This window comes from Streptomyces composti, assembly GCF_012034205.1.
GTDB classification, from domain to species: domain Bacteria; phylum Actinomycetota; class Actinomycetes; order Streptomycetales; family Streptomycetaceae; genus Streptomyces; species Streptomyces composti.
The window spans coordinates 114,116-171,786 of sequence record NZ_JAATEM010000011.1 but is presented as its reverse complement, the minus strand read 5'-3'; the positions used below and the strand labels follow the sequence as shown (position 1 = coordinate 171,786).

Genomic DNA, 57,671 nt, shown 5'->3' with positions numbered 1-57,671 from the left:
ATGCGGCTGACCCAGGCCGGTGAGGCGCTGGTGCGGCACGCCGCGGGCATTCTCGCCGGGCTCACGGCAGCCGAGGAGGAGGTGGCGGCCATCGCCGGGCTCCGGGCGGGCCGGGTCCGGCTGGTCTCCTTCCCCAGCGGCAGCTCCACGCTCGTACCGACGGCGCTCGCCGCACTGCGCGACGCGCACCCCGGCACGCGGGTCTCCCTGGAGGAGGCCGAGCCGCCCCGTTCCGTGGAGATGCTGCGCGAGGGCGACTGCGACGTGGCGCTCGCCTTCCGCTACGAGGGGTCGGCGGGGGCGGAGGAGTGGGACGACCTGGTGGTGCGCCCGCTGCTCGCCGACCGGCTCGTCGGTCTGCTGCCGGAACGGCACCGGCTGGCACGTGCGGCGTCCCTCGCCATAGGGGAGCTCGCCGAGGAGCCGTGGATCGCGGGCTGCCCGCGCTGCCGCGGCCAGCTGGTCGAGGTGTGCGAGGCGGCCGGCTTCACGCCGCGGATCGACTTCGCGACCGACGACTATCCGGCGGTCGCCGGGCTGGTCGGCGCGGGGCTCGGGGTCGCGGTGCTGCCGCAGCTCGCGGTGGAGTCGGTGCGGCCCAGGGGGGTCCGCACGGTTTCCCTGGAGCCCGCCGTGCGGCGGGAGATCGTCGCGCTGACCCTGCCGGACCTCGCCCAGGTGCCGGCGGTCAGGGCCACGCTGGATCAGCTGGCTCGGGCGGCCGCGCGGTAGCAAGGGGTTCGGCGCCGCTCGGCGGCCCGGGCAGTCCGGCGGGGCCCGGTCCGGCGGCCGCGCGGAGCGAGGGGCACGGGGGTCTCCGGGGCCCGTGGCGCTGCGCCTGGTGGTCACCTCCACCGAAAAAACAAGGGCACGTGGTGTGCCCGGACTGCAGAAACGTTCCTTCAGGACTTCGAGGCGGTGTGCCCGCCGGCCGTCGATGCCGAGGCCGACACCAGCCGGTTGCGCGCCCGGCCCATCAGCTCTTCGCGCTCGTCCTCGGTCAGGCCGCCCCAGACGCCGTACGGTTCGCGCACCGCCAGCGCGTGTGCGGCGCACTCGGCGCGCACCGGGCACCGCATGCAGACCTCTTTGGCCGAGTTCTCACGAGCGCTGCGTGCCGCACCCCGTTCGCCCTCCGGGTGGAAGAAGAGCGAGCTGTCCACCCCGCGGCACGCAGCCAGGAGCTGCCAGTCCCACAGGTCCGCGTTCGGTCCGGGAAGGCGGGAGAAATCTGCCATTGCGTGACCCCTTGTAGCCGTTCTGGGCGGATCCGGTGTCCACGACCGTACAACTACGATCCAAGGAGATGAAAATATGACTCATTGCGAATCTAGCTCCAGACACCTGGAAACGGGAAGAAAAGGGTCTGAATGGGGCATGGGTTGTGATGAAAGCTTGAGGGTCTCCCGCGCGTATCTCCATCGTGTCCGCCCCCTCACGTAGAGTGCCGAAGATGGCAGACGGCCCCGTAACTCTTTCGAGTGACCGTCGTTGAGAGTGCGAGGCGGTTGAAAGAACAAGCGCTCGGGCGGGCGTCCGAGACGGTCGACCGCACAGGTGACGATTTCGTACCAGCCTGGAGGCTCAAGGTGACGCGCATCAGCTGCGGAGGGCGGCCATGACTTCCGTCCTCGTCTGCGACGACTCCCCGCTTGCCCGAGAGGCGCTCCGCCGCGCGGTCGCGACCGTGCCCGGCGTCGAGCGCGTGACGACGGCGGCCAACGGCGAGGAAGTCCTCCGCCGCTGGGGCGCCGACCGCTCGGATCTGATTCTGATGGATGTACGCATGCCCGGCCTGGGCGGCGTCGAGACCGTCCGGCGACTGCTGTCCGCCGACCCCGGCGCGCGCATCATCATGCTCACCGTCGCCGAGGACCTCGACGGTGTCGCTCTCGCCGTGGCCGCCGGCGCCCGTGGCTATCTGCACAAGGACGCCTCCCGTGCCGAGCTGCGCGCCACGGTCACGCAGGCCCTCGCCGACCCGACCTGGCGGCTCGCCCCGCGCCGGCTGCGCTCCGCCGAGATGGGCGCCGCGCCGACGCTCACCGCGCGCGAGATCCAGGTCCTGGAGGGGATGAGCCACGGCCGCTCCAACGCGGAGATCGGCCGCGAGCTGTTCCTCTCCGAGGACACGGTCAAGACGCACGCCCGGCGGCTGTTCAAGAAGCTGGGCGCGTCCGACCGGGCGCACGCCGTGGCGCTCGGATTCCGGTGGGGCCTGGTGCGCTAGGACCTGTCCCCCGGATCGGACCGGCTGCGGCGCGGCCCGTGGAGCGGCTGCGAATGAGACGGCTACCGGCGAGCGGGGGCATGTGGATGCCCCCGCCCGGGTTCTTCGCATGCGCGGCGCCGGCGGCTGCCGCCGGGTCGGACGGGTGCGGTCGCTGTCTCGTGCGAGGGGAGCGACTGCCGCTCCGGCGAGGGGCGCGCGGGCTGTTCCCGGGGTCCATGCCGGCCGCCGGGTGCACGCGGTTCGCCGGCTTCCTGCCGGTCGCCGGGTGCGTGCCGTACGCGAGGTGCGCGCTCTTGGCGAGGGCGGTGCCGTACACGAGGTACGTGCTCTTGGCGAGGGGCATGCCGTACGCGAGGATCGTCCCGTACGGGCCGTGCGTGTACCGGCCTTGCGCGCGGCGCGATCGGTGCCTGCGGCGCGTGCCGCTGAGGGCGGCCCCGCCGTGTCCACGGTGCGGATCGTCCCGGTCGTTCGCGCCCGGCCCGCCGTGTCCGGCACGCGAGCCCGACCCGCCGTCCTCGCCGCACGAGGCGAGGGACCGGTACGCGCCGTGCATCTCGTGCACGCCAGGTGATGCGCACGCGTCGTGCACCCAGTGCGCCTCCCGCGCGGCTCACGCGAGGCGCCGGCGCTTTGCACACCGTGCCGAAGGCGCCGCATCTCGCGCCCACCAGGGCATCGGCGGCGATCGCCGGATGCCCGCTGCTCGTTTCACCGCGGATGACGCATCCTTGAGGTGTGGAGTTCCTCGGGGACGAGTCGGTCGAGCGGAAGGGGAGGGCGCAGGGGATGAGTTCCGGCGCACCTGCTCATAACGCTTCGGTGCACAACGAGGGACGTGGTGTCACGGACTCTGCGTCCGCAAGGCACCATGGACCGATGCGCGAGGACGAGGCGGGCACTGCCCAGGGGGCGATCGGTGCACTCGTCCATCGCGCCGTCGAGGGCGATGAGCAGGCCACGCACGATCTGCTCGCCCACGTCCACCCGCTGGCCCTGCGCTACTGCCGCACCCGGCTGTCCCGGCTGCCCGGGGACGCCCGTCACTTCGTCGAGGACCTCGCCCAGGAAGTCTGTGTCGCGGTGCTGCTCGCGCTGCCCCGCTACCGGGACACCGGGCGCCCCTTCGAGGCGTTCGTCTTCGCCATCGCCGCCCACAAGGTCGCCGACCTGCAGCGTGCCGCGATGCGCCACCCCGGCTCCACCGCCGTGCCCTCGGACGAGATGCCCGAACGCCCCGACGACTCCCTCGGCCCCGAGGAGCGTGCGCTGCTCAGCAGTGACGCCGAGTGGGCCAAGAAACTCCTCGCCAACCTGCCCGAGAACCAGCGCGAGCTGCTGCTGCTGCGCATCGCGGTCGGTCTCACGGCGGAGGAGACTGGACAGATGTTGGGAATGTCACCCGGCGCGGTCCGGGTGGCGCAGCACAGGGCGCTGAGCCGGCTGCGCGCGCTGGCGGAGCAGTAACCACCGCCGCCGGACCACGGCTTGGCGAGTGAAACGGCGGGCGGGCGTTTCCGTATGACGGTTCCGTAGGAACGTACGAAGGCCGGAGCCGTGCCGAACCGTGGAATGAGACACCTCCGCTTCCCGTTAGCATGGACATCCGCACCGATCAAGGCCATTTGGGGAAGGTGTCATGACTGCCAACGTCGACGGCGTGCCCGAAAAATTCGCGACTCTCGGGCTGACCTACGACGACGTGCTGCTGCTGCCGGGCGCATCCGAGGTGCTCCCCAACGCGGTCGACACCTCGTCCCGAATCTCCCGCAATGTCCGGGTGAACATCCCGCTTCTGTCCGCCGCCATGGACAAGGTCACCGAGGCGCGCATGGCGATCGCGATGGCCCGTCTGGGCGGCGTCGGCGTTCTGCACCGCAACCTGTCCATCGAGGACCAGGTCAACCAGGTCGACCTGGTGAAGCGGTCCGAGTCCGGCATGGTCACCGACCCCATCACGGTGCACCCGGAGGCCACGCTCGCCGAGGCCGACGCGCTGTGCGCCAAGTTCCGCATCAGCGGTGTCCCGGTCACCGACCCGGCGGGCAAGCTGCTCGGCATCGTGACCAACCGCGACATGGCCTTCGAGACCGACCGCAGCCGTCAGGTGCGCGAGGTCATGACCCCGATGCCGCTGGTGACCGGCAAGGTCGGCATCTCCGGTGTGGACGCCATGGAGCTGCTGCGCCGCCACAAGATCGAGAAGCTCCCGCTCGTCGACGACGAGGGCATCCTCAAGGGCCTGATCACGGTCAAGGACTTCGTCAAGGCCGAGAAGTATCCGAACGCCTCCAAGGACGCCGAGGGCCGGCTGCTGGTCGGCGCCGCCGTGGGCGCGAGCCCCGAGGCGCTGGAGCGCGCCCAGGCGCTCACCGAGGCCGGCGTGGACTTCCTGGTGGTGGACACCTCGCACGGCCACAACAGCAACGCGCTCAGCTGGATGTCGAAGATCAAGTCGGCGGTTCCGGTCGATGTGATCGGCGGCAACGTCGCCACCCGCGAGGGCGCGCAGGCGCTGATCGACGCCGGTGTGGACGGCATCAAGGTGGGTGTGGGCCCCGGCTCCATCTGCACCACGCGCGTGGTGGCGGGCATCGGTGTCCCGCAGGTCACGGCGATCTACGAGGCCTCCCTCGCCGCGGGCCCGGCGGGCATCCCGCTGATCGGCGACGGCGGTCTGCAGTACTCCGGCGACATCGGCAAGGCGCTCGCCGCCGGTGCCGACACGGTGATGCTGGGCAGCCTGCTCGCGGGCTGCGAGGAGTCCCCCGGCGAGCTGCTGTTCATCAACGGCAAGCAGTACAAGTCGTACCGCGGCATGGGCTCGCTCGGTGCCATGCAGTCGCGCGGTCAGGGCAGGTCGTACTCGAAGGACCGCTACTTCCAGGCAGAGGTCTCCTCCGACGACAAGCTGGTGCCCGAGGGCGTCGAGGGCCAGGTGCCCTACCGCGGCCCGCTGGCCAATGTGCTGCACCAGCTGGTCGGCGGCCTCCGCCAGACCATGGGCTACGTGGGCGCCGCCACCATCGGCGAGATGCAGACCAAGGGCCGCTTCGTCCGGATCACCTCGGCGGGACTCAAGGAGAGCCACCCGCACGACATCCAGATGACGGTCGAGGCGCCGAACTACAGCAGCAAGTGAGCCCCGCCCGCGCGGTCGGCCGGCCGGCGGCCGGCGTGCGCGGGTGAGGCACGGCCGACGGAAGCCGCGCGGCGCGGGACGGCCAGGAGCTGTGCGGCGTGGGACGGCGGGACGCTGTGCGGCGTGGGACGGCGGGAAACCGTGCGACGCCGCCGTGCGGCGCCGGCCGGTGACATCGTGAAGCGCGGCAGCCCGGCGCGGCCGGGCGGCGCTGAGCAGGGGCGGGCACCCGGGAGCACCGGGGCCGCCCCTGTCGTATGCGTCGGCGATACTGGAAGACGCTGCAACGCATCAGGGAAAGGCCACAGACGTGACTGAGATCGAGATCGGGCGCGGCAAGCGCGGCCGCAGGGCGTACGCCTTCGACGACATCGCCGTCGTCCCCAGCCGCCGTACGCGGGACCCGAAGGAGGTCTCGATCGCCTGGCAGATCGACGCCTACCGCTTCGAGCTGCCCTTCCTGGCCGCCCCCATGGACTCCGTGGTCTCGCCGGACACCGCCATCCGCATCGGCGAGCTCGGCGGCCTCGGCGTGCTGAACCTCGAGGGTCTGTGGACCCGCTACGAGGACCCGCAGCCGCTGCTCGACGAGATCGCCGAGCTGCCGGCCGACTCCGCCACCCGCCGCCTGCAGGAGATCTACGCCGCGCCGATCAAGGAGGAGCTGATCGGGCAGCGCATCAAGCAGGTGCGCGACTCGGGCGTGGTCACCGCCGCCGCGCTCTCCCCGCAGCGCACCGCCCAGTTCTCCAAGGCCGTGGTGGACGCGGGTGTGGACATCTTCGTCATCCGCGGCACCACGGTGTCCGCGGAGCACGTCTCCAGCTCGCACGAGCCGCTGAACCTGAAGCAGTTCATCTACGAGCTCGACGTCCCGGTGATCGTCGGCGGCTGCGCCACCTACACGGCGGCCCTGCACCTGATGCGCACCGGTGCCGCCGGTGTCCTGGTCGGCTTCGGCGGCGGTGCCGCGCACACCACGCGCAATGTGCTGGGCATCCAGGTCCCGATGGCCACCGCGGTCGCCGATGTGGCCGCGGCCCGCCGCGACTACATGGACGAGTCCGGCGGCCGCTATGTGCACGTGATCGCGGACGGCGGCGTCGGCTGGTCCGGCGACCTGCCCAAGGCGATCGCCTGCGGCGCCGACGCGGTGATGATGGGCTCCCCGCTCGCCCGTGCGACCGACTCGCCGGGCCGGGGTCACCACTGGGGCATGGAGGCGGTGAACGAGGAGCTGCCGCGCGGCAAGAAGGTCGGCCTTGGCACGGTCGGCACGCTGGAGGAGATCCTCACCGGCCCGTCCCGCACCCCCGACGGCTCCATGAACCTCTTCGGCGCCCTCCGCCGCGCCATGGCCACCACCGGCTACAGCGAGCTCAAGGAGTTCCAGCGCGTCGAGGTCACGGTCGCCGACTCCCAGCACCGGCGGTAACCGGCAGGTCTCTCCGCGGGCCGGTCACCCGAACGGGTGACCGGCCCGCGGCTTGTCCCCGCCTGCCGCCGGCCTCTCACAACCGGTGCGCCGCCCCCGTGGGGGTGGCCCCCCGTGTGTCGAGGAGGAGCTGGGCCTTCACCGACAGGCCCTGGAGGTCGTAGGTGCGGTGCTGCTGGAGGAGGATGGTGAGGTCGGCGCCGGCGGCGGCCTCGTAGAGGGAGTCGGCGCGGGGGACGGGGCGGTCGAGGACGTTCCAGGACGCCACGTGCGGGTCGTGGTAGCTGACCGAGGCGCCCAGCTCCATCAGCCGGATCGCGATCTCCCGCGCGGGTGTGCCCTGCAGGTCGGCGAGGTCGGGCTTGTAGGTGACGCCGAGGAGCAGGACGCGTGCGCCGCGGGCGGACTTGCCGTGTTCGTTGAGCAGCGCGGCGGCCCGCTGCACGACGTAGCGGGGCATGCGGCTGTTGACCTCCTGGGCCAGCTCCGCCATGCGCAGCGGGCGGCCGGCGTGCGCGGTGAGGTCCTGGGGGACGGCGTGGCCGCCGACGCCCGGTCCGGGGCGGAACGCCTGGAACCCGAACGGCTTGGTCTCCGCGCAGCGGATGACGTCCCACAGATCGACGCCCAGCTCGTGGCAGAGCACGGCCATCTCGTTGACCAGCGCGATGTTGACGTGCCGGAAGTTCGTCTCCAGGACCTGCACGGTCTCCGCCTCCCGCAGCCCGCGCGCCCGGACCACCTTGTCGGTGATCCGCCCGTAGAAGGCGGCGGCGGACTCGGTGCAGGCGGAGGTGAGCCCGCCGATGACCTTCGGCGTGTTGGCGGGCGTGACGTCGCGGTTGCCGGGGTCGAGGCGATGGGGGGAGTAGGCGAGGTGGAAGTCCCGGCCGGCCACCAGCCCGGACTCCGACTCCAGCAGCTCCCGCAGGAAGCCCTCGGTGGTGCCGGGCGGTACGGGGGATTCCAGGATCACGGTGGTGTGCGGGCGCAGCCGCGCGGCGAGGGTACGGGCGGCGGCCTCCACCTGGCTCAGGTCGAGCGTGCCGTCCGCGCCGCGCGGGGCCGGCGCGCAGATCACCGCGGTGCGCACCCGGCCCAGCTCGGCCGGGGCAGCGGTGACACGGAAGCCTTGCGCGAGCATCCGGCGCACCTCGGCCGGGCTGAGCGAGCCCGCCTCGGGGCCGGTCCGGTAGCCGACAGTCGGAATCCCGGCGGCGACGGCGGCCTGGGCCAGGGGCAGGCCGTACGGGCCGAGTCCGATGACGGCGAGATCTGCGGGCATGGCGTGGGCCGTCCTTCCCAGTAGCCGAAGTGGGGCAGGTGCGCAAGCCGTGTGGACAGAACGAGCGAGCGCAATGTCAGACTAGGAGTAAATATGACCGATTTGCGGGATTGGTCGGCCGAAATTCGGTGAGTCGTGCCGGGTGGTCCCGGGTGGTTGTCCACAGGCTGGGGGTACCTGGTGGCTGAAGTCGGGCAAGCCGGTCAGAATTTGGGCATGAGACAGGGGGACCGGGCTTCGCCCGACGGGTGCGGCCGACGCGACCGATGAGCGGGAGGCAGCGGTGAGGACAGCGATACTGGGGCCGGCGCAGCGCGCCGAGTCACTCGCATCCATGGCCGAGCGCGAGCTGGACGTGCTGGTGGTGGGCGGCGGCGTGGTCGGCGCGGGCACCGCGCTGGACGCCGCGACGCGCGGCCTGTCCACGGGACTGGTCGAGGCACGTGACTGGGCGTCAGGCACCTCCAGCCGGTCCAGCAAGCTGATCCACGGCGGCCTGCGCTACTTGGAGATGCTCGACTTCGGGCTGGTGCGCGAGGCGCTGAAGGAGCGCGGCCTGCTGCTGGAGCGGCTCGCCCCGCACCTGGTCAAGCCGGTGCCCTTCCTCTACCCGCTCCAGCACAAGGGCTGGGAGCGGCTCTACGCCGGATCGGGCGTCGCCCTCTACGACATCATGTCCATGGCCCGCGGACACGGCCGGGGGCTGCCTCTGCACCGGCACCTGAGCCGCCGTCACGCCCTCAGAGTTGCGCCCTGTCTGAAGAAGGACGCGCTGGTCGGCGCCCTGCAGTACTACGACGCCCAGATGGACGACGCCCGCTATGTCGCGACCCTGGTGCGCACCGCCGCCGCCTACGGCGCCAAGGTCGCCAACCGGGCCCGCGTCACCGGCTTCCTGCGCGAGGGCGAGCGGGTGGTCGGCGCCCGGGTGCAGGACGTGGAGGGCGGCGGCGAGTACGAGGTCCGCGCCAAGCAGATCGTCAACGCCACCGGCGTGTGGACCGACGACACCCAGGCGATGGTAGGCGAACGCGGCCAGTTCCACGTCCGGGCCTCCAAGGGCATCCACCTCGTCGTCCCCAAGGACCGCATCCACTCCACGACCGGGCTCATCCTGCGCACCGAGAAGTCCGTACTGTTCGTCATCCCCTGGGGCCGGCACTGGATAGTCGGCACCACCGACACCGACTGGGACCTCGACAAGGCCCATCCGGCCGCGTCCAGCGCCGACATCGACTACCTCCTCGAGCACGTCAACTCGGTGCTCGCCGTGCCGCTCACCAGGGACGACGTCGAGGGCGTGTACGCCGGTCTGCGGCCGCTGCTGGCCGGCGAGTCCGACGCCACCAGCAAGCTGTCGCGCGAGCACACCGTGGCCCACCCGGTGCCCGGCCTGGTCGTGGTCGCCGGTGGCAAGTACACGACCTACCGCGTCATGGCCAAGGACGCCGTGGACGCCGCCGTGCACGGCCTCGACGTGCGCGTCGCCGACTGCGTCACCGAGGACACCCCGCTGCTCGGCGCCGAGGGGTACCGGGCGCTGTGGAACGCACGAGCCCGCATCGCCGCCCGCACCGGCCTGCACACCGTGCGCGTGGAGCACCTGCTCAACCGCTACGGCTCTCTCACCGAGGAGATCCTGGACCTCATAGCCTCGGACCCCTCCCTGGGCGAACCCCTGCAGTCGGCCGACGACTATCTGCGCGCCGAGATCACCTACGCCGCCTCGCACGAGGGAGCGCGGCACCTGGACGACGTGCTGACCCGGCGCACCCGCATCTCCATCGAGACCTTCGACCGGGGCACCCGCTGCGCCCGGGAGGCAGCCGAGCTGATGGCGCCGGTGCTGGGCTGGGACAAGGACCAGATCGAGCGCGAGGTGCAGCACTACGAGAAGCGGGTGGAGGCGGAGCGCGAGTCGCAGCGCCAGCCGGACGACCTGACGGCGGACGCGGCCCGGCTGGGAGCGCCGGACATCGTGCCGCTGTGAGGGCTCTTCGGGACCGTTCCGCGGGGGCGTTTCGAGTGACGCGGCTCTGGCCGGGCGGTTTCGCGGGGGCGTTTCGAGTGGCGTGGCTGTGGCCGGGCGGTTCTGCGGGGCCGCTTCCAGTGACGTGGCTCTGACTGGGCGGTTTCGCGGGGCGGTTCTGCGGGACGCGGCGTCGGCTGGGCGAGGTCCGCGGGGGCGTTTCGAGTGGCGTGGCTGTGGCTGGGCGGTTTCGCGGGGGCGTTTCGAGTGGCGTGGCTGTGGCCGGGCGGTTCTGCGGGGCCGCTTCCAGTGACGTGGCTCTGACTGGGCGGTTTCGCGGACCGTCCCGCGGGACGCGGCTTCGGCCGGGCGGTTTCGCGGGGCCGTTCTGCGGGACGCGGCGTCGGCCGGGCGAGGTCCGCGGGGCGGTTTCACTCGAACGAGTGTCGTGAACCGGGACCTTCGTTCGGGACCCGCTCGTTCTACGGGGTGCGAGGGCAGAACTCGGCCGCGAGCACTGCGGGTTCGAGACCGGGGTCGTCCATCGTGTCCGTGTTGAGCCGGAAGGTGAGGACGCGCCGGCCGTCCGCGGTGGCTGCGGTGCGCACGTAGCTGCCCAGGATGCGCCCGTTGTGTCCCCAGACCGTCGTGCCGCACGGAAGCTTCTCGGGATACAGGCCCAGGCCGTACGAGCCGCGTGCGGCACGGGTGTCCAGCATCTCGCGCAGCATCCGCGGGGAGAGCAGCTCGCCGCCCAGCAGCGCCCCGTAGAAGCGGTTCAGATCGGCGAGCGTGGTCACCAGCTCGCCCGCCGCGCCGGCCACGCGCGGGTCGAGCTCCGTGACGTCGGCTCCGCCGGAGCTGTAGGCCCGGCCGTGCGGTGACGGCAGAGAACTCTCGGAGCCGGGGAAGGAGGTGCCCGTCAGACCCAGCGGAGCGAGGATGCGCCGCTCGGCCTCGGCGGCGTAGGAACGGCCGGTGACCCGTTCCACGACCAGGCCGAGCAGGACGTAATTGGTGTTCGAGTACGCGAAGCGGCCCTTGGCGGCCGGAGGGTGGGTGAGAGCGATGCGCAGCGCCTGAAAGGGTGTCACGGGGACCGTCCCCCGGGTCTGGACGGTGAAGTCGTACAGACCGCTGGTGTGCGCGAGCAGGGAACGCAGGGTCAGCGCGCGCCCGTCGTTCCCGGCTCCCCGCACCAGCCCCGGCAGATGCTGCTCCACGGTGTCCGACAGCGACAGACGGCCCTCCTCGGCCAGCTGCAGCACCACCGTCGCCACGAACGTCTTGGTGATGCTGCCCGCGCGGAAGTGGTCGGTGCGCGCCATGCCCTGGCCGGCCTGGGCATAGCGGGAGCCGTCCTCCGCCTGGGCCAGCAGGGCCGCTCCCGGCGCACCGCCCCGCGCGACCAGTTGCGGGACCAGCTCGTCCGCCGGCGAGGCGGAAGGGGCCGAGGAGGCCCCCGGGGCGAGGGCGAGCAGCACCAGGGACACAGGAACGGCAAGTAGCGTCCGCAGCGGCTGCATCCCGGTCCCTCCGTCGTCGGGGCCCCATCATGCAGGGTGGCGGAACCCCTTGTTCACCCGGGTCACCGGGGCGTGCGGGCCGGGACGGCGCGTGGGGCACCCTGAGCGCCGGCCACTTGTCGCGTGAGAGACAATGAAGGCTCTGTCAGGGCGGGTTGCATGAGGGGACGCATGTCGGAGGCGGAGCGGGCGGGAACATCCCGTACGGACGAGAGCGCACGTCTCCTCGCCGGGCGGTACCGGCTGGGAGAAGTGCTCGGCCGCGGCGGCATGGGGACGGTGTGGCGGGCCGAGGACGAGACCCTGGGGCGGACGGTCGCCGTCAAGGAGCTCCGGTTCCCGTCGAACATCGACGAGGACGAGAAGCGGCGGCTGATCACGCGAACCCTGCGTGAGGCCAAGGCGATCGCGCGGATCCGCAACAACAGCGCGGTGACCGTCTTCGACGTGGTCCAGGAGGACGACCGGCCCTGGATCGTGATGGAGCTGGTCGAGGGCAAGTCGCTCGCCGAGGTCATCCGTGAGGACGGCCTGCTCGAGCCCCGACGGGCGGCGGAGGTCGGGCTGGCCGTGCTGGACGTGCTGCGCTCCGCGCACCGGCAGGGCATCCTGCACCGCGATGTGAAGCCGTCGAACGTGCTCATCGCCGACGACGGCCGGGTCGTGCTCACCGACTTCGGCATCGCCCAGGTCGAGGGCGACCCGTCCATCACCTCGACCGGCATGCTCGTCGGCGCGCCCTCCTACATCTCCCCGGAGCGCGCCCGCGGCCACAAGCCGGGCCCGGCGGCCGACCTGTGGTCGCTCGGCGGACTGCTCTACGCGGCGGTCGAGGGGGTCCCGCCCTACGACAAGGGCTCCGCGATCGCCACGCTCACGGCGGTGATGACCGAGCCGCTCGAGGAGCCGAAGAACGCGGGACCGCTCAGAGACGTCATCCAGGGGCTGCTCACCAAGGACCCGGAGAAGCGGCTCGACGACGCCGGCGCGCGGGCCATGCTGAACGCCGTCATCCACGCGCCCGAGAAGCAGGAGACCGAATCCGAGCCCGCGGACGCCACCAAGGCGGTGCCGCTGCCGGAGCAGCCGGGCGAGCGGGCGGCACGGTCCGGCGGCAAGCGGGCCGAGGAGGCCGGGGAGCGGCTGCGGGGCGCGCTGCGCTCCGTGCGGAAGGCGGCCGCCGTGGCCACGGGTGCCGCCGCCGGCGCCAAGCCGGCGGCCACGCCCGTGGCTTCCGGCACGGGCGGCTCCGCCGGGGCCGCCGACTCGGCCGAGGCCGGCCCGGGGAGCGGGGCGCCCTCGGCGGGCGCCGCGTCCACCGGTACGGGATCCGCCGGGACGGCCGGCAAGGGTTCCGGTGCGAGCGGCGGCTCCGGGACCGGGGTGGCGGGCGAGCCGTCGGCGGCGCAGCCCGCGGCCAAGGGCGCGAGTCCGGGCTGGCCCAGGATGACCCCGCCGGACCTCCCGGCCCGTCCCAGGCCCCGGGCGTCCATCACCGACGTGGTGCCGCGGCAGACGCTGGTCGCCATCGCGGTGATCGTGCTGCTCGCCGTGATCGGAGTGGTGATCGGCATTGCTCTCGCCGACGGCGGCGAGGACGACGGCAAGGCCGCCGGGAAGGGAGCCGGGGCGACCGCGGAGGCGTCGGCCGGCCCCAGCACCAAGAACGACGACAAGGACGGCACAGGGACCGACGGCTCCGCGACCGAGTCGGCCGGGACGGGTGCGCCCGCGGGCGGCGGCGCCGGTGACGGGTCGTCGGACGGCGCGTCGGACGGCTCCCGGGACGACGCGGGTGACGGGGGCGACGACGGCACCTCGGCGCAAGAGACGTACAAGGGTGACCAGGGCTACTCGATCGGGCTGCCCGAGGGGTGGAAGTACCAGTCGACCGGGGCGGCGGGGGACCGCTTCACCGGCCCCGACGGGCAGAAGCTGCTGATCGCCTGGACGTCCGCGCCGAAGTCCGACCCGGTGGCCGACTGGCGGAACCAGGAACGCTTCATGCTGCGGTCGCAGTACAAGAAGATCCGCATAGAGAAGGTGGACTACCGCGGCTGGAAGGCCGCCGACTGGGAGTTCACCTATGTGGAGAACGGCACCACGTGGCGGACCATCGACCGGGGGTTCGTGGTCAACGACCGTCAGGGGTACGCCCTGATGTACACGGCGAAGGCGAAGACCTGGGGGCAGGAGGAGCGCAGGGAGACCTGGCGGACCCTGACGCGCTCCTTCGAGCCCAGGTCCTGAGCCCCTCCGGGGCATGGGCGCACCCCCGTTTGGAAAGTGAGTTGTGGCATCCCCTCTTTGCGGGTTGCCTCGGGCACGTATCGTGAGTGCTTGCGGACCGTACGCAGCCGGAACGGGTCGCGAGGCGAACGGATTTGACCGACCGTACTGCCGGGGGAGGCAACGTGGACGACTATGCGGGACGGGTTCTCGCCGGCCGCTACCGCCTGCCGCTGCCGCCGTCCGACGAGTACGAACTCACCGAGACCCGCGCCTTCGACACCTACAGCGGGCAGGAAGTCCTGGTCAGGCAGGTGCCGTTGCCGGAGGTCGTCGAGGCCGAGGTGCTCGACGCCGAGGGGCTGCCGGAGGGCTTCACCGCACGGGACGGCAGCGCACGGCGCGGCGGTTCCAGCAGGCCGCCCGCCCGGTCGGGCACCCGCCGCCCCACGGACCCGGTCGTGCGGCGGGCCGTGGAGGCCGCGCAGGCGGCGGCCGCCATCCCGGACCATCCCCGCCTCGACCAGGTCTTCGACGTCTTCGCCGAGGGAGGCTCGCTGTGGGTGGTCAGTGAGCTGGTGGCCGCGCGACCGCTGGCCGCACTGCTCGCCGAGAAGCCGCTGACGCCGTACCGGGCGGCGGAGGTCGCCTCCGACGTGCTGATGGCGCTGCGGGCGCTGCACGCGCAGGGCTGGGTGCACCGGAACATCACCGCGCGCACGGTGCTGGTCTGCGACGACGGCCGGGTGATGCTCACCGGTCTCGCGGTCGGCGCGGCCGAGGAGGCGTTGTGCGGCTACGACCCGGTGCCGCCGCCCGCGGGCTCCGAGGGTTCACAGGGCCCCGAAGGGGCGCAGGGCCCCGAAGGGGCGCGGGGTTTCGGGCCGCAGGGCTCCGGAGCCGGGGCTTCCGCCCCGGAAACGCCCCTCGGAGCGCCGGGCGCGCAACGCGACGGAGCCTGGCCGTCCGCACCCTCCGGCGGACCCTCCGGAACCGCCGCACCGGCCCCCCGCAGCGACCCCGAGGCCCTGCGCCGGGCCGCCATCGAGGCGCGGGCCGGGCACCTGCCCGCGAGCGGGGACGGCACACCGGGCCGCGGCGTTCCCGCCGTGACGGCTCCCCGGGCGCTCGGCAGTGCCGGGGACATCAGGGCGGCCAGGGCCGGCGCGATCGCCGCCTACCGGGCGGGGGCGCGTGCCGCCGCACGGGTGCAGGAGGCGCAGCAGAGCGGCCGGGCCGCCACCGCCCTGCCGGGTGCCCGCACGGCACCGGAGGGCGGCCGGACGGCCTCGCCGGGCCAGCTCCCTGCCGCGCCGGGCAGCACCGGGCCAGACCCCGGGCCCCGCAGCGACGGGGCCGGACAGTCCCCGTACTCACCGCAGGTGCCGTATCCCGCAGGGCCGGGACGGCAGGGCACCGCCCCCGGGGTGTCCGGCCTCACGGGCGGCGGCGGGGCGGGCGCGGCGGCCACGGGCAGTCAGCCGCCGGGGCGGATCGCCGACCCGTACGGCGTGGCGGGACGCACCGTCCGGCCCGCCGGCGCATCCCGCACCGGTTCCGGCACCGGCAGCACCGCGCCCGCGCTCGGCGCCGGCGCCCAGGCACGTACCGCGCTCCCGTCCGCCGGTGCCGACGAGGCCGCCCCGGCTCCCGGCGCCGACCGCAGCCCCGCGCCGACGGCGTCCGCGCGCTGGGACGAGCCGGCGGCGCAGAACCCGGTACCGCGCGGGCCCACCAGCGCGTTGGCAGCCGAGCGGGCGCGGCAGGCGCGGATGGCCGTCGTCGGCCCGGTGACCGAGCGGTGGGCGCCGGAGCAGGCCGGGCCGGTGCACGAGAACTGGCAGCTGGCCCCGCCGATCGGCCCCGCCACCGACCTGTGGGCGCTCGGTGCGCTGCTGTTCCGTGCCGTGCAGGGACACGCCCCGTACCCGGAGGAGTCCACGGCCGAGCTGGTGCAGATGGTGTGCGCCGAGCCGCCCGCCTTCGCCGAGGAGTGCGGGCCGCTGAGGCCGATCGTGGAGTCGCTGCTGCGGCAGGACCCCACCGAGCGGCCGGACGTCGAGGAACTGCGCGGCTGGCTGCGCTCGCTGGTGCGTTCGGCCCCGGAACCGGAGGCCGGGCTGAACGTGATCACCGCACCGCCCCTGGAGACCAGCCGGCTGCCGGTGGTGCGCCGCCGGGGCGAGCTGGTGCGCAAACGGCGCGCCGGGCTCCCCGCCCACCACGGCAGGCACAAGCGGGCCAAGCAGCGCACCCGTTCCCCGCACCGGCTCGGCCGCACTCTGCTCCTGCTGGTGCTGCTCCTGCTGGCCGGTGCCGTCGTCTACGCCATGCTGTTCATGCCGAAGGCGGGCGAGGACCCCTCGGGCGCCCAGCCCGCCGGGGGAGTCAGCCAGGCGCCGCCGTCGCGGGCGGCCGGAGGCGGGCCCGGCGGTGACGACGCGGCGGGGGCGGACACGCCGAAGAGCAGCACCGCGAGCAGCCCCGGGGAGTCGGCCGGCTCCACCGAGACCCAGACCACCGTCCCCGAGGTCGCCGAGGGGTTCACGCTGCGCAAGGACCCGGAGGGCTTCCGGATCGCCGTCGCCGAGAAGTGGCAGCGCGCCGGGAAGAACGGCAGCGGCCAGGTCGTCTACTCCCGCGGCGACTTCGAGCTGATCGTGGTGCCGGGCCGGGACAGCGCGGAGCGCTATGGGAGCGATCCCATGGCCTATCAGCGGGACGACGAGCGCGAGCTGCAGCCGTACCGCGACTCCAGCTGGGCCACCTCCACCGGCCTGAAGACCATCGAGGTGGGCGGACGGACCATGGCCGAGGGGCAGTTCACCTGGACCGGTGACGACGGGGACGACCTGTACGTCCGCAACCTCGCCGAGCTGATCGACGGCCGCTACCACGTGATCCAGGTCCGCGGCCCCGAGGGCGAGCGGGACGAGGTGACCCGGCTGTACGAACAGGCCGTGGCCACCTACCGATTCACCGGCTGACTCACGGTGCGGCGGACCGGCTGGCCGTGGCCGGAAAAGACCGGTGGGCCAGGCGGAACCGGACCCGTCGCGTCCTCGACGGCGACGGAGAACGCACGCATCCGCACCCCCTGTGGTTGTCCGGTGCCTCGAACAGCGAGAACCATCACAGTGCGGTCTCCTTGCCACCCCGCCGGTTCCCAGGACAGGGCGCGGTCCCTACCCTGACCCCTGTCAAGACCATTGCGGGGCAACGTGAATCAGATGCAGGGCTCGCTCGTCGCGGGCCGCTACCGGCTCGCCGCGTCCATCGGCAGCGGTGGCATGGGCCGGGTGTGGCGGGCGCACGACGAGGTGCTGCACCGTTCCGTCGCCATCAAGGAACTCACCGCCGCTCTCTACGTATCCGACAGCGAGCAGGCGATGCTGCTCGCCCGGACCCGGGCCGAGGCGCGTGCGGCGGCGCGGATCAACCACTCCGCCGTCGTCACCGTGCACGACGTGCTGGAGCACGACAACCGGCCGTGGATCGTCATGGAGCTGGTCGAGGGCCGCTCGCTGGCCGACAAGGTCAGGGAGGAGGGCCGCGTCGAGCCGCGCGAGGCGGCACGGATCGGCATGTGGGTGCTACGCGCGTTGCGCGCCGCCCACTCGGCGGGCGTCCTGCACCGTGACGTCAAGCCGGGCAACGTTCTCCTCGGTGACGACGGGCGGGTGCTGCTCACCGACTTCGGCATCGCGCAGATCGACGGCGACACCGCCATCACCCGGACCGGAGAGGTCGTCGGCTCGGTCGACTACCTGGCGCCCGAGCGCGTCCGCGGCCACGACCCCGGCCCGGCCTCCGACCTGTGGGCGCTCGGCGCCACCCTCTACACGGCGGTGGAGGGCAGCTCGCCGTTCCGCCGCACCTCGCCGCTGGGCACCATGCAGGCGGTCGTCGAGGAGGAGGCCGACGAGCCGCGGCACGCGGGACCGCTGGCCCCCGTCATCAACGCGCTGCTGCTGAAGGACCCGGCCGGCCGCCCCGACGCCGCCACGGCCGAGCGGATGCTGGCCGAGGTCGCGCAGGGACGTGAGCCCGACGCGGTGCCGCCGTACGCACCGGCCGGGGCGGCGCGCCGGCCCCTGCCGCCCGTGACCGGCACGCACGGGGCCGCAGGCCGCCACCCCCGGCCGACCGGTGCGACGGCCGTGCAGCCGCCGCACGCCACCGGGCGGACGGCGGCGCGGTCGCCGCACCCGGCCGAGGGCCGGACCACGGCACCACACCCGTACGCGACCGGACCGGCTGCCGCGCGGTCGCCCCATGCCACGACACCGGGGCGGCCGCCCTGCGCGACGGCGACCGCGTCCGGTGCCACCGTCCCCGCCGCTCCCGGCTCCCCGCACGCCGGCCGCCCCGGCGGGGGTGCGTCCGCGACGGGCGCCACCGGAACCGCGGGCGGAGCCGCTCCCGCCACCGCCCGGCGCAGCCGCCGGCGTCTGATCGCGCTGGTCGTCGCCGTCGCCGCGGTCATCGGCGGCGGCACCTCGGTGGTGCTGCAGGAGTGGGGCCGGGGCCGCAGCGGCGGCGGCACACCGGCCGCCTCCTCGTCGCCGCGGCCCAGCGCCTCAGCGAGCGAGGGAACCGAGTCCTCCGCCGGCCTGCCCGAGGGCTGGGTGCGGCGTACCGACCCGCTCGGCTTCAGCGTCGCCCTGCCCGGCGAGGACTGGCAGCGCAGCTACGACGAGGAGACCGGTCAGGTCGACTACTCGCCCGACGGCGGCAAGCACTTCCTGCGCATCGCCATCGACGAGGCCCCGGACTTCGACGACCCCTTCGAGCATCTGAAGTCCCTGGACTGGCAGTTGGGGCAGCGGCTCGTCGACTACCGGCGGAACACGCTCGAGCGCGACACCTACCGTGACCGGCCGAGCGCCCGCCTGGACCACAGCTGGACGGCGCTCGCCAAGGACACGCCGTTCCCCGGTCCGTACCGGGCGGTCGACCACATGTATCTCTCGCACGCGGGCGTCGAGTACGCGCTCTACATGGCCTCGCCGGCCGGGGACTGGGAGGCGACGGCCGAGCAGTTCAAGACGGTGCTCAAGGGCTGGCGCGAGCCCTGACACCGGCGTGTACCGGCCCTTGGTTGGCCGAATCGCCGTACCGGAGGGAAGACATCCGGTGGGGCATGATGGGCCCATGGGGACCGAGGGGCAGTCCGGCAACGGCAGGGGAACCGAAGGGCAGTCCGGCAGCGGGTCGGTGCCGGACAACGCCCGTGTCATCGCGGGGCGTTACCGTCTCGAGGCGCGGCTCGGCCGCGGCGGCATGGGCGTGGTGTGGCGGGCGACGGACCAGTTGCTCGGGCGGCGCGTCGCGGTCAAGGAACTCCCGGTCGACGAGACCCTCCCGGCGGAGGACGCCCGCCGCCGGCGGGAGCGCACCCTGCGCGAGGCGCGGGCGCTCGCCCAGCTGCAGCATCCGCACATCATCGTGGTCCACGACGTCGTCGAGGACGACGAACGCCCGTACATCGTGCTGGAGTTGATCGACGGCTGCTCGCTCGCGGACCGCATCGCCACCCGTGGCGCGGTGGACGCGCAGGAGGCCGCCCGCATCGGCATCCAGCTCCTCGGGGCGCTCCGGGCCGCCCACGCGGCCGGTGTGCTGCACCGGGACCTCAAGCCCGCCAATGTGCTGCTGGAGAACGGCACCGACCGCGTCGTCCTCACCGACTTCGGCATCGCCCAGGTGCCGGGCGCCAGCACGCTCACCGAGACCGGCTCCTTCGTCGGCTCGCCCGAGTACACCGCCCCCGAGCGGATGTCCGGCACCCGCGCCGGGCCCGAGTCCGACCTGTGGTCGCTGGGCGCGCTCCTGTGCGCCGCCCTCAGCGGCGAGTCGCCGTTCCGGCGGGACTCGATCAGCGGGGTGCTGCACGCCGTGGTGGTCGAGGAGATAAGGCCTCCCGCGCAGGCCGAACCGATTCTGCCCGTGGTGCTCGGGCTGCTGGAGCGCGACCCGGACCGGCGGCTGGACGCGGACAGCGCCGAGCGGATGCTGCGGGCGTTCCGCGAGACGGGCCGCACCCCGCAGGTGCCGCCGCTGGGCTGTCCGCCCGACGACCGCGGCCGGTCCCGGCTGCGCCGCCCGGCCCGGCGCGAACCCGGCACCGGGCGCCCGCCCGAGACGTACGGACCGTCCGAGACGTACGGACCGCGCGAGACGTACGGTCCGCCCGGCCCGGTGCAGCCCGACGCCCGTCCGCCCACCCGGAGCGTGCTGGTGGCCGCGCTTGCCGTCGCCGCGATGGCGACGGCGGGCGTGTCCGCCGCCGCACTGCTGATGGACCGGGACGACGACGGGGGCACCGCGCCCAGCAGCACCGCGCCGGAGACCCCCGCGAGCCCCTCGCACTCCCCGCCGTCCACGGCTTCCCGCTCGCCCGCCGTTCCCCGTACCACGGCCGGGGCCGGCGTCACCGCCGGCTCCGGGGCCTCCTCCGCTCCCGGCTCACCCTCCGCCTCCCGGACGTCCGAGACGCCCGAGGATCCGGGCACCGCCCGACCGTCCGGCACCCCCTCGCCGTCCGTCTCGACTCCCTAGTCCGCATAAATCGGAGATAAAGCCCACGCGGAGTCACGGGTCTGTGACCGGTTGGGGACCGAAGTGGCTCCATGGCGGTGCGGCGCGATATGGATGGACCCATGAGCAACAACGGGGGAGCCCGCCACGGAGCCGACGAGCCGACGAGTTTTGGCCTGCAACCGCCGAATCCCGACCCGCATGCGGCGGCCGTGCCCCACCCCGGCAACCCGTACGCCGCGCCCACCCAGATGGCCCCGCATGCCTCCGGCGGTGCGCAGCAGCCCCCTGTGAACCAGCCTCAGCCCGCACCGCCGCAGCCCCAGCCGCACACGGCGTCCGACCCCGGTGCCGGGCGGCTCATCGCCGGCCGCTACCGGCTGCTCGCCAAGCTCGGGCACGGCGGCATGGGCACGGTGTGGCGGGCCAAGGACGAGACGGTGGACCGCGAGGTCGCCGTCAAGGAGCCCCGCGTCCCCGAGCACCTTCCCGAGCGTGAACGCTCCAACGTCTTCGAGCGGATGCGCCGCGAGGCGCGGGCCGCGGCCCGGCTCGACCACCCCGCGGTGGTGGACGTGCACGACGTGGCCGTGGTGGACGGCCAGCCGTGGATCGTGATGGAGCTGGTCAACGGCCGCTCCCTCGGAGCCGTACTGCAGGAGGAGGGCACCCTCTCCGCGCGCGAGGCGGCCCGGGTCGGCCTGGAGGTCCTCGGCGCGCTGGAGGCGGCGCACGCGGCGGGCATCCTGCACCGGGACGTCAAGCCGGACAACGTCCTGCTCGGCCGGTACGACCGGGTGGTCCTCACCGACTTCGGCATCGCCCAGATCGAGGGCGAGACCGCCCTGACCGACACCGGCGGTTTCGTCGGCTCGCCCGAGTACATCGCCCCGGAGCGGGTGCTGGGCCAGCGCCCCGGTCCCGCCTCCGACCTGTGGTCGCTCGGTGTGGTGCTGTACGCGGCGACGGAGGGCGTCTCGCCGTTCCGCCGCAGCAACACCCCCGCCACGCTGCAGTCCGTCCTCAACGCCACGCCCGCGCCGCCCGCCTCGGCGCAGGGGCCGCTGGCCGAGGCCATCAACGGCCTGCTGCAGAAGGACCCGGCCCGCCGCCCGAACGCCGCTCAGGTACGGACCCTGCTGGAAGCGGCCGCGAACCCGCCCGAGCCGCAGCCCACTCAGATCGTGCAGGTGCCGGTGCCCGGCTCCGGTGGCAAGGGCATCCGGATCGGCCGCAAGACGCTCGCCGGCCTGGGTGCCGCCGTCGTCGCGGCGGCTCTCGTCGCTTACCTGGTCATCGCCGACCCGTTCGCCGGGCCGCTGCCGGACGACTGGAAGAAGCACGAGGAGAAGCACCTCGGCGCCACCGTCGCGGCACCCAAGGGCTACCAGCGGTCCGGGCCGCAGGACAACGACCAGCGCCTCTGGGCCGCGTACACCGACCCGAGCGGTGTCGTCTCCATACGGCTGACCCTCACCAAGCACGACGACCCGTCGGCCGACATCGAGGGCTCCGCCGATGCCCAGATGTACAAGGACGACGCCGACTTCAAGGACGGCTACTACGACCTGCGCATCCCGGACGACCCGAGCACCAGGACGTATCCGAAGCCGGATCTGACCTACAAGGGCAAGAAGTCCGCCGAGAACACCGTCGTCTACACCGTGGACGACAACAGCAACCCGGTGCCGCGCGAGGTGAGGTTCTTCTACTACATGACCTCGAAGGGCGATCTGTACGAGATGCGCATCGGCTACCCGGGCAAGGGCGACTTCACCGAGCGGGGCCGCGAGGTGGCCGACAAGGCGATCCAGAACCTGGACATCAAGAACCTCTGAGTCACGGCAACGCCCTGATCAGGGGCTTTGTTGCCAGCGTTCACTGGCGTCGTGTGAGCGATCGGTGAATGTGTTACCGACGGGTACACAAAGCGGTCGCCCGGGCATACCCTGCCGCTCATGACGGACGCGCAGACCACGGCCACGGCCGGCACCAACCCCATAGCCCCCGCCCCGGCGGGCGCCCGCACCGCAGCCGATGTGGTCACGCCCGAACTGGTCGCCCAGCTCACCAAGGGCATCGCCGGATCGGGCAGAACGGCCAACCACACCCCGTTCACCGGGGAGAAGCTCGCCGATCTGCCCGAATCGACCCCGGAGGACGTGGAGAAGGCGTTCGGGGCCGCCCGCGCCGCCCAGTCCGTCTGGGAGCAGACCCCGATACGTCAGCGTGCCGCCGTACTGCTGCGCTTCCACGACATCCTGCTGGAGCGCCAGGCCGAGGTCCTGGACCTGATCCAGCTGGAGACCGGCAAGGCCCGGCTGCACGCCCACGAGGAGGTGCAGGCCGTCGCCGTGGCGGCCCGCCACTACGGCCGCCGCGCCGCCGCCTACCTCAGGCCGAAGCGCCACACCGGCGCCATGCCGACCCTGACGAAGGTCACCGAACTGCGCCATCCGCGGGGCGTCGTCGGCCAGATAGCGCCCTGGAACTACCCGCTCGAGCTCTCCGTCGGTGACGCCCTCCCCGCGTTCGTCGCGGGCAACGCGGTGGTGATGAAGCCCGACACCGAGACCTGCCTCACCGCGCTGTGGGCCCGCGACCTGCTGATCGAGGCCGGACTGCCCGCCGACGTCTTCCAGGTGGTGCTCGGCGAGGGGCCCGTGGTGGGCCCCGAGGTCGTCAAGCACGCCGACTACGTCTCCTTCACCGGCTCCACCGCCACCGGCCGCCAGGTCGCCCAGAGCGCCGCGGCCCGCCTGGTCGGCGTCTCCCTCGAACTCGGCGGCAAGAACGCCATGCTGGTGCTCGACGACGCCGACCTCGACAAGGCCGCCGCGGGCGCCGTCCGCGCCTGCTTCTCCTCCGCCGGCCAGCTGTGCATCTCCATCGAGCGGCTGTTCGTGCACGAGTCGGTCGCCGACGCCTTCCTGGAGCGCTTCGTCGCCCGCACCAGGGCGATGCGTCTCGGCAACGCCCTCGCCTACGGCGCCGACATGGGCTCCCTGGTCGGCGAACGCCAGCTGACCGCCGTCACCCGGCACGTGGAGGACGCCGTCGCCAAGGGAGCCACCGTGCTCACCGGCGGACAGGCCCGCCCCGACATCGGCCCGTACTTCTACGAGCCGACCGTCCTCGACGGTGTCCAGGACTCCATGACCGTCTGCGCCGAGGAGACCTTCGGCCCGGTGGTGTCCGTATACCGCTTCGGCAGCGACGACGAGGCGGTGGAGCGCGCCAACTCCACCCCGTACGGGCTGAACGCCTCGGTGTGGACCAGGAGCGCCCGGCGGGGCCGCGCGATCGCCGCCCGGCTGCGCACCGGCACCGTCAACATCAACGAGGGCTACGCACCCGCCTACGGCAGCGTGCAGTCCCCGATGGGCGGGATGAAGGACTCCGGCCTCGGCCGCCGCCACGGCTCCGAGGGCATCCTCAAGTACACCGAGGCCCAGACGGTCGCCCATCAGCGCCTGCTGCCGATGGCCCCGTCCCTCGGCCTGGACGACGAGAAGTACGCGGCCTTCATGAGCCGCAGCCTGAGGGTGATGAAGGCACTCCGCTTCAGGTGAGGTGCCTTCGAGGGAGCGGGGCGCGCGAGGTGTGCGGCTCCGCCGCGCCGGCGCGCGCCCCGAGGGACGATCCGCACAAAAGACTCGATGAGGAGTACAGGGTGGCCCAGGACACGTACGACTACGACGTCATCGTGGTCGGATCCGGCTTCGGCGGATCGGTCAGCGCGCTGCGCCTGACCGAGAAGGGCTACAGCGTCGGCGTGCTGGAGGCCGGCCGTCGCTGGACCCGGGAGTCCCTCCCCAAGAACTCCTGGGACATCAAGAACTACCTCTGGGCCCCCAAGCTCGGCATGTACGGCATTCAGCGCATCCATCTGCTGGGCAACGTCATGGTGCTGGCCGGCGCGGGTGTCGGCGGCGGCTCCCTCAACTACGCCAACACCCTGTACGTGCCGCCCAAGCCGTTCTTCGAGGACCCCCAGTGGGGGCACATCACCGACTGGCAGGAGGAGCTGAAGCCGTACTACGACCAGGCGAAGCGCATGCTGGGCGTGCGGCTCAACCCGACGATGACCCCCTCGGACGTGCACCTGAAGGCGGCCGCGGAGCGGATGGGCTGCGGCGACACCTTCCACATGGCGCCGGTCGGGGTCTTCTTCGGCGACGGCGAGGACGCCGACGGCACGGTGAAGGCGAAGCCGGGACAGGAGGTGCCGGACCCGTACTTCGGCGGTGCCGGACCCTCCCGGAAGGCCTGCGTGGAGTGCGGCGAGTGCATGACCGGCTGCCGCCGCGGCGCCAAGAACACCCTGAACGAGAACTACCTCCACCTCGCCGAGAAGGCGGGCGCCGTGGTGCACCCCATGACGACGGTGGTGTCGGTGACGGAGGACTCCCAGGGCGGTTTCGCCGTCGCCACGCTGCCCACCGACAACCGCCGCAAGGGCGAGGGCCGGACCTTCCGGGCCCGGCGGGTGGTGCTGGCCGCCGGCACCTACGGCACCCAGACCCTGCTGCACCGCATGAAGGCCGGCGGGCAGCTGCCGCACCTGTCGGACAAGCTGGGCGAGCTGACCCGCACCAACTCCGAGGCACTGGTGGGCGCCCAGACCGACAACCGCCGCTACCGCAAGGCCACCGGCGTGCCCAAGGCCGACTTCACCCGCGGTGTGGCCATCACGTCCTCCATCCACCCGGACGCCGACACCCATATCGAGCCGGTCCGCTACGGCCGCGGCTCCAACGCGATGGGCGGCCTGTCCGTCCTGCAGGTGCCGTACGCGCCCAGCGGCAAGGGCTCGTCCCGGGTGCTGGGCTGGCTGGCCAACGTGGCCCGGCACCCCTGGCTGATGCTGCGGTCGCTGTCCAACCGGCGCTGGTCGGAGCGGACCATCATCGGCCTGGTGATGCAGTCCGTGGACAACTCCCTGACGACCTATCTGAAGCCGTCCGGCGTCGGCCGCGGGCTGCTCACCGCCCGGCAGGGCCACGGCAACCCCAACCCCAAGCAGATCAAGACGGCCACCGAGGCCGCCTCCGCCCTCGCCGAGGAGATCAACGGCTTCCCCGGCTCCAACGTCGGCGAGCTGACCGGCATGCCGCTCACCGCCCACTTCCTCGGCGGCTGCCCCATCGGCGCGAGCAGCGACACCGGGGTGATCGACCCGTACCACCGGCTCTACGGCCACCCCGGCATCTCCGTGGTGGACGGCTCCGCCGTCTCGGCGAACCTCGGGGTGAACCCGTCGCTGACCATCACCGCGCAGGCCGAGCGGGCGATGTCGTTCTGGCCCAACAAGGGCGAGGAGGACCCGCGCCCGGCGCAGGGCGAGCCCTACCGCAGGATCCAGCCGGTCGAGCCCAAGTCCCCGGTGGTCCCGGCGGAGGCGTTCGGCGCGCTGAAGCTGCCGTTCCTTCAGGTGCCGGCGGTGCCGCCGAAAAAGGCACCGGAGCCGGTGAAGGGGCGGGAGCCGAAGAAGGCGCAGGGGGAGAAGCAGCCGGAGAAGCAGTAGCCGGCGCGCCCCGGGGCGGCAGTCGACCCCCCACCCCCGGGGCGGAAACAGAAGGTGAGGACCTGCGCTCCCCTCCGGGCGCAGGTCCTCACCATTGTTCCGGGCCGCTCCGGACCGCTGTCCGGGGTCCGGGCGTTCGGACCGCTCGGGTGGCCCGGAGCGGTCCCCGCGTGCTTACGCCTCGGCGCCCGCCTTGCGGCGGCGCACCACGAACACGGCGCCGGCACCGGCGACGACGGCGAGGCCGCCGGCCAGACCGATCACCGGAAGCGCCGAGCTGGAGCCGGTCTCGGCGAGGCTGCCGGTGACCTGCGGGGCGTTCTCCTTGCTCGGCTTCTCGTCGGTGACGGGGGCCTTGCCGCCTTCCTGCGGCTTGGTGCCCTCGGTGTCCGTGCCCGGGGCCACGATCTGGAAGCGGTACGACGCGGCACCGAAACCGGTGCACTCGGCGTCGGCGTCACCGTAGATCGTCACGCCGAAGGAGAACGCGGCGCCGGCCGGCGCGGACGGCTTCACGTTCAGGCGCAGCGGGATGTCGACCTCGTAGCCCGGCTCGAGCTCGTCGGTCCAGCCGATGTAGCCCACCGCGTAACCGTCGGAGTCGAGGTCGAACCAGACCTTCTCGGCCGGGTCGTAGGCCTGGACCTGGACCTGCTTGCTCTTGAACAGCTGCTCCCACTCCTCGTCGGCGGAGGCGCCGGCGAAGTAGCCCAGGTCCTGCAGGGTGGAGTCGGAGTTGTTGGCGACGCTCAGCGTGAACGTGTGCCAGCCGCTGCCCGCAGCGATCTTGCCGGGCAGGCCGGAGATGCTGATGTCGACCTTGGTGTCCTCGCACTCGGCCGGGACCGGCTCCTCTTCCCCGTCCTCCGGTGCGGAGGTGCCGGGGGCGGGGCTGGACGGCGTGGTGCCCGGGGTCTCGTCCTCCGGAGCCGGGTCGCCGGTGGACTCCTCGTCCGACGGCTCCGTGGTGTCCTGCGGCCCGTCGTCGCCCGGCTTGTCGGCGGCGTCCTGCTCGTCCTCGGGCGCGGTCGACTCGGTCGACTCCTCCGAGGACGGTTCGGTCGACGTGTCGCCGTCGTTCGTCCCACCTTCGACGGGCGACTCGCTGGCGGAGACGGCGGGGGCCGGCTCGGTCGCGTGGGCGGCCGGGGCCGCGAGCAGAGCGACCGGGGCGATCACGGCCGTGGCGGCCGCTGCTGCCATGGCGCGGCGAAGCTTCATGTAGACCTCGAAAGTCCGGCGCGCCACTGCCGCGGCGCGCATTGGGGGAGGCCTGCCCGCGTGTGGGGCGCGGATGGGGCCTTGGTTTTGATGGTTTGATCACCGAGCGGGGTGAAAGGTTGTTCGGAACCTCACGGAACTTTCGTGTGAGGTGGATCACTGGTTCGGCGGGATCTCCGACGGCGTACGCTCCCTGACCAAAACCCCGACAGAAAGCCGTTGTTGTGGCCGCCGATCAGTCGTCCGAGGAACCCGCACCGGAGTCGTCCGCGATACCCGACGACGTGTGGGAGAAGTTCGCCCGGGACAGCGAGCGCGACATCCGCGCCTCCGCACCCAGGGAACCGTCCGCCAGGGCGCGGATGGTGACCGAGCGGCTGCGCGCGATGGACGAGCAGCGCGCGCGGGAGGGTGCGAACCGCCGGCGGCGCTGGGGCCGGCGCAGGACCGCCCGCCCCGCCGAGCCGGAGGGCTGGCGTACCGGACCACCGATCCTGCACGCCGTGGAAGGCCGCCGCAGCCGCCGCCGCACGGTCTGGAGCATCGTCGGTGTCCTGCTCGCCGCCGCGCTGGCGCTGGTCGCGGTGAAGCCGGGCCTGCTGTCGCGGCTGCCCGGGCTCGGCGGTCTTCTCGGGGAGTCGTCCGAGGAGTCCGCGGCCGCCTCCCCGCTCGCCCCGGAGTCCGCCAGGCCCACCGGCCCGCCGGCCGAGGGCCCCGGTGGGACCCCTACGCGCGAGCGGCCGTTCGCAGGATCGCCCGCCGCCCGCTGGGAGTCGGGAGCGGACGCCATCCGGCTGCCCGAGGCCAAGCCCGTGGGCGGGGTCTCCGCCGAGCGGATCGAGGACGCCCTGCGCAGAACCAAGGAGTTCCTGGTCGCCGCGAATCTCGATCCGCAGGTGCTGCGGGGAGGCGAGCCGAAGAAGGCGCTCGCCCTGGTGGACCCGGTGGAGAAGGACTACCTGCGTCAGCTGCGCGCCGGGCTGCGCAAACCCACCGCGCAGAACGACCCGGTGGTGACCTTCTCCCGCTTCGACCCCGGGCAGGTGGAGATCCTCGACGACGTGCGGGTGCGCGGCCGCATGACTGTGGAGCCCGCACGGGGGGCCTCGGGCAAGGCAGTGATCAAGGCGGACTACACCTTCGTCTACGCGGCACTGCACGCCGGCGGCGGTGACGAGGTGGCCCGCACCATCGTGCGCCGCGGCCTCGAGGTGTCCGTGCTGGACCTCGCCGAGTACCAGGGCACCGAAGGGCGGCTGTGGATCTCCGACGTCCGCAGCGAGATCGGCAACGACGACTGCAAGGACGGCGACGGGGTGATCCGCCCCCAGTTCCTCGCCGACCGGCAGACGAACCCCGGCACCACCGGCGCGCCGGTGGACCCCTACGACCGCAGCAGGGAACTGCCCGGCGGGGGCACCGGCGGCTGCGGCGTCGTCAGCCGCAGCTGAGGTACGGGGTATCCGCCGCAGCTGAGGCCGCCCGTAGCCGAAGTCCAGCCTGTGGGCGGGCAGTTGGGCGATGGTGGTTGAGGAGCACGGCAGTGCGGCGCGTGTCCGGGATCTCGTGGTCGTGCGAAGGGCCCCGCGGGGCGGAGCCGCGGGGCCCTTCCTCCGTCAGCACCGGCGTCAGGGCAGCACCGGTGCCCGGGGGAAGCGGCGCCGGGGGGGTAACGCCGCTGGCCTGGAGCTCCGGCAGTCGCCGCCGGTCCGCCTTCCGGCGCGTCTGCGCGGGAGCAATGCAGTTGTCTGCGGGGGGACTCGGGCTCGTACGCATCGTGCTCGACGGGTGCGGCCTCCGCAAGCAGTTCGTCCCGGACGGGGGACAGTCCCGCCGGCCGGCCCCGGGCGTCCCCGGAGCCGGCCGTTCCTGGGTGACCGGGCTGCTGTCCCCTGCCGTCCGGTCACTTCCCGGAGCGAGGTCCCACGACGTACGGCACGATCCGCACGCCTCATCGCTCCGGCGAGCCACGCGTGGTTCTTTCGGGCCCGCCCCTGGCTGGCACGGACACCGGTACCAACGAAGCGCTCCGGCGGCCGGTCACGCGCCGTACGGGTGAGAAGGATGCGTACGTCTGTACCGGGAACGTGGATTCAGGCCCCGCGGTCCCCGCCCGGATCGCGCGGCTGTCCTCTCCCGGCTCACTCAGATCTTTCCGCGGCACAGCTCGAGGAGGGTCATGGCGAGCGCCGTGCCCGGCTTGCCGAGGGCCTCCCTGTAGTGGGTGAGGATCTCCATCTCGCGGGCCAGGTTCACCCGGCGTCCGCCGGAGGCGATGCGTTCCTTCTGGATCACGGCGGAGACGGCCATCCGTTCCTGGATCAGGCCGATGATCCGGTCGTCCAGGGCGTCGATGCGTTCCCTCGCGTTGCTGATCAGGTCCGCGGCCTCCGGGGTGCGGGCGCCGGTGCGCTCGGCGGCCGTCGCGCCGCCCGTGCTCGGGGCCGCGGACGTGGCAGTGGTCACGGAGGTGGTCTTGTCGGTCGCGGTGGCGGTCATGCCGGGGCTCCTCACCTGTGGTGTCGAGCGCCCCGGATCGGCAAGGTCCGGATACGCCAGGCGCCCCGGGCCTTGTCGGCCCGGGGCGCCTGGGAAGTCGCTTGTCAGTAGCTCAAGCAGCACGACCATGGCAGCCGGCGGGCCGGTTGCCATAGGTAAAGACGAAGGTCGCGTGGTCGAGCATGAGGGCAAGTATGCCGCTCCCGAGCGGGGTGTCCAAGCCGGGCCGCATGCTGAGACGGGCGGCCCCGGCCGGGACGCGGGGAGCCGTCGGGCGCCCCGGTAGAATCGGGAGGCACAAGACCCCCGCCCCACCGCCGGAAGGCACCTCGTGTCATCAGCGAATCCCGCTGCCAACGCGCCCGAGACCGTCCTGGTCGTCGACTTCGGCGCGCAGTACGCCCAGCTCATCGCCCGACGCGTCCGTGAGGCGCGGGTCTACAGCGAGATCGTGCCGAGCACCATGCCGGTCGAGGAGATCCTCGCCAAGAACCCGGCCGCGGTCATCCTGTCCGGCGGACCCTCGTCCGTGTACGAGGAGGGCGCCCCCCGCCTGGACCGCCGGCTCTTCGAGGCGGGTGTCCCCGTCTTCGGCATGTGCTACGGCTTCCAGCTGATGGCCCAGACCCTGGGCGGCACCGTGGACAACACCGGTGCCCGCGAGTACGGCCGTACCGACCTGCACGTCTCCAAGTCGTCCTCCACCCTCTTCGAGGGCACCCCGGACGAGCAGTCGGTGTGGATGTCGCACGGCGACGCCTGCTCCGCCGCCCCCGAGGGCTTCGAGGTCACCGCGTCCACCGACGTCGTCCCGGTCGCCGCCTTCGAGAACGACGAGAAGAGGCTCTACGGCGTCCAGTACCACCCCGAGGTGATGCACTCCACCTACGGGCAGCAGGTGCTGGAGCACTTCCTCTACCGGGGCGCGGGCCTGTCGCCGTCCTGGACCACGGGCAATGTGATCGAGGAGCAGGTCGAGGCGATCCGCGAGATGGTCGGCGACAAGCGCGCCATCTGCGGTCTGTCCGGCGGTGTGGACTCCGCGGTCGCCGCCGCCCTGGTGCAGAAGGCCATCGGCTCCCAGCTGACCTGCGTCTACGTCGACCACGGCCTGATGCGCAAGGGCGAGACGGAGCAGGTCGAGAAGGACTTCGTGGCCGCCACCGGTGTGCAGCTGAAGGTCGTGGACGCCGAGGAGCGGTTCCTGGCCGCGCTCAAGGGCGTCTCCGACCCCGAGGAGAAGCGGAAGATCATCGGCCGCGAGTTCATCCGCGTCTTCGAGCAGGCCCAGGCCGAGATCGTCGCCGACGAGGGCCCCGCGGTGGAGTTCCTCGTCCAGGGCACCCTCTACCCGGACGTGGTGGAGTCCGGCGGCGGTACCGGCACCGCCAACATCAAGTCCCACCACAACGTCGGCGGTCTCCCCGAGGACCTCGAGTTCAAGCTGATCGAGCCGCTGCGCAAGCTGTTCAAGGACGAGGTCCGGATGGTCGGCCAGGAGCTCGGCCTGCCCGAGGAGATCGTCCACCGCCAGCCCTTCCCGGGTCCCGGCCTCGGCATCCGCATCGTCGGCGAGGTCACCAAGGAGCGGCTCGACCTGCTCCGCGAGGCCGACGCGATCGCCCGCGAGGAGCTGACCGCGGCCGGCCTCGACCGCGACATCTGGCAGTGCCCGGTGGTGCTGCTCGCCGATGTCCGCTCGGTCGGCGTCCAGGGCGACGGGCGGACCTACGGTCACCCGATCGTGCTGCGCCCGGTCTCCAGCGAGGACGCCATGACCGCCGACTGGTCGCGGCTGCCGTACGACGTCCTGGCCAGGATCTCCACCCGGATCACCAACGAGGTGCGGGACGTCAACCGGGTCGTGCTCGACGTCACGTCGAAGCCGCCGGGGACGATCGAGTGGGAGTGACCCCGCGGGGGTGATGGCGGGGGAGTGATCCCCGGATGTGATCCCACGGGAGTGATGCCGACGGGCGCCCTGGTCCTTGACCGGGCGCCCGGGGCTCTCCGGCCGTGCCGGGGCTCAGCAGCGATCAGGTCCGCTTGAGCGTGCGCACCGGCTCTCCCGGCTTCCAGACCTGCATGACCAGGTACTTCTCGTCCTCGACGTAGGTCCGCACGACCTCCGTCAGCTCGGTGCGGAAGAGGTGGAACCGCTCCGGCTCCTCCGCCTTCTCCTCCGTCTCTTTCCCGCTTCCCGTGTTCCCGGCTGCTTCCGCGGCTCGTTCCGCTGCTTCCTCCGTCGCGTCCGTCTGCCCCCGGGTGTACTTGCGGCGGATCTCCTCGTCGTCGACCTCGAACGCCCGGCCGCTGATCCGGACGTCGCCGCCGCCCATGCCGGTGCCCTCCCCGGGGTTCGCCTGGAGCGCGAAGCGCGGGTCCCGGCGCAGGTCGAGCGCCTTGCGTGAGTCGGGCATCATGCCGAACCACAGCTCGCCGTCGAAGAAGCGCACCTCCAGGCCGGTGGTGCGCGGTGAGCCGTCCTTGCGGAGCGTCGCCAGGACGTGGTGGGTGTAGGCACCAAAGCGCTGCTCCACGGTTCTCGCGAGGTCCGGCTCGGCGGTGACGAAAGCCTCCCAGTTCACGTTCATACGGGGAGTGTTCCGCGAATACCGGACATCCACTGTCGGGTAAACGGAGCGTTGTACCGCCTTTACAGAACCGATCTGTCGTACCGGGCCTCCCGGCGGTAACTTCCGCCCCATACGCAAAACCCCCGCGGGAGGACTTATGCACGGGCCCACCCCGCCCCCGCCGCTGCCCACCGAGCAGCTGCGGTTCGCCATGCCGCCGATGCACGAGTCGGTCGAGGACGAGCGCCGGCACCGCAAGGAGCGGCTGGCGGGCGCGCTGCGGCTGTTCGGGCGGCTCGGCTTCGAGGACGGCGTCTCGGGGCACATCACCGCGCGCGACCCCGAGTACTCCGACTGCTTCTGGGTCAACCCGTTCGGGATGCCCTTCCGGCACGTCACTGTGAGCGACCTGGTGCTGGCCAACCGGGACGGGCAGGTCGTGGAGGGCCGTTACCACGTCAACCAGGCCGCGTTCACCGTGCACGCCCAGGTGCACGCCGCACGTCCCGACGTCGTCGCCGTCGCCCACTGCCACTCGGTGCACGGGCGGGCCCTCGCCGCGCTCGGCGAACTGCTGGAACCGATCACCCAGGAGAGCTGCGCCTTCTACGAGGACCACGCGCTCTACGACGCCTACAGCGGGGTCACCGTCGACGCGGAGGAGGGGCGGCGCATCGCCGCGGTGCTCGGCACCCACAAGGCGCTGGTGCTGCGCAATCACGGGCTGCTCACGGTGGGGGACTCGGTCGACGCGGCGGCATGGTGGTTCGTGTCGATGGAGCGCTCGTGCCAGGTGCAGCTGGCGGCGAAGGCGGCCGGGCGGCCGGTGCTGATCGACCACCGGCAGGCGGTGGCCACGCGGGAGCAGGTGGGCGGGGATCTGGTGGCCTGGATCAACTACCAGCCGATGTGGCGGGACATCACACGGAGCGAGCCGGAACTGCTGGGATGAGCGGGGGAGAGGGCGGCCGGTCTGCGGTGCCGGGTCCGGTTGGAGGGGCGCCTGGTCCGGCGGGTGGCCGGGTGAGAGGGCCGGGTCCGGGTTGACGCGTCGCCTCGGCGGGTCAACGCGGGGTTCCGAGGTTCACCCCTGGTGACGCGGAGCGGCGGAGGGGTCAGGCACGGAGGGCGATCGGGCTAGGGCACAATTCGCTTTCGTCATCGGTGAGTTGTGGAAGGCGGGCATCGGGCGTGGCGGTGCAGGAGGCGAGACAGAGCGGCATGGACGCCGCTGTCGGTGAGGCTGCGCACGGAGGCGGCTGCACCTGCGGGGACTGCCCGCACGGGGTGCGGGAAGGGCACCGGCGCGCGGTCGCGGCGTTTCTGCGCAAGCGGGACGAGTTCGCGGCCGGGCAGGGGCTGCCGGCCGCCGTCGCCCACTCGGCGTCCGCCTCCCGGCAGTGGGTGTCGGAGGAGCTGACCCAGGCCGCGGGGGTCGTCGCCGAACGCGGCCGGGCGGAGGGCGCGGCCTGGTTCGCCCGGGTGTGGCGGTGGACGACCGTCGCGGTGTGGGCCGCGGTCGTGCTGCTGCTGGTGGTGCAGGCGCTCACGGCGGTCGGGGCGGGGTGGACCGACGCGCGGACCGCGGGGCTGCTGGCGGCGGTGGTGGTCGGGGCGGCACTGACGGCGGCGTCCTGGTTCCACCGGGCGCGGGGCGGGGTGCTGGCACCGGTGATCGGGGAGGACAACCGGCTGTCCACCTCGCGTGCGGTGGCCGCGGGCTGGGTGCTGTTCGTCGTCTACGCGGTGCTGGTGCTGGCCGGGAGGCTGGCGGCGGCCTCGGGGCGCGGTGAGCGAGAGGCGCTGATCGACGGGCTCGGCTTGCGCCGGGGCGTCGGTGTGGTGACCGTGCTGGCGGTGGTGTGCGGGGTCGCGGTGCTGGTGCGGCGGGTCGTCGGGGTGCGGGTGCAGGCGCAGCGGCTGCAGAAGGTGCGGGCGGGGCGGCCGCGGGCTGCGGACCTGCTGACGGACGACGACGGGCGGGGGGCCTTCGCGGACATCCAGTACGTGGTGATCAGCGCGGCGGCGCTGGTGTTCGCCGCGGTGCGGCTGGGGCGGCGGCCGGATCAGCTGCCGGATCTGCCGTGGGGGCTGGCGGTGGTGGTGCTGGTGTCGGCGGCGACGTACCTGGCGGCGAAGTACGCGGAGGGCGGGCGGCCGGTGATCCTCTCGGTCGTGCGGGCCCGGGAGGCGGGGGATCTGGACGGGCCGATCCGGACCGGGGACGACATCGAGATCCGGGGGGTCGGGTTCGTGCCGGTGGGCGCGCGGAGCGCGGATCTTCTGTCGCGGATGGTGGTGCGGATCGGGGCGGTCAATGTGCAGGTGCCGTTGGTGCCAGTGAAGGGTGGCTTCGCCAATCCGACGGACACGGTGCTGACGGTTCCCGTCCCTGCCGAGGTCGAACCCGGCCGGGTCGAAGTCCAGGTCATCACAGCAGCGGGTGTCGAGACGAACCGCGTCACCATCGACGTGACGGAATAGCGGCTGTGCCTGTGCCTGTGTCTGTGCCTGCGGCTGCGGGCGGGTGGGGTGCGCGGAGCGCCTACGGGGGGCGAGTCGGGCGCGACTGCGGCACGCCCAGGTCCGGTGGTCGGTTGAGAGACGTGCGCGGCGAACAGTGACTCAGGGCGCAGCCCGAGAGGGTGCCGGGGCGGGAAATCCGGGCCCGTTGCCGCCGATTGCCGGGTGGGAGGATTGAGCCGGGGCCGATTGTCGTACGTATGGTCTCTTGAGGGGGTCTCGGCAGGGCGGCGAGAGGCGGCGAAGAGCGATGACTCACGGTAGGCGATCGGACGCGTACGGCCCCCCACTGGACGGAGACGGCGACTGGCGGGACACCGCCACCCGCTACGCACTGCTCCCCCTGAGAATCTTCCTGGGCGTGACCTTCGTCTACGCCGGCCTGGACAAGCTGACCGACAGCGCGTTCATGAAGGACTCCGGGGCGGGATCCATCGGGGACATGATGCGGAGCGTCAGGGACTCCTCCGCCATTCCGGCGATGGTGGACATGGCCCTCGAGAATCCCGCGGGCTTCGGCTACGCGATCGCCTTCGGTGAGCTGGCGGTGGGGATCGGCACGCTGCTGGGGCTGCTCGCCCGGCTCGCCGCGTTCGGAGGCGCGCTGATCTCGCTGAGCCTGTGGCTGACCGTCAGCTGGTCCGCCGATCCGTACTACTTCGGGAACGACCTTCCGTATCTCATGGCGTGGATCCCGCTGGTGCTGGCCGGCGCTCCCGTGCTGTCCATCGACGCCGCGTTGCGGGCACGGCGAAGGGAACGCAGGGGCGGCTACCGGTAGCCCTCCTCGCTGCGGGCACCGGGCTCGTCGCGCCGGCGTATGAGGCGGGCGAGCACTCCCAGCGCGCCCGCCAGGCAGAGACCGCCGGTGACGACGGGGATGAGCGTGAACCAGGGGATGTCCCACTCCCCGCGCGCATCCCCGGCGTAGAGCAGTCCGGTGAGGAGGAGGACGACGCCCGCGACCAGCCGGCCGGGCTGGAACTCATGACGCAGCACGGCTCACCTCCGCCTGCCCCGCTCCGACGTGCAGATCGAGGCGGAGCGTCCCGGACTCGCCGGTCCCCTCGAGGGTCAGGCTCTTCTGCTTGCCCGGTGCCACATCCACGTCCTTCTTGTCGTCGCCCGGCAGCTGGATGTCGCCGAGACCCACGTCGATGTCGAGCTTCACGGTCGCATCCCGCGGGACGATCACATGGATGCGGCCCAGTCCCACGTGGCCCGAGGCCGTGACGGTTCTGCCCTCGGGGACGCGTATCCGGGACAGGTCCAGCGTGCCGGTGCCGGCGCCCAGCTCGTAGGAGGGGCGTATCTGTGCGGTCGAGGCGGGCTTCCAGGTGGTGCGGTTCCACTCGGTGGTGAGGTCGTTCGGCAGGGCTGCCGAGGCGGCGAGCAGGCCCGCCGTGATGACGGCGAGGACGATGGATCCGGCGCCGGTGCGGCCCAGGAAGGCACTGACCGCGATGCCCAGGCCGAAAACGGCGAGGGCGCAGGCCAGCCCGGTCTGCAGGCTGCTGCTCAGGGACTGGGTGTCCCAGGTGAGCTGGGTGCCGAGCCAGGCGGCCGCCAGGGCGAGCAGGAAGACCCAGCCGCCGATCCCGCGGGGGCCGCGCGGTCTCGGCGGGCGGGGGCGCGGGGTCTGGGCGGTGGTGCCTGCGTGGGTGCCCAGGCTGACGTCGAGGGCGGCGGCGACGTCGCGCTCGTGGGAGTCGCGGGGGCCCCAGAGGTAGCCGGTGCCGCCGACATGCGTGCCGTCCTTGACGATGGGGTCGCGCCACCAGGACGGGTAGGCCGTGGGGAACGGGGGGGCCTGCGCCTCCGGCGGGGCGTCGGCCGTGGCCTGGGCGGTCACCGGGTCGGGGCTGGGGGCGCCGCGGTGCCGGGACCAGTACCCGGCGCCGGCGAGCAGGAGGGACAGTATGACGGCGAAGCTGAGCACACCGCCGTTGTTCAGCATGGTCAGGAAGACACCGCAGCCGACCAGGGCGAACAGCACGGCCGCCAGCGTGTGACCCTCGACCCGGCCGGTGAGCAGCCTGCGGAACTCGTGCTCGTCCTCCTCGTCGTCATAGGGGACGAACAGCCAGGCGAAGCCGTAGAAGATCAGGCCGATGCCGCCGGTGGCGGACAGCACGGCGAGGGTGATCCGGAAGATCACCGGGTCCATGTCGCACAGCCGGCCGAGCCCGGCGCACACCCCCCCGATCATCTGGTGACTGCGGTCGCGACGGAAGCGGTGGGGCGGCTCGGGCGCGGGCTCACCGGCCTCGTCCGGCGGCGGGGCGGTGGCTCCGGCCGTCGCTCCCTGCCTCGCCCGCGCGTCCGCCTGCTCGTGCGGGCGCGCGCCGGCCGCGCCGGGTGCGGCGTCCCGCGGCCCTGCGCCCTGCCCGGGGCGCGGGCCGGAGCCGGGTCCCGGATCCGGCGCGGCGTGCTGGTGATCCGTCATGCGTCCATGGTGACGGGCGAGCCGCCGCGGCGGGAGTCGGAACGACCCTGGCCCGACCCTGATATGCCCCTGAGCCGGGGCCGGGGGAATGTTCGAAGGGCGGGGCTCGCGGAGATCAGGGGAGTCTCCGGGGCCGACCCTGATGCTCCGGGCGGGCAGGCGTGTGACCATCAATGGCATGTCGGAAGCCGCAGCTGCGCCCACAGCCGAGCCGCGGCCGCCGCGCAAGCTCTACCGCAGCAGTGACGGACGCTGGCTGGGGGGCGTGGCGCGGGGGCTCGCCGGACACCTCGGGCTGCCCGTCATCTGGGTCCGGCTGGCGTTCGTGGCCCTGTCCACGGCGGACGGTCTCGGCGCGCTGCTGTACGCCGCGTTCTGGTTCTTCGTGCCGCTCGGCGTCGGCGGGGTGAACGCGCGGAAGACGCCCTCGCTGGTCACCACGGAGATATCGCCGGACGGCCGCCGCCGGCTCGTCGCCCGCAAGCCGGACAAGGGGCAGATCGTCGCGCTGCTCCTCATGGTCGTCGTGGCCATGGTGTTCGTGGGCAGTGTGAACCTCACCGACGGCGCCCGCGCCTACCTGTGGCCGCTGGTCCTGGTCGGCGCCGGTGTGGCGCTGGTGTGGCGGCAGGCCGACAACGCCCGCCGCGCCCGCTGGATGGAGGTCGGGCGGCGCCGGCGCACGGTCACGCTGCTGCGGGCCGTCGCGGGCGTCCTGCTGGTGACCGCGGGCGTCTCCGGGATATTCGTACTGCGGGGCTCCGGGGCCCACCTCGGCGCGGTGCTGCAGGCCGCCCTCGCCGTCCTCGTCGGCATAACGCTGCTCGCCGGCCCCTATCTGGTGCGGATGACGCAGGACCTCTCCCAGGAGCGGCTGATGCGCATCCGCGCGCAGGAGCGGGCCGAGGTGGCCGCCCATGTGCACGACTCGGTGCTGCACACCCTCACCCTGATCCAGCGCAACGCGGACAACCCCGCCGAGGTGCGCCGGCTCGCCCGCGCCCAGGAGCGCGACCTGCGCACCTGGCTCTACAAGCCGGAGGGCACCGGCAAGGACGAGGCCGACGAGCCGGCCAACCTGGCCGACGCCGTGCGGCGCACGGCCGCCGAGGTGGAGGACAAGCACGGCGTCCCCATCGAGGTCGTCGTGGTCGGCGACTGCCCGCTCGACGAGAAGGTGGGCGCGCAGATGCAAGCCGCGCGCGAGGCAATGGTGAACGCCGCCAAGTACGGTGGCGAGGGTGGTGCGGTTCAGGTCTACGCCGAGGTCGAGGGGAGAACGGTGTTCGTGTCCGTCCGCGACCGCGGCCCCGGCTTCGACCTCGATTCGATACCCGCCGACCGCATGGGCGTCAGAGAATCGATCATCGGCCGCATGGAGCGCAACGGCGGCACGGCCCGGGTCCGCCCGGCGCCGGACGGCGGCACGGAGGTCGAGCTGGAGATGGAAAGGGCGGAGAACACGTCATGAGTGAGCCGACCGAGGCGAACGGAACGGCCGGAGCGGCACCGGAGACCGAGGCCGCGGAGGCCGGCTCCGCACGGCGTCATGTGCGGGTCGTCCTCGTCGACGACCACCGCATGTTCCGCACCGGCGTCCAGGCCGAGATCGGCCAGACCGAACAGACGGGGGTCGAGGTGGTCGGCGAGGCCGCCGACGTCGACCAGGCGGTCTCGGTCATCACCGCGACCCGGCCCGAGGTCGTCCTGCTCGATGTGCACCTGCCCGGTGGCGGCGGTGTCGAGGTGCTGCGCCGCTGCGCCGCGCTGATGAACGACACCGAGCAGCCGGTCCGCTTCCTGGCGCTGTCCGTGTCGGACGCGGCGGAGGACGTGATCGGGGTGATCCGCGGCGGCGCCCGCGGCTACGTCACCAAGACGATCACCGGCACGGACCTGGTGGACTCGATCTTCCGGGTGCAGGAGGGCGACGCGGTGTTCTCGCCGCGCCTGGCCGGGTTCGTGCTGGACGCCTTCGCCTCCACCGACGCACCCCCGGTCGACGAGGACCTGGACCGGCTCACCCAGCGTGAGCGCGAGGTGCTCCGGCTGATCGCGCGCGGCTACGCCTACAAGGAGATCGCCAAGCAGCTGTTCATCTCGGTGAAGACGGTCGAGTCGCATGTCTCGGCGGTGCTGCGGAAGCTGCAGCTGTCCAACCGGCACGAGCTGACGCGGTGGGCGACGGCACGACGGCTGGTCTGAGGCGGCGACGCGGGACGGGCGGCAGGGGCGGCCGGCCGCTCAGCCCACCCGGGTGGCGCCCGCGAAGGGCATCTGGTCGACGGGAGCCAGCCGGACCGGGGCCGAGGGGTTCGGGGCGTGGATCATCTGCCCGTTGCCGACGTAGATGCCGACGTGGCTGATGCCCGAGTAGAAGAAGACCAGGTCGCCGGGGAGGAGTTCGGAGCGGGCGACGCGGCGGCCCGCATTGATCTGGGCGTAGGTGGTGCGGGGCAGGGAGACGCCCGCGGAACGGTACGCGGCCTGGACCAGTCCGGAGCAGTCGAAGGCGTCGGGCCCTGTCGCGCCCCACACATAGGGGCTGCCGAGCTTCTGGTAGGCGTAGGAGACGGCCTGGGCGGCGCGGGGGCTGGGCGCCTGGGCGGTGGCGGCGCCGGGCGCGGCCAGGCCCTCCCGGCCGGTTGCCGCGGCGCGTGCGGCGCGGCCGGTGCCGTCGTCGGCGCGCTGCTCGGGTGTCAGCCGGGCGAGCAGCCGCCGGGCCTCACCGAGCTTCCCGGTGATCGTCTTCTTGTGCTTCTTCAGCTGCGCCTGACGGGAGGCGAGGGACTTCAGCTCGACGCGGGCGGCGCCGCGCAGCTGCTCGATCTCCCGAAGCTGTGCGCGCACCCGGTTCACGGCGGCGTTCTGGCGGCTGCCCGCCCGCTCGGCGAACGCGACGCCGTCGAGGTAGCCGTCGGGGTCGTCGGAGAGGACCAGCTGCAGGGCCGGGTCGAGGCCGCCGCTGCGGTACTGGGCGGTGGCGACCGAACCCAGCGCGGACCGGGCCGCGTTGAGCCGCTCCTGCTTGCGGGCCACCTCGTCCTGGAGTCTGCGCACCCGTTCCCGGGCCGTGTCCGCCTTCTCCTTGGCCCCGTTGTACTTCTCGGTGGCGACCTCCGCCTCCCGGTACAACTGGTCCACCCGGGCCTTGGCCTGCTGCGGGGTCAGCTGCGGATCGGCCTGCCCCGTGCCGTCGAGGACGGTGGTGGTGGCCGCGCCCGCGAGGGCGAGGGTGGCGGCGGTACGAGCGGTGGTACCGGCCGCCGAGCGCTGTCTGGACCTGCGGTGCGCTGCCATCTGGGACGTCACGTCCTTTCGACGACCGCCTGCCCCGTGACGGGGAACAGCTGAGCGATGATCCGGCGGCGGTGCGCACAGGGGGAGCGGTCCGCCGCCGGATCCTCTCGGCGGTGGTGTCCGGGTGCCGCCCCTGGTCCGGGCGGCGGTGGGGAGCCGGTCACCTGGTGCAGGACGCTAGACCGGTCTGAGCCGGTGCTGTGACCAGTTGCGCGGAAGTGACACGAGACAACCGTGCGGTGACCGTATGTGACCGTGATCCTCATGCCGGAACGACGGCCTGCACCGCTGAGCTGACCGAAATGCCGAAGGCGGGCCGGCGAGGCGGGTCCCGGTGCTATGGCGCGTGCCCGCGTGCCTGCCTCGCAGCGCGTGTCCGGTGCCACCGCGTACTCGGTGCCACGGGGCGCGCGTCCGCGGGGCCAGGGAGCGCGTCCGCGGTGCCACGGGGCGCGCGTCCGCGGTGCCCGGTCCCGGCCTCCCCCCGAGCGCCGGGCCGGTGTCGGCGGGGCCGGGGGCGCTGGCTAGGCTCCGGCCCATGGACGTACTCATCCACCTCTTCGTCGGCCTGCACATCATCGGCATCGCCTCCCTGCTCGGAGGCTTCCTCACCCAGATGAAGGCGATGGGGGCCGGCACCGCCCGCTTCGTCCCGGCCATGCTGCACGGCGCGCTGACGATGCTGGTCACCGGAGTGATCCTGGTCGGCCTCAACCACGCAGACGACCACTCGGTGAACAACATCAAGATCGGCGTGAAGCTGGCGCTGCTGATCGTGATCCTGGGCCTGGTCTATGTGAAGCGCGACGAGGAGAAGGTGGACAAGGGGCTGTTCGGCCTGGTCGGGCTGCTGACCACGGCGAACATCTTCATCGCCGTGCTGTGGACCTGATCCCCTCCGGCACCGGTCCCGGCCGGACCGCGGAGCGGACCGCGCCGATCGCGACCGCCAGCCAGGCGGCCACCGCGATCCACACCAGCACCTCTCCCAGGCCCTCGAGCCATTCGGCGTCGACGACGGCGGACGCGGACAGCGCCGCCGTCGCCGTCATTCCCAGCGGGAACACCGTCGACCAGCGCCGCGGATCGTAGGCCGTCCGCGGCCGCCGGATCTCGCCGGCCAGCAGCACCACGCACAGGGCCAGGTCCAGCACCACCAGCACCATGGTCATGACGCGCAGGACATGGCCGTCGTCGGCGTTCCACAGGTACAGCCGCGCGCTGTCGGCGGCCAGCAGCCTCGCCCCGGCCAGCGCCGAGATGCCGAGCGCGCCCGCCGCCACCCAGTGGTCTCCCCTGCCCTCGGTCGTCTGCCGCAGGTCGAAGCGGGCGAGAGCGAGGGCGTAGAGCACCAGCCCGGACCAGAACAGCGCCAGCGCCGCGTGCGCCGGCCACGCCACCGACTCGGCCGCGGCCAGCGTCGCCGCCAGCAGCGCCAGACCCTGCGTGGCCACACAGCACAGGAACACCGCCCCGGGCATTCTCGGCTGCCAGCTCCTCACCACCAGGACGAGCAGCGGCGGCCAGAGCAGCGCGGCCAGCGCCAGCAGCGCCTCGGCGAGCGTGGTCCAGCCCTCCGCGGCGAAGCGGGAGCCGATCACGGTGGTGGCCGCCACGGCGGTGAGCGCGCCCGGTGTCCGGGCCTCCGCCCGCCACCGCGTGCGCTCCCGCAGCAGGCGCAGCGCGAACTCCGCCGCCAGGCCCACCCAGGCGACGCAGGCCGCCCCGAGCATGATCCGGGAGAGCACCTCGTACCCCGCCAGATGCAGTGCCGTCGACACGATGCCGCAGGCCATCACGGCGGCACCCTCCGCCGGGGACCGACGCGCCCACCAGGCGCGGAAGGGGGACGGGCGGGAGGGGCGAGACATGCGCCGATGCTAGAAGAGCCGCCCCGTGACACCCCGCCGGGCAACGCGCGCCCGCCCACGATCACCCACGCAGGGTCACCGCCCGCGGACTCTGCTCGCCTGTCCGTCAGGCGGGGCGGACCACGCTGTGGATCGAGGACTCGCCGTCGTAGAAGATCGACTCTTCGCGCACGTAGGTGCCCGGCTTCGGCGCGTGGATCATCTTGCCGTTGCCGATGTAGAGGCCGACGTGGGTGACGTCGTCGTAGAAGAAGACGAGGTCACCGGGCTGTGCCTGGGACACCGGGACCGTCGTGCCGGCCTCGACCTGGTCGTAGGTGGTGCGCGGGAGGGTGACCCCGGCGGCCTTCCAGGCGGCCTGGGTCAGACCGGAGCAGTCGTAGGAGCCGGGTCCGGTCGCGCCCCACACGTACGGCTTGCCGATCTGGGAGCGGGCGAAGGCGATGGCCTTCTCCGCCTTGGTGGCGTACGAGGAGTCCGCGGCGGGGGGAGTGGTGGTGGTGCCCGTGGAGGAGCCGGACGAGCCGCTCTCCTGCTGGGCCTCCTGCTGTGCCTGCTGCTGGGCCTTGCGCTGCTCCTCCTGCTGCCGGGCCAGCTCGGCGGCCTTGCGGGCGGCCTCCTCCTGCTTCTTCTTCTCGATCGCCGCGAGCCGCGCCTTCTCCTCGGCGGTCAGCTTCGACATCAGCTCGCGCGCGGCGGCCAGCTTCTTCTGGACCTTCGCCTTGGCGGCCTTGAGATCCTTCTGCGACTCGGTGAGCGTCCGGAGGCTCTCGGTGGCCTCCTTGCGCTTCTTCATCGTCGCGGACTGCTGCTCGACGTAGTCGTCGACCGCCTGCTTCTGCCGGCCGGTCATCCGGCTCATCAGATGCTTCTGGTCGAAGACCTCCTGCGGCGAGTCCGCGAGCAGGAAGGTGGCGGTGTTCGACACGCCCGCGCCGGTGCGGTACTGGGCGGCGGCGTAGGAACCGAGCTGCTCCCGCGCCTCGTTGAGCTTCTGGGTGCGCTGGGCGACGTCGTCGAGGAGGGAGTCGACGCGCTTGCGCTGCTTGGTGGTCTTCTCCTTGGCCGCGTTGTACTTCTCGGTCGCCGACTCCGCCTGGCGGTACAGGTCGCCGACCTTCTTCTCGACCTCTTCGAGGCTCGGTTTGTCGTCCGACGGGGCGGCGTCGGCGGTCTGGCCCAGCAGGGCCACGGAGGTGAGGGCGGCCGTGGCGAGGGCGGGGGTGCGTATGCCTGCCACGCGTGATCCGGGGGTGCGCGACTTGCGATGCGACGCCAAGGGAGGCGACTCCTTCCAATGGTCCGCCTACCGGGTTAGCTGTCGGGTTCGGGCGGGTGCTTGGAAGGGTTGCCCTACGGCTGCTCCGTGCGGGAGTGAGCCGATTCACCCCAGGTCTCGGTCGGGTCCCCGGCTCCGGGTGCCGCGGGCGGCAGTGCCGGACTCGGCGGAGGCCGTGCGGTCCGGCGAGGTTCGCCGGTGGGGGTCGTACGGCCCGTCGGCACCGTAGCCAACTGGTGTGGCCCCTGTGAAGGTTGGTGGGCGATATGCCCGATACATTTTCGTGACCTTCGTGTTCGAGTGACGCAGGGTGCCCGGCCGGTGCTCGACGGTGTCCGGGCCGGCGGCCGGGTCCGCGGGAGGGGGCGGGCCGCGAAGGGCGGGACGGGGGTGCGCCGGGATTCGGCGGATCGTCCGGGGCGGACCCGGGCTGTCGGTGGTGCGCCCTAGACTCGGAGAGCGATGAGCAGCCTCTTTGACGACAGCTTCCTGGCGAACCTCCAGGCCCGGCAAGGGCCCGTGGACGAGCCGCCGCCACCACCCGAGGACGATCACGTACCGGAGCCGCTCCCGGACGATCTGTTCGGCGGGCAGTTTGACGTGCCGCCGGAGCGCGAGGAGTACTACCGCGACGGCGCCCCCCGCCCGGTGACCGACTCCGCCGCCCTCCTGGAGGGGCTCAACGACAACCAGCGCGCCGCTGTCGTCCACTCCGGCTCACCCCTGCTCATCGTGGCCGGTGCGGGCTCCGGCAAGACCCGGGTGCTCACCCACCGCATCGCCTATCTGCTCGCCGAGCGCAACGTGCATCCGGGGCAGATCCTCGCGATCACCTTCACCAACAAGGCCGCGGGCGAGATGAAGGAGCGCGTGGAGCAGCTCGTCGGCCCGCGCGCCCACGCGATGTGGGTGATGACCTTCCACAGCGCCTGTGTGCGCATCCTGCGCCGCGAGTCGAAGAAGCTCGGCTTCACGTCGTCGTTCTCCATCTACGACGCCGCCGACTCCAAGCGGCTGATGGCGCTGGTCTGCCGCGACCTCGAGCTGGACCCCAAGCGCTACCCGCCGAAGTCCTTCAGCGCCAAGATCAGCAACCTGAAGAACGAGCTGATCGACGAGGAGGACTTCGCCGCCCAGGCCTCCGACGGCTTCGAGAAGACGCTCGCCCAGGCCTACGCCCTCTACCAGTCGCGGCTGCGCGAGGCCAACGCCCTCGACTTCGACGACCTGATCATGACGACGGTCCATCTGCTCCGCGCCTTCCCGGACGTCGCCGAGCACTACCGCCGCCGCTTCCGCCACGTCCTGGTCGACGAGTACCAGGACACCAACCACGCCCAGTACGCCCTGGTGCGCGAGCTGGTCGGCCCCACCGAACACCCGGTGGACGTGCCGCCCGAGGCCGAGATCCCGCCCGCCGAGCTGTGCGTGGTGGGCGACGCCGACCAGTCGATCTACGCCTTCCGCGGCGCGACGATCCGCAACATCCTCCAGTTCGAGGAGGACTACCCGGACGCCACGACCATCCTCCTGGAGCAGAACTACCGCTCCACCCAGACGATCCTCAACGCCGCCAACGCGGTCATCGAGCGCAACGAGTCCCGTCGCCCCAAGAACCTGTGGACCAACGCCGGAGCCGGCTGCCCGATCACCGGCTACGTCGCGGACACCGAGCACGACGAGGCCCAGTTCGTCGCCGACGAGATAGACCGCCTGGTCGACGCGGGCGAGGCCAAGGCCGGCGATGTCGCCGTCTTCTACCGCACCAACGCCCAGTCCCGTGTCTTCGAAGAGGTCTTCATCCGCGTCGGCCTGCCCTACAAGGTCGTCGGCGGCGTCCGCTTCTACGAGCGCAAGGAGGTCAGGGACGTCCTCGCCTACCTGCGGGTGCTCGCCAACCCCGAGGACTCGGTGCCGCTGCGCCGCATCCTCAACGTGCCCAAGCGGGGCATCGGCGAACGAGCGGAGGCGATGATCGACGCCCTGGCCCAGCGGGAGAAGATCAGCTTCCCGCAGGCGCTGAAGCGCGTCGACGAGGCGTACGGCATGGCCGCGCGCTCGGTCAACGCCGTCAAGCGGTTCAACACGCTGATGGAGGAGCTGCGCACCGTCGTCGAGTCCGGCGCCGGGCCGGCGACCGTTCTCGAGGCGGTGCTGGAACGCACCGGCTACCTGGCCGAGCTGCAGGCCTCCACCGACCCGCAGGACGAGACCCGCATCGAGAACCTCCAGGAACTCGCCGCTGTCGCCCTGGAGTTCGAGCAGGAGCGCGGCGAGGGGGAGGCCGGCACGCTGGCCGACTTCCTGGAGCAGGTCGCGCTGGTCGCCGACTCCGACCAGATCCCCGAGGAGGACGAGGAGGGCTCCGGCGTCATCACGCTGATGACCCTGCACACCGCCAAGGGCCTGGAGTTCCCGGTCGTGTTCCTCACCGGCATGGAGGACGGCGTCTTCCCGCACATGCGCGCCCTCGGCGACACCAAGGAGCTGGAGGAGGAGCGGCGCCTGGCGTACGTCGGCATCACGCGTGCCCGTGAGCGGCTCTACCTGACCAGGTCGACGCTGCGCAGCGCCTGGGGGCAGCCCTCCTACAACCCGCCGTCGCGGTTCCTGGAGGAGATCCCGGCCGCGTACGTCGAGTGGAAGCGGACGGGCGCGAGCACGCCGAAGGCGTCCGGTGCGGTCTCCGGGGTGGCGGCGTCGCTGTCGTCGTCCCGTTCCCGCTCCTCGGCCTCGGGCGCCTCGGGCTTCGCCACCCGCCGCACCGCGGACCGGCCGGTGGTGTCGCTGGCGGTCGGGGACCGGGTGACGCACGATCAGTTCGGCCTGGGCACCGTGGTCGCGGTGAAGGGCACGGGCGCGAACGCCGAGGCGACCATCGACTTCGGCGACGCCAAGCCCAAGCGGCTGCTGCTGCGGTACGCGCCGGTGGAGAAGCTGTAGCCGGCGGTCAGGCCACGTCCGTGACGTGAGGAGGGGCTCCGGCCCGGACGCGGGGGCCTCTTCGGGCGGGTGCGGCCGGGTCGGCCCGGGTCCGAGCCGGCGTGGCGGGGACGGCCCGGCATGGGCGAGCGCGGTCGGGGCGGCTCGGGGCCGGGCGAGTCAGGTCCGGGCGGCTCGGGTTCCGGCGGGCGCGATCAGGTCGGCTCGATGCCGTGGCTGCGGAACCAGGCGAGCGGGTCGATGGCCGAACCGCCGCCCGGCCGGACCTCGAAGTGCAGATGCGGGCCGGTGGAGTTGCCCGAGTTGCCGGAGTAGGCGATGGGATCGCCGGCCTTCACCGTCGTGCCCGAGGGCACCCGGTACGTGGAGAGGTGGCAGTACCAGGTCTCCGTACCGTCCTTGGCCGTCACGATCATCATGTTGCCGTAGGCGGGGTTGTACTGGGTGCGGACCGTGCCGTCGGTCGCCGCCATCACCGTGGTGCCGTAGGAGACCGGGAAGTCGATGCCGGTGTGCACGGACATCCAGTTGATGCCGGACTGGCCGTAGTAGGCGCTCAGTCCGTGCTGGGCGACCGGGAGCGCGAACTTGGGGCGGAGCCGCTCCTTGCGGGCCGCCTCCTCGGCCGCTCGCTTGCGCTCGGCCTCCTGCTGCGCCTTGAGGTCGATGCGTTCCTGGGTGCGGCTGGCCCGGTCGGCGAAGTCGTCGGCGCCGGCGGCGAGGCTCTCCAGCTGGGTGTCCAGCTTGACGTTGGCGGCGGACGGTTTCACCGGCTGCGCGTCGGCCGCGGTGGTCTTGGTCTCCTGGCCGCCGTCGTCGGTGAGGTCGCCCACGGAGGCCGCGGCGATCCCGGCGACGCCCATCACGCAGGCCGACGGCACGGCCACCGTGAGCAGCGCGGAGCGTTTGGCGGGGGGCCGGCGGCGGGAGCGGGCGGCGGCACGTCCGGCCGGGCGGGGCGCTGAGGCGGGGGTGAACTCCTCCTGCCCCTCGAGCAGGGGCACCCGGGGCAGTTCACCGGTGTCGCCCGACCGCGCGGTGGTCTCGGTGTCGTCGTGGCTCCCGGACTCCCCGGTCGCCCCGGCCCCGTCGGGGTGGCCCGCCTGGTCGAAGGCGGAGGTGGCCTGCGCATCGCCCGCCTCGGGCTGCTGCGCGTAGGCCTCCGGTGTCGCGGGGGAGGTGCTCTGCTCGCCGTTCCACCGGGTGGCGTCGTAGGCGCCGGTGTCGAAGGCCTGGGTGCCCCACTCCCAGTGCTGGGTGTGCACCCCGGTGCCGTCGGACGGGTCGGGCTGGAGCCAGGCGGCGGCGTCCCACTGGCCGCTGGCCTCGGGCGCGGTGCCCTGCGTGGGGATCAGGGGGATCTGCTGCTCGCCGTTCCACTGGGTGGCGTCGTAGAAGCCGCTGTCGTAGGTGGCGTAGTGCTGGGCCGCGTAGGCGTCGTAGTGGCCGGTCGCGTCCACGCCTGCGGTCCACTGCCCGGTGGTGTACGAGCCCGAGTCGTGACCGCTGCCGGGGAGGTCGCCGAAGAGGGGGTCGGTGGCGAAGCTCGTATCCGATCCGGTACCGAAACCGGTGGCGGCAAAACCATTGGCGTCATGGCCGCCGTACGTGGTGAAGTCCCCGTACGGGGCTTCCTGGGCGCCGTACGACGCATAGTGCGCCGAGGCGGCATCGGAAGCCGGATCGGGGGCCATGGTCCCCGACGGGTGACGGTCGTTCACCAACTTCTCTTTCGCCTCGACAACAGGGGCTGCCAGAGCAGTGCGGCGACTGTACCCGGCGGTACGCGGGCACGACAATCTTCCGCAGGTTTCACGCCCGCAGGAAACGGGCATTCGGCTCGGTTTTGGTCGAGTGCGGGTTCTATGTTCGACCCATGTTCGAAACCAGTGGTGCGCGGCGGCCCGAACTTCGCTGTGTCGGACGGATGTTGTTCGGGTGAACGGTGTGTGGACGCGCCGGCGGTGTCCGGCCGAGGGGCCCGGGCGTGTCGCCGGACGCGACCGGTACGGCCGGTACGACCGGTACAACCGGTGCGGCCGGTCCGATGCCCGGGCTGGTGCGGCCGGGTGACCGTCAGGCGACGGTGAGGCCGCCCGCGTGGCCGGAGGCCGGCTCTCCGGGGTGGGCCGTGTCCAGGGCCTGCCGTATCGCGGTCGCCACCGCCGGGTGCACGGGCAGGGCGAGATGACCCACGCCGCTCACCCGGATGTTCTCCGCGATCAGGTCCGGATGGTCGATGCAGGCCGCCTCCAGCGGGTCCATGATGTGGTCGAGGTCGCTCCAGAAGGCGTAGAAGCGGGTGCGGCAGCCGGGGGCGGGCAGGCGCAGTTCCCCGAGGACCGGCGAGCCCGGGCGCATCTGGCGCACGATGGGGTGCGCGTTGGCCAGGGGCGCCACGCGGGTGCCGGCGTGCGGGGTGCCGAGGGTGACCACCGTCCGTACCCGGGAGTCACCGCCGAGCCGCTGCACGTAGTACCGCGCTATCAGGCCGCCCAGACTGTGCCCGACCACGTCGACCTGGCTGTGGCCCGTGCGCTCGCACACCTCCTCTATGTGCCGGCCGAGCAGCTCGGCCGCACTGCGGATGTCGCAGGTGAGCGGCGAATAGTTCAGCGACTCGACCTGCTGCCTGCCGTGCTGCGCCAGGCTGCGGCGCAGCAGCACGAACACGGAGCGGTTGTCGATGAAGCCGTGCAGCAGCACCACCGGTGGCTTGGCCTCGGTCGGCAGCTGGGCGGCGCCGCCCCCTTCGGGGAGGGCGGGGGCCGGGGTGCGGCGCTCCTGGATGATCCCGGCGGGATAGAGCAGCAGATGGCCCGCGAGGATCGCGAGCTCGAGGGCGGTGGCCTTCAGCAGTGCCAGGGAGAGCCCGGCCAGGCGACTCGGCAGCAGACGCCGGCAGAGCGGGAGAAGGGGAAGAGCTGCCTGGGTGACCTTCATGGGCCGACCTCCTGTCGGCACGCGAAGGACAGCCCTGTCCCCCGTGTGCCCTCATGGGAAATCGCGGCGAAAGCGGTCGCCGGCGCTCGCGTACGGCGCGCGGACCGAGCGCGGCGGTACGGCGACCTCGTCGCGGATCCCTTATGCGCATGTTCCCACTGATGCCCCTGTGCCGCACGGGCACGCGGGGCGCGGACCGGACGAACCTCGGGCGGCTCGGCGGGGAACGCTGCGCGGCGAACGTGTCCCACCGTGTGATTTCCCCCTCGGTCTGCACCGCGAAACTGCCGGTTGCGCGATGCTGGAGATAACGTTCGTTCACTTCCCCGGCCGGCTCGGACCGGGGACTCCGGACGTGCGCGATGTGTACGCCTTGACCGATGTGTGCGGTACTTGTCGGTACGGATGGATGTAGTCGCTTCATGGAGGCAGTGATGGGTGTGGCAGCCGGTCCGATCCGCGTGGTGGTGGCCAAGCCGGGGCTCGACGGCCACGATCGCGGGGCCAAGGTGATCGCGCGGGCCCTGCGCGATGCCGGTATGGAGGTCATCTACACCGGCCTGCACCAGACTCCCGAGCAGATCGTCGACACCGCGATCCAGGAGGACGCCGACGCCATCGGGCTCTCCATCCTCTCCGGGGCGCACAACACGCTCTTCGCGGCCGTCATCGACCTGCTCAAGGAGCGCGACGCGGCGGACATCCTCGTCTTCGGCGGCGGGATCATCCCCGAGGAGGACATCCCCCCGCTGAAGGAGAAGGGCGTCGCGGAGATCTTCACGCCGGGTGCGACCACGCAGTCGATCGTGGACTGGGTCCGCGCCAACGTGCGCCAGCCGGCGGAGGCGTAGGGGCACCGCGGGCACCCGGGTGAGCGGACGGCGGCCCCGGAGCGCGCGGGAGGGCTCAGTCCTCGGGCGGGGTCCGGATCTCGGGCGGGATCCGGAGCTCGGGCTGGGCCTGGGCCTGGGCCGGGCCCGGGCACCTGGGTGTGCCCGGATTCCCCGGTGGGGCCCGGTCCTCGGCCGGAGCCAGCTCCCGCAGCATCGCCGCGCGCAGGCGCAGAGTGGTGACCAGGCGCTGGAAGGCCTCGGCCCAGTAGCCGGCGGCGCCCGGTGAGGCGTCCTGCGGCTCGTCCGGCACCGCCAGCAGCGCCTCCAGACGGCTCGCCTCGGCAGGGTCCAGGCAGCGCTCGGCCAGGCCCATGACCCCGCTGAAACTCCAGGGGTAACTCCCTGCGTCACGTGCGATGTCGAGCGCGTCGACGACCGCGCGCCCCAGCGGTGCCGCCCACGGGACCGCGCACACCCCGAGCAGCTGGAAGGCCTCGGACAGGCCGTGCTTCTCGATGAAGCCGGCCACCCACGCGGCTCGTTCCTCCGCGTCCAGCGTGGCCAGCAGCTCGGCGCGTTCGGCCAGGGACACCGCGCCGGGACCGCCGGCCTCCGGCGCGGACGGCTCCCCGAGCAGCGCCCGCGCCCAGGCGGGGTCCCGCTGACGCACCGCCGCCCGGCACCAGGCCGCGTGCAACTCGCCCTGCCAGCCGTCCGCCACCGGCAGCGCCACGATCTCGCCGGGCGTCCGGCCGCCGAGCCGGCGTGACCAGGCGGCCAGCGGCGCCGCCTCCACCAGCTGCCCCAGCCACCAGGACCGTTCGCCCCGCCCCGCCGGTGCCTTGGCCACCACACCGTCGCGCTGCATGCCCGCATCGCACTCGTGCGGCGCCTCGACGACGATCGCCGGAGCGTCCCCCGTGCGGTCCAGGGCCACACAGGCTCCGGCCCGCACCGCCATCCGCCCGGCGAGCGCCGAACCGGGCAGCGCGGAGAGCAACTCCGCGGCCGTCGCCCGGACATTGCGGCTGCGGTCGTCCAGGGCCTGCTCCAGGAACGGCTCGTCGTCCGGGCCGAGTCCGCTGCGCAGCGAGTCCAGGAACATCAGCCGGTCCTCGGCCCGTTCGGTCGCCCAGGTGGACGCGAGGAGTTCCCGGGCGGCGGCCGGTGTGCGGGAGCGCAGCGCGGTGAGCAGGGCGACGCGTTCGGCGAACAGGCCCTCCCGCCACAGCCGCCGTACCGCCTCGGGATCGGACGGGTCCGGCGGGGCGGAGGCGCCGCCCGGTGTCGCCCGCAGGGCGTACCGCCAGTCCGGGTTGAGCCGGGCCAGCCACAGCCCGCGCGGCCCGGCGAACCGCAGGGCCGCCGGACGCAGGTCCGTGCGGCCACGGGCGGCGTCGAGCAGCGCGGGCAGGACCGCGGGCGGTGGCGCGTAGCCGTGCGCGTTGGCGGCCGCCAGCCACTGGGGCAGCAGCTCCATGAGGTCCGGTGCGGTGCCCCGGCGCGCGGTGGCGGAGCCGCCCCGGCGGTCGGTCAGCAGCATCGCCAGTCTGCGTGCCGCGGCGGCCGGCAGCGGCGGGCGCGGGTCCTCGGCCGCGGGCCGGGGCCGCTCCGCCGCACGGGCCGGCCGCAGGCCCGCCCGGCGCCGCACGGTGGCCGCGGCCGCCGCGTCCAGCAGTACGACCGGGGCGCCGGTGCCGGGCGCGGAGCCGGGCGGCGTGCGCCGGTCCGTGCCCAGCAGCGCCGTGGTGACGAGCTCTTCCCAGGATTCCGCCGGTGCCGCGGCCGCGTCCGGTGCCGGCGGAGCGGCGGCTGTCGTCCTGCTCATGAGCGTCCTTTCCGTCGGGCGTCCCGGAGCGGCGGCCGGAGAGCCGGCTGCCCCTGGTGTCCCGTGATGTCCGAAGGGTGCGCGGGTCCCGGGGCGGCCCCGAACCCGCGGTGACGCCGGCCGCTCAGCACAGCGGCACCACCTCGCCCGGTCCCTGCGGCCAGGCCGCCAATGGAGTGAATCCCTGGTGGCCGCACTCGCCGAACACCGTGACCGGGGCGCCGCCCGACAGGGCCACCAGCCGCCACAGCCCGGGGCGGGAGCGGGCGGCCGGGGTCAGGGGCAGGGCCGCGTCCTCGTCGGCGTCGGCGAGCTGCCAGGAGTCGCCGTCCGGGGCCGGTATCACCCGGTCCAGGGTCACCGGGACCGCATCCAGCCACGGGTCGTCGCGCAGCGCCTCGCCGTACCGGGCGAGGGCGTCGCTCGTCGTCGTCCCCGCGGGACGCGCCGCGGTGGGTGCGGGCGCCGAGAACCGCTCGCCCAGCGCCGCCCGCCGCTGCCCCGCGCCCGGGTACGCGGACAGCTCCGCGTCCAGGGCCAGCCCCACCGGCAGCGCCAGCTCCGGCGCCCGGCCCGCGGCACCGTAGGACAGCACCAGCGCGGTGTGCCGCGACTCGGTGCCGTACAGCCAGATGCGGCGGGTCGTCAGACGCGTGTCCGCCGTGTCGTACTGGGCGAGGACCAGCCAGCTGTCGCGCACCGGCGGGCCCTCCGCGGACACGGGCAGACCCACGCGGGCGCGGACCGTCGCCGCCAGGCCCTCCGGCAGCCGGTCGCGGTGCAGCCAGCCCTGGCCGAGCAGATGCAGCAGCGCGCACTCCTCCAGCAGCCGCACCGGCCAGCCAGGACCCGTCCCCGGTATCGCCCCCAGCTCCCGCACCCGCGCGGCGAGGCCCGGCGCCTGGGCGTCGACCATCCGGGCCCCCGTCTCCTCCCACAGCCCGTAACCGGCCTGCTCGGCGGAGGCCAGACCGCCCCGCAGCAGGTCCGCCAGCCGCTGCTCCAGCTCCGTGGCACCCGCGGTGACGCGCTCGGCCCGCCGCTGCGCCCTGCGCCCGGCCGCCTCCGGATCGGCGGACCCGGCCGGAGCCCCGGAGGTCCCGGCGGCCGCCCGTGCGCTCTCCGCGCGCCCGCGCCGGCCCGCGATCCACTCCCGCGCCCATTCGGGCGCTTCCCGCCGCGGCACCGCGCCGTCCTCGCCCGCCCAGAGCAGCAGCAGGCCGAGCGCGTGCTTGCACGGGAACTTCCGGCTGGGGCAACTGCACGAGTACGCGGGCCCGGAGGCGTCCGCGAGGTCCACCGCCGTCCGGTACGGCGTTCTGCCGCTCCCCTTGCACAGCCCCCACAGCGTGCCGTCGCCGGAGCTGCCGGCCTCGGTCCACGGCCCGGCCGCGCCCAGTCTGCTTCCCGCCTTGCGTGACGCGGTGTCAGGCGCCAGTGCCAGCACCTGATCCGCGGTCCAGCGGACCCCCTGCGAAGTCATGCTCCCGAAACTAGATCCCACCACTGACAATCCGCCTGGAGGCGGCGTTTGTGCAGGTCGGAGCGATTGTCAGTGGTGTGGTGCACGGTTGATGGCAGATCCGAACCGGCCGAGCTGGAGGGGGACTCAGCCATGTCCGCGCCCGTAGCACCGACGTCCGTCGACCCGAGCGAGAACGGCTCCGTGTCCGCACCCGCGGGCGCGGGGCAGGCGCTGCGGCCGCACGCCGAGGACGCCTTCGCCCATGAACTGGCCGCGCTGGCCGCTCAGGACGACCGCCCGCGTCCGGCGCGCTGGAAGCTGTCGCCGTGGGCGGTGGCCACCTATCTGCTCGGCGGCACCCTGCCCGACGGCACGGTGATCACGCCCAAGTACGTGGGCCCCCGCCGCATCGTCGAGGTCGCCGTCACCACCCTCGCCACCGACCGGGCGCTGCTGCTGCTCGGCGTGCCCGGCACCGCCAAGACGTGGGTGTCCGAACACCTGGCGGCGGCGGTCAGCGGCGACTCCACCCTGCTGGTGCAGGGCACCGCCGGCACCCCGGAGGAGGCCATCCGCTACGGATGGAACTACGCCCAGTTGCTCGCCCACGGCCCCAGCCGCGACGCCCTCGTGCCCAGCCCGGTGATGCGGGCCATGGCGCAGGGCATGACGGCCCGCGTCGAGGAGCTGACCCGCATCCCCGCCGATGTGCAGGACACGCTCATCACGATCCTGTCCGAGAAGACGCTGCCGATACCGGAGCTGGGCGAGGAGGTCCAGGCGGTCCGCGGCTTCAACCTGATCGCCACCGCCAACGACCGTGACCGCGGCGTCAACGATCTGTCCAGCGCCCTGCGCCGGCGCTTCAACACCGTGGTGCTGCCGCTGCCCGAGACGCCCGAGGCCGAGGTCGACATCGTCTCGCGCCGGGTGGATCAGATCGGCCGTTCCCTCGACCTGCCGGCCGTGCCCGACGGCGTCGACGAGATCCGCCGTGTGGTCACCGTCTTCCGCGAGCTGCGGGACGGCGTCACCGTCGACGGGCGCACCAAGCTGAAGACGCCCAGCGGCACCCTGTCCACGGCCGAGGCGATCTCCGTCGTCACCAACGGCCTCGCGCTGGCCGCCCACTTCGGCGACGGCGTGCTCCGGGCCGGGGACGTCGCGGCCGGCATTCTCGGCGCGGTGGTCCGCGATCCGGCGGCGGACCGGGTGATCTGGCAGGAGTACCTGGAGACGGTCGTGCGCGAACGGGACGGCTGGGCCGACTTCTACCGGGCCTGCCGGGAGGTCAGTGCATGACGGCTCGTGAGGAGCGGGCGGGCGGCGACCGGTTGAGCGCGCAGCCGCTGCTGCTGGGTGTGCGGCACCACGGGCCGGGGTCGGCGCGGGCGGTGCGGGCCGCGCTGGACCAGGCCCGGCCGGCGGCGGTGCTGATCGAGGGGCCGCCCGAGGCGGACGCGCTGATCCCGCTGGCCGCCGACGAGGACATGCGACCGCCGGTCGCCCTGCTCGCCCATGCCGTGGACGAGCCCGGCCGCTCGGCGTTCTGGCCGCTGGCGGAGTTCTCCCCGGAGTGGGTCGCGATCCGCTGGGCCCTGGAGCACGAGGTCCCGGCCCGCTTCATCGACCTGCTGGCCGCACACTCGCTGGCCTGGCAGCGGGGGCAGGACGGGACCCACGGGCAGGACGAGAGCGCCGGGCCCGAGGAGGGTGACGAGGGCAGCGGCGGTGACCGTGGCGGCTCCGGCCCGGGGGAGGGCGGACCGGCCGACGGTGTGCGGATCGATCCGCTCGGGGTGCTCGCCGAGACCGCCGGGTACGACGACGCCGAGCGGTGGTGGGAGGACGTCGTCGAGCACCGGGGCGTGGGGGAGGGGGACGCGCTCGCTCCGTTCACCGCGGTCGAGGAGGCCATGACGGCGCTGCGCGAGGCCCATGGGAGCGGGGGGCACGACCGCGACCTGGTGCGTGAGGCGTACATGAGGCTTCAGCTGCGGGCCGCGCGGCGGGAGTTCGGGGACGCGGTGGCCGTGGTGTGCGGGGCCTGGCACGTGCCCGCACTGCGGCAGCGGTCCACCGTCACCGCCGACCGCGCCCTGCTGAAGGGGCTGCCGAAGGTGAAGACGGACATGACCTGGGTGCCCTGGACCAACCGCAGACTGGCCCGCGCCGGCGGCTACGGCGCCGGGATCGACTCGCCGGGCTGGTACGGGCATCTCTTCGCCGCCCGCGACCGGCCGGTGGAGCGCTGGATGACCAAGGTGGCGGGGCTGCTGCGGGCCGAGGACCGACTGGTCTCCTCCGCCCATGTGATCGAGGCGGTGCGGCTGGCGGAGACGCTCGCCGCGCTGCGCGGGCGGCCGCTGCCCGGGCTGGGCGAGACCACCGACGCCGTACGCGCGGTGATGTGCGAGGGCTCGGACGTGCCGCTGGCGCTGGTGCGCGACCGGCTGGTCGTCGGCGACGAACTGGGCCGGGTGCCCGCGGCCGCGCCCGCCGTGCCGCTGCAGCGGGACCTCGAACGGGCCCAGCGCCGGCTGCGGCTCAAGCCGGAGGCACGGGAACGGGAGCTGGAGCTCGACCTGCGCAAGGAGACCGACGCGGGCCGCAGCAGGCTGCTGCACCGGCTGCGGCTGCTGGGCGTCCCCTGGGGCGAGCCGGCGGTGTCGCGCGGGAGCACGGGCACCTTCCGGGAGAGCTGGCGGCTGTGCTGGGAGCCGGAGTTGTCGGTGCGGGTCGCCGAGGCCGGCGTCTGGGGCACGACGGTACGGACCGCGGCGACCGCCAAGGCGGAGTCCGACGCGGTGTCCGCACCGGGCCTCGCCGATGTCACCGGGCTCGCCGAGCGCTGCCTGCTGGCCGGCCTGCCGGACGCGCTGCCCACCGTGATGCGCGTACTCGCCGACCGCGCGGCCCTCGACTCCGACGTCGCCCGTCTCGCGCAGGCCCTGCCCGCGCTGGTCCGTTCCCTGCGCTACGGCGACGTGCGCGGCACGGACACCGGGGCGCTGGCCGGGGTGGCGGCCGGGCTCGCCGAGCGGATCTTCGTCGGACTGCCCCCGGCCTGCGCGGCGCTGGACGCGGACGCCGCCGACGAGATGCGGCACCATCTCGACGCCGTGCACGGGGCGGTGGGCCTCCTGGCGGAGGCCGCACAGCGCGGGCACGCGGACCTGCGGTTCCGCTGGTGCTCGGTGCTGCGCACTCTGTCCGGCCGGGACACCGTGCCCGGCGTCGTCCGCGGACGCGCGGTGCGGCTGCTGCTGGACGACGGGGAGCTGGCGCAGGAGGAGGCGGCGCGGCTGATGGGTCTGGTGCTGTCGCCCGGCACACCCCCGGCGGACGCCGCCGCCTGGATCGAGGGCTTCGTCGGCGGCTCCGGGGGAGGGCTGCTCCTGGTGCACGACGAGCGGTTGCTGGGGCTGGTCGACCGCTGGCTCACAGGGGTTCCGGCGGAGGCGTTCACGGACGTACTGCCGCTGCTGCGCCGGACGTTCGCCGTGTACGAGGCGGGCGTGCGGCGCACCCTCGGAGACGTGGTCCGGAGCGGCCCGGGCAGCCGGAGGAGCCCGTCGGCCGCCGGTGTGTCCGGTTTCGCCGGCGAGCTCGACGCGGCGCGGGCGGACGCGGTGCTGCCGGTCGTACGGCTGCTGCTGGGACAGGACGGGGACACCGCGGCCGGAGCCGGACGGGCGGCGGACGCCCGAGCAACGGCGGTGGCGGGATGACGGGGACGGAACGGACGGGGGAGGTGCAGGCACGGATGGGGACCGAGGTGACGGACCCGGAGCAGGAGCGGCTGCGGCGCTGGCGGCTGGTGCTCGGCGGGGGCGCGGCGGACGGCACGGGGCATGTGCTGTCCGGACGGGACGCGGCGATGGACGGGGCGCTGGCCGCGCTCTACGGCAGGGACGACCGGGCGGCGCAGTCGGGGAAGGACCGCTCGGCGGGCCTCGGGGCGTCGGCGCCGTCGGTGGCGCGCTGGCTCGGCGACATCCGGACCTACTTCCCCTCCTCGGTCGTCCAGGTGATGCAGCGCGACGCCATCGACCGGC

The 57,671-nt window shown here is 73.1% G+C and carries 41 protein-coding genes and 1 riboswitch (2 of these 42 running past the window's edge); of the genes, 26 read left to right on the top strand and 15 right to left on the bottom strand.

Annotated features, from left to right (window positions below; all coding sequences use genetic code 11):
• A protein-coding gene (locus tag HCJ93_RS11385; protein ID WP_167993805.1) for a LysR family transcriptional regulator crosses the window boundary here: on the top strand, positions 1-732 show its 3' portion. Its footprint begins 165 nt before the window's first position; only the last 732 of its 897 coding nucleotides appear in the window; its start codon lies beyond the left edge, outside the window; its stop codon occupies positions 730-732.
• A 170-nt stretch (positions 733-902) separates the two neighbouring features.
• On the opposite strand, the gene HCJ93_RS11380 is transcribed toward HCJ93_RS11385, so the two are convergent.
• Complete coding sequence (locus HCJ93_RS11380) at positions 903-1,238, bottom strand: WhiB family transcriptional regulator (protein WP_167993803.1); 336 nt, start codon at positions 1,236-1,238, stop codon at positions 903-905.
• Between the two features lie 380 nt (positions 1,239-1,618).
• On the opposite strand from HCJ93_RS11380, the gene HCJ93_RS11375 reads away from it, so the two are divergent.
• From HCJ93_RS11375 to HCJ93_RS11360, 4 genes are all read left to right on the top strand, one after another.
• Entirely contained in the window at positions 1,619-2,230 is a 612-nt protein-coding gene (locus tag HCJ93_RS11375; protein ID WP_003948568.1) for a response regulator transcription factor, read from the top strand.
• Between the two features lie 882 nt (positions 2,231-3,112).
• Entirely contained in the window at positions 3,113-3,700 is a 588-nt protein-coding gene (locus tag HCJ93_RS11370) for a sigma-70 family RNA polymerase sigma factor (protein WP_167993801.1), read from the top strand.
• 172 nt (positions 3,701-3,872) lie between these two features.
• Entirely contained in the window at positions 3,873-5,375 is a 1,503-nt protein-coding gene (gene guaB, locus HCJ93_RS11365; protein WP_167993799.1) for an IMP dehydrogenase, read from the top strand.
• Between the two features lie 310 nt (positions 5,376-5,685).
• Positions 5,686-6,810: a GuaB3 family IMP dehydrogenase-related protein gene (locus HCJ93_RS11360; RefSeq protein ID WP_167993797.1), complete on the top strand. Its 1,125-nt coding sequence runs from the start codon at positions 5,686-5,688 to the stop codon at positions 6,808-6,810.
• A 76-nt stretch (positions 6,811-6,886) separates the two neighbouring features.
• Here HCJ93_RS11360 and HCJ93_RS11355 read toward each other — a convergent pair whose 3' ends face one another.
• Positions 6,887-8,095 (bottom strand): nucleotide sugar dehydrogenase, encoded by a 1,209-nt coding sequence (locus tag HCJ93_RS11355; RefSeq protein WP_167993795.1) that lies wholly within the window; start codon positions 8,093-8,095, stop codon positions 6,887-6,889.
• Positions 8,096-8,378: 283 nt separating this feature from the next.
• Between HCJ93_RS11355 and HCJ93_RS11350 the strand changes: the two genes are divergently transcribed.
• Positions 8,379-10,085, top strand: a complete 1,707-nt coding sequence (locus tag HCJ93_RS11350; protein ID WP_167993786.1) for a glycerol-3-phosphate dehydrogenase/oxidase — start codon at positions 8,379-8,381, stop codon at positions 10,083-10,085.
• 461 nt (positions 10,086-10,546) lie between these two features.
• Here the strand turns inward: HCJ93_RS11350 and HCJ93_RS11345 are convergent, their stop codons facing one another.
• A complete protein-coding gene (locus HCJ93_RS11345) occupies positions 10,547-11,590 on the bottom strand; it encodes a serine hydrolase domain-containing protein (RefSeq protein ID WP_167993784.1) in 1,044 nt (347 codons plus the stop codon).
• A 171-nt stretch (positions 11,591-11,761) separates the two neighbouring features.
• Between HCJ93_RS11345 and HCJ93_RS11340 the strand changes: the two genes are divergently transcribed.
• The 7 genes from HCJ93_RS11340 to HCJ93_RS11310 all read left to right on the top strand — a co-directional run bounded on the left by HCJ93_RS11340 (position 11,762) and on the right by HCJ93_RS11310 (position 25,886).
• Entirely contained in the window at positions 11,762-13,840 is a 2,079-nt protein-coding gene (locus HCJ93_RS11340; protein ID WP_167993782.1) for a serine/threonine-protein kinase, read from the top strand.
• A 164-nt stretch (positions 13,841-14,004) separates the two neighbouring features.
• Positions 14,005-16,806, top strand: a complete 2,802-nt coding sequence (locus HCJ93_RS11335; protein ID WP_167993768.1) for a serine/threonine kinase C-terminal domain-containing protein — start codon at positions 14,005-14,007, stop codon at positions 16,804-16,806.
• A gap of 243 nt (positions 16,807-17,049) precedes the next feature.
• Entirely contained in the window at positions 17,050-18,897 is a 1,848-nt protein-coding gene (locus tag HCJ93_RS11330) for a serine/threonine-protein kinase (RefSeq protein ID WP_167993757.1), read from the top strand.
• A gap of 76 nt (positions 18,898-18,973) precedes the next feature.
• Positions 18,974-20,380: a serine/threonine-protein kinase gene (locus tag HCJ93_RS11325; RefSeq protein WP_167993747.1), complete on the top strand. Its 1,407-nt coding sequence runs from the start codon at positions 18,974-18,976 to the stop codon at positions 20,378-20,380.
• Positions 20,381-20,481: 101 nt separating this feature from the next.
• The gene (locus HCJ93_RS11320) at positions 20,482-22,197 is read left to right on the top strand and encodes a serine/threonine-protein kinase (RefSeq protein ID WP_167993745.1); all 1,716 of its coding nucleotides are present in this window, start codon (positions 20,482-20,484) and stop codon (positions 22,195-22,197) included.
• 120 nt (positions 22,198-22,317) lie between these two features.
• Positions 22,318-23,931 (top strand): succinic semialdehyde dehydrogenase, encoded by a 1,614-nt coding sequence (locus HCJ93_RS11315; protein WP_167993743.1) that lies wholly within the window; start codon positions 22,318-22,320, stop codon positions 23,929-23,931.
• 101 nt (positions 23,932-24,032) lie between these two features.
• Positions 24,033-25,886, top strand: coding sequence for a GMC oxidoreductase (locus HCJ93_RS11310; RefSeq protein WP_167993741.1), 1,854 nt, complete (start codon positions 24,033-24,035; stop codon positions 25,884-25,886).
• Between the two features lie 174 nt (positions 25,887-26,060).
• On the opposite strand, the gene HCJ93_RS11305 is transcribed toward HCJ93_RS11310, so the two are convergent.
• Positions 26,061-27,089: an LAETG motif-containing sortase-dependent surface protein gene (locus HCJ93_RS11305; RefSeq protein WP_240967550.1), complete on the bottom strand. Its 1,029-nt coding sequence runs from the start codon at positions 27,087-27,089 to the stop codon at positions 26,061-26,063.
• Positions 27,090-27,331: 242 nt separating this feature from the next.
• On the opposite strand from HCJ93_RS11305, the gene HCJ93_RS11300 reads away from it, so the two are divergent.
• Entirely contained in the window at positions 27,332-28,558 is a 1,227-nt protein-coding gene (locus tag HCJ93_RS11300) for a hypothetical protein (RefSeq protein WP_206317240.1), read from the top strand.
• A 694-nt stretch (positions 28,559-29,252) separates the two neighbouring features.
• Here the strand turns inward: HCJ93_RS11300 and HCJ93_RS11295 are convergent.
• Positions 29,253-29,606, bottom strand: a complete 354-nt coding sequence (locus HCJ93_RS11295; protein ID WP_206317239.1) for a chorismate mutase — start codon at positions 29,604-29,606, stop codon at positions 29,253-29,255.
• A 331-nt stretch (positions 29,607-29,937) separates the two neighbouring features.
• Between HCJ93_RS11295 and guaA the strand changes: the two genes are divergently transcribed.
• Positions 29,938-31,518 (top strand): glutamine-hydrolyzing GMP synthase, encoded by a 1,581-nt coding sequence (guaA, locus tag HCJ93_RS11290; protein ID WP_167993737.1) that lies wholly within the window; start codon positions 29,938-29,940, stop codon positions 31,516-31,518.
• A 124-nt stretch (positions 31,519-31,642) separates the two neighbouring features.
• Here the strand turns inward: guaA and HCJ93_RS11285 are convergent, their stop codons facing one another.
• Positions 31,643-32,200 carry a pyridoxamine 5'-phosphate oxidase family protein gene (locus HCJ93_RS11285; RefSeq protein ID WP_167993735.1) on the bottom strand — a complete coding sequence of 186 codons (558 nt, stop codon included), beginning with the start codon at positions 32,198-32,200 and terminating at the stop codon, positions 31,643-31,645.
• Positions 32,201-32,339: 139 nt separating this feature from the next.
• Between HCJ93_RS11285 and HCJ93_RS11280 the strand changes: the two genes are divergently transcribed.
• The 3 genes from HCJ93_RS11280 to HCJ93_RS11270 all read left to right on the top strand — a co-directional run bounded on the left by HCJ93_RS11280 (position 32,340) and on the right by HCJ93_RS11270 (position 35,486).
• A complete protein-coding gene (locus HCJ93_RS11280) occupies positions 32,340-33,134 on the top strand; it encodes a class II aldolase/adducin family protein (RefSeq protein ID WP_167993733.1) in 795 nt (264 codons plus the stop codon).
• Between the two features lie 239 nt (positions 33,135-33,373).
• Positions 33,374-34,666: a hypothetical protein gene (locus HCJ93_RS11275; RefSeq protein WP_167993731.1), complete on the top strand. Its 1,293-nt coding sequence runs from the start codon at positions 33,374-33,376 to the stop codon at positions 34,664-34,666.
• A 289-nt stretch (positions 34,667-34,955) separates the two neighbouring features.
• Positions 34,956-35,486 (top strand): DoxX family membrane protein, encoded by a 531-nt coding sequence (locus HCJ93_RS11270; RefSeq protein WP_167993729.1) that lies wholly within the window; start codon positions 34,956-34,958, stop codon positions 35,484-35,486.
• Here the strand turns inward: HCJ93_RS11270 and HCJ93_RS11265 are convergent.
• Positions 35,477-35,704 carry a hypothetical protein gene (locus HCJ93_RS11265; RefSeq protein ID WP_167993727.1) on the bottom strand — a complete coding sequence of 76 codons (228 nt, stop codon included), beginning with the start codon at positions 35,702-35,704 and terminating at the stop codon, positions 35,477-35,479. The genes HCJ93_RS11270 and HCJ93_RS11265 overlap by 10 nt on opposite strands.
• On the bottom strand, positions 35,691-37,151 hold the full coding sequence (locus HCJ93_RS11260) for a PspC domain-containing protein (protein WP_167993725.1): 1,461 nt from the start codon (positions 37,149-37,151) through the stop codon (positions 35,691-35,693). Before HCJ93_RS11260 ends, HCJ93_RS11265 begins: the two co-directional genes overlap by 14 nt.
• 178 nt (positions 37,152-37,329) lie before the next feature.
• On the opposite strand from HCJ93_RS11260, the gene HCJ93_RS11255 reads away from it, so the two are divergent.
• Complete coding sequence (locus HCJ93_RS11255; RefSeq protein ID WP_167993723.1) at positions 37,330-38,622, top strand: ATP-binding protein; 1,293 nt, start codon at positions 37,330-37,332, stop codon at positions 38,620-38,622.
• Positions 38,619-39,356 carry a LuxR C-terminal-related transcriptional regulator gene (locus tag HCJ93_RS11250; RefSeq protein ID WP_167993721.1) on the top strand — a complete coding sequence of 246 codons (738 nt, stop codon included), beginning with the start codon at positions 38,619-38,621 and terminating at the stop codon, positions 39,354-39,356. The genes HCJ93_RS11255 and HCJ93_RS11250 overlap by 4 nt, the downstream gene beginning before the upstream one ends.
• A gap of 39 nt (positions 39,357-39,395) precedes the next feature.
• Here HCJ93_RS11250 and HCJ93_RS11245 read toward each other — a convergent pair whose 3' ends face one another.
• Positions 39,396-40,451 carry a C40 family peptidase gene (locus HCJ93_RS11245; protein WP_167993719.1) on the bottom strand — a complete coding sequence of 352 codons (1,056 nt, stop codon included), beginning with the start codon at positions 40,449-40,451 and terminating at the stop codon, positions 39,396-39,398.
• 538 nt (positions 40,452-40,989) lie between these two features.
• Between HCJ93_RS11245 and HCJ93_RS11240 the strand changes: the two genes are divergently transcribed.
• Positions 40,990-41,343: a hypothetical protein gene (locus HCJ93_RS11240; RefSeq protein ID WP_167993717.1), complete on the top strand. Its 354-nt coding sequence runs from the start codon at positions 40,990-40,992 to the stop codon at positions 41,341-41,343.
• On the opposite strand, the gene HCJ93_RS11235 is transcribed toward HCJ93_RS11240, so the two are convergent.
• Together HCJ93_RS11235 and HCJ93_RS11230 are read right to left on the bottom strand one after the other, a co-directional pair.
• On the bottom strand, positions 41,321-42,322 hold the full coding sequence (locus tag HCJ93_RS11235) for a tellurite resistance/C4-dicarboxylate transporter family protein (protein WP_167993715.1): 1,002 nt from the start codon (positions 42,320-42,322) through the stop codon (positions 41,321-41,323). The two genes, HCJ93_RS11240 and HCJ93_RS11235, sit on opposite strands and share 23 nt — an antisense overlap.
• A gap of 106 nt (positions 42,323-42,428) precedes the next feature.
• Positions 42,429-43,601 (bottom strand): C40 family peptidase, encoded by a 1,173-nt coding sequence (locus HCJ93_RS11230; RefSeq protein ID WP_167993713.1) that lies wholly within the window; start codon positions 43,599-43,601, stop codon positions 42,429-42,431.
• A gap of 7 nt (positions 43,602-43,608) precedes the next feature.
• A riboswitch (cyclic di-AMP (ydaO/yuaA leader) is annotated at positions 43,609-43,780 on the bottom strand.
• Positions 43,781-44,063: 283 nt separating this feature from the next.
• Here HCJ93_RS11230 and pcrA point away from each other — a divergent pair.
• Complete coding sequence (gene pcrA, locus HCJ93_RS11225; protein WP_167993711.1) at positions 44,064-46,544, top strand: DNA helicase PcrA; 2,481 nt, start codon at positions 44,064-44,066, stop codon at positions 46,542-46,544.
• A 194-nt stretch (positions 46,545-46,738) separates the two neighbouring features.
• Here pcrA and HCJ93_RS11220 read toward each other — a convergent pair whose 3' ends face one another.
• Together HCJ93_RS11220 and HCJ93_RS11215 are read right to left on the bottom strand one after the other, a co-directional pair.
• Positions 46,739-48,265: a M23 family metallopeptidase gene (locus HCJ93_RS11220; RefSeq protein WP_167993709.1), complete on the bottom strand. Its 1,527-nt coding sequence runs from the start codon at positions 48,263-48,265 to the stop codon at positions 46,739-46,741.
• A 355-nt stretch (positions 48,266-48,620) separates the two neighbouring features.
• A complete protein-coding gene (locus HCJ93_RS11215) occupies positions 48,621-49,487 on the bottom strand; it encodes an esterase/lipase family protein (protein WP_167993707.1) in 867 nt (288 codons plus the stop codon).
• Between the two features lie 434 nt (positions 49,488-49,921).
• Here HCJ93_RS11215 and icmB point away from each other — a divergent pair, with 434 nt between their 5' ends.
• The gene (icmB, locus tag HCJ93_RS11210; protein WP_167993705.1) at positions 49,922-50,338 is read left to right on the top strand and encodes a coenzyme B12-dependent isobutyryl CoA mutase small subunit; all 417 of its coding nucleotides are present in this window, start codon (positions 49,922-49,924) and stop codon (positions 50,336-50,338) included.
• Positions 50,339-50,393: 55 nt separating this feature from the next.
• On the opposite strand, the gene HCJ93_RS11205 is transcribed toward icmB, so the two are convergent.
• Both HCJ93_RS11205 and HCJ93_RS11200 read right to left on the bottom strand, forming a co-directional pair.
• Positions 50,394-52,148 carry a DUF5691 domain-containing protein gene (locus HCJ93_RS11205; RefSeq protein ID WP_240967549.1) on the bottom strand — a complete coding sequence of 585 codons (1,755 nt, stop codon included), beginning with the start codon at positions 52,146-52,148 and terminating at the stop codon, positions 50,394-50,396.
• A gap of 124 nt (positions 52,149-52,272) precedes the next feature.
• Positions 52,273-53,631: an SWIM zinc finger family protein gene (locus HCJ93_RS11200; RefSeq protein WP_167993703.1), complete on the bottom strand. Its 1,359-nt coding sequence runs from the start codon at positions 53,629-53,631 to the stop codon at positions 52,273-52,275.
• Positions 53,632-53,763: 132 nt separating this feature from the next.
• Between HCJ93_RS11200 and HCJ93_RS11195 the strand changes: the two genes are divergently transcribed.
• The 3 genes in view from HCJ93_RS11195 to HCJ93_RS11185 are tightly spaced (at most 35 nt apart) and all read left to right on the top strand, a layout consistent with a single transcriptional unit that may run on beyond the window.
• Positions 53,764-54,915, top strand: a complete 1,152-nt coding sequence (locus HCJ93_RS11195; protein WP_167993701.1) for an ATP-binding protein — start codon at positions 53,764-53,766, stop codon at positions 54,913-54,915.
• Positions 54,912-57,344, top strand: a complete 2,433-nt coding sequence (locus HCJ93_RS11190; RefSeq protein ID WP_167993699.1) for a DUF5682 family protein — start codon at positions 54,912-54,914, stop codon at positions 57,342-57,344. The genes HCJ93_RS11195 and HCJ93_RS11190 overlap by 4 nt, the downstream gene beginning before the upstream one ends.
• A 35-nt stretch (positions 57,345-57,379) precedes the next feature.
• Positions 57,380-57,671, top strand: the beginning of a protein-coding gene (locus tag HCJ93_RS11185; RefSeq protein WP_167993697.1) for a vWA domain-containing protein. The gene runs 875 nt beyond the window's last position; the window shows 292 of its 1,167 coding nt (coding positions 1-292); the start codon lies at positions 57,380-57,382; the stop codon falls past the right edge of the window.

Excerpts from the sequence above, each read along its gene's own strand:
- HCJ93_RS11380 (WP_167993803.1), bottom strand. The coding sequence starts at position 1,238 with ATGGCAGATTTCTCCCGCCTTCCCGGACCGAACGCGGACCTGTGGGAC.
- HCJ93_RS11375 (WP_003948568.1), top strand. The coding sequence starts at position 1,619 with ATGACTTCCGTCCTCGTCTGCGACGACTCCCCGCTTGCCCGAGAGGCG.
- HCJ93_RS11370 (WP_167993801.1), top strand. The coding sequence starts at position 3,113 with ATGCGCGAGGACGAGGCGGGCACTGCCCAGGGGGCGATCGGTGCACTC.
- guaB (WP_167993799.1), top strand. The coding sequence starts at position 3,873 with ATGACTGCCAACGTCGACGGCGTGCCCGAAAAATTCGCGACTCTCGGG.
- HCJ93_RS11355 (WP_167993795.1), bottom strand. The coding sequence starts at position 8,095 with ATGCCCGCAGATCTCGCCGTCATCGGACTCGGCCCGTACGGCCTGCCC.
- HCJ93_RS11345 (WP_167993784.1), bottom strand. The coding sequence starts at position 11,590 with ATGCAGCCGCTGCGGACGCTACTTGCCGTTCCTGTGTCCCTGGTGCTG.
- HCJ93_RS11340 (WP_167993782.1), top strand. The coding sequence starts at position 11,762 with ATGTCGGAGGCGGAGCGGGCGGGAACATCCCGTACGGACGAGAGCGCA.
- HCJ93_RS11330 (WP_167993757.1), top strand. The coding sequence starts at position 17,050 with ATGCAGGGCTCGCTCGTCGCGGGCCGCTACCGGCTCGCCGCGTCCATC.
- HCJ93_RS11325 (WP_167993747.1), top strand. The coding sequence starts at position 18,974 with ATGGGGACCGAGGGGCAGTCCGGCAACGGCAGGGGAACCGAAGGGCAG.
- HCJ93_RS11320 (WP_167993745.1), top strand. The coding sequence starts at position 20,482 with ATGAGCAACAACGGGGGAGCCCGCCACGGAGCCGACGAGCCGACGAGT.
- HCJ93_RS11315 (WP_167993743.1), top strand. The coding sequence starts at position 22,318 with ATGACGGACGCGCAGACCACGGCCACGGCCGGCACCAACCCCATAGCC.
- HCJ93_RS11305 (WP_240967550.1), bottom strand. The coding sequence starts at position 27,089 with ATGGCAGCAGCGGCCGCCACGGCCGTGATCGCCCCGGTCGCTCTGCTC.
- HCJ93_RS11295 (WP_206317239.1), bottom strand. The coding sequence starts at position 29,606 with ATGACCGCCACCGCGACCGACAAGACCACCTCCGTGACCACTGCCACG.
- HCJ93_RS11285 (WP_167993735.1), bottom strand. The coding sequence starts at position 32,200 with ATGAACGTGAACTGGGAGGCTTTCGTCACCGCCGAGCCGGACCTCGCG.
- HCJ93_RS11280 (WP_167993733.1), top strand. The coding sequence starts at position 32,340 with ATGCACGGGCCCACCCCGCCCCCGCCGCTGCCCACCGAGCAGCTGCGG.
- HCJ93_RS11270 (WP_167993729.1), top strand. The coding sequence starts at position 34,956 with ATGACTCACGGTAGGCGATCGGACGCGTACGGCCCCCCACTGGACGGA.
- HCJ93_RS11260 (WP_167993725.1), bottom strand. The coding sequence starts at position 37,151 with ATGACGGATCACCAGCACGCCGCGCCGGATCCGGGACCCGGCTCCGGC.
- HCJ93_RS11255 (WP_167993723.1), top strand. The coding sequence starts at position 37,330 with ATGTCGGAAGCCGCAGCTGCGCCCACAGCCGAGCCGCGGCCGCCGCGC.
- HCJ93_RS11250 (WP_167993721.1), top strand. The coding sequence starts at position 38,619 with ATGAGTGAGCCGACCGAGGCGAACGGAACGGCCGGAGCGGCACCGGAG.
- HCJ93_RS11245 (WP_167993719.1), bottom strand. The coding sequence starts at position 40,451 with ATGGCAGCGCACCGCAGGTCCAGACAGCGCTCGGCGGCCGGTACCACC.
- HCJ93_RS11240 (WP_167993717.1), top strand. The coding sequence starts at position 40,990 with ATGGACGTACTCATCCACCTCTTCGTCGGCCTGCACATCATCGGCATC.
- HCJ93_RS11235 (WP_167993715.1), bottom strand. The coding sequence starts at position 42,322 with ATGTCTCGCCCCTCCCGCCCGTCCCCCTTCCGCGCCTGGTGGGCGCGT.
- pcrA (WP_167993711.1), top strand. The coding sequence starts at position 44,064 with ATGAGCAGCCTCTTTGACGACAGCTTCCTGGCGAACCTCCAGGCCCGG.
- HCJ93_RS11215 (WP_167993707.1), bottom strand. The coding sequence starts at position 49,487 with ATGAAGGTCACCCAGGCAGCTCTTCCCCTTCTCCCGCTCTGCCGGCGT.
- icmB (WP_167993705.1), top strand. The coding sequence starts at position 49,922 with ATGGGTGTGGCAGCCGGTCCGATCCGCGTGGTGGTGGCCAAGCCGGGG.
- HCJ93_RS11205 (WP_240967549.1), bottom strand. The coding sequence starts at position 52,148 with ATGAGCAGGACGACAGCCGCCGCTCCGCCGGCACCGGACGCGGCCGCG.
- HCJ93_RS11200 (WP_167993703.1), bottom strand. The coding sequence starts at position 53,631 with ATGACTTCGCAGGGGGTCCGCTGGACCGCGGATCAGGTGCTGGCACTG.
- HCJ93_RS11195 (WP_167993701.1), top strand. The coding sequence starts at position 53,764 with ATGTCCGCGCCCGTAGCACCGACGTCCGTCGACCCGAGCGAGAACGGC.
- HCJ93_RS11190 (WP_167993699.1), top strand. The coding sequence starts at position 54,912 with ATGACGGCTCGTGAGGAGCGGGCGGGCGGCGACCGGTTGAGCGCGCAG.